This window comes from Janthinobacterium sp. GW821-FHT03A03 (assembly GCF_059421435.1).
On sequence record NZ_JBWKUZ010000001.1, the window covers coordinates 285,400 to 341,690 of the forward strand.

57 protein-coding genes (2 of these 57 only partly in view) are annotated in these 56,291 nt (G+C 63.5%); 38 read left to right on the top strand and 19 right to left on the bottom strand.

Annotation, left to right across the window (positions count from 1 at the left end):
• Positions 1-1,244: the start of a two-partner secretion domain-containing protein gene (locus tag AC07VI_RS01250; RefSeq protein ID WP_492995433.1), read on the bottom strand. 3,232 nt of this gene lie to the left of the window's left edge; only the first 1,244 of its 4,476 coding nucleotides appear in the window; its start codon is at positions 1,242-1,244; the stop codon falls past the left edge of the window.
• A gap of 237 nt (positions 1,245-1,481) precedes the next feature.
• Positions 1,482-2,327, bottom strand: coding sequence for a 3-deoxy-8-phosphooctulonate synthase (gene kdsA, locus AC07VI_RS01255; RefSeq protein WP_086144016.1), 846 nt, complete (start codon positions 2,325-2,327; stop codon positions 1,482-1,484).
• A gap of 219 nt (positions 2,328-2,546) precedes the next feature.
• Here kdsA and AC07VI_RS01260 point away from each other — a divergent pair, with 219 nt between their 5' ends.
• A complete protein-coding gene (locus AC07VI_RS01260; protein WP_034750797.1) occupies positions 2,547-2,819 on the top strand; it encodes an oxidative damage protection protein in 273 nt (90 codons plus the stop codon).
• A 195-nt stretch (positions 2,820-3,014) separates the two neighbouring features.
• A complete protein-coding gene (locus AC07VI_RS01265) occupies positions 3,015-3,539 on the top strand; it encodes a DUF6622 family protein (RefSeq protein ID WP_099375022.1) in 525 nt (174 codons plus the stop codon).
• 36 nt (positions 3,540-3,575) lie between these two features.
• On the opposite strand, the gene rpiA is transcribed toward AC07VI_RS01265, so the two are convergent.
• Entirely contained in the window at positions 3,576-4,253 is a 678-nt protein-coding gene (gene rpiA / locus AC07VI_RS01270) for a ribose-5-phosphate isomerase RpiA (RefSeq protein ID WP_086144014.1), read from the bottom strand.
• Positions 4,254-4,460: 207 nt separating this feature from the next.
• Between rpiA and AC07VI_RS01275 the strand changes: the two genes are divergently transcribed.
• From AC07VI_RS01275 to AC07VI_RS01385, 23 genes are all read left to right on the top strand, one after another.
• Entirely contained in the window at positions 4,461-4,829 is a 369-nt protein-coding gene (locus tag AC07VI_RS01275; protein ID WP_086144211.1) for a response regulator, read from the top strand.
• A 2-nt stretch (positions 4,830-4,831) separates the two neighbouring features.
• Positions 4,832-5,458 (top strand): chemotaxis protein CheC, encoded by a 627-nt coding sequence (locus tag AC07VI_RS01280; RefSeq protein ID WP_086144013.1) that lies wholly within the window; start codon positions 4,832-4,834, stop codon positions 5,456-5,458.
• Between the two features lie 5 nt (positions 5,459-5,463).
• Positions 5,464-6,435, top strand: coding sequence for a diguanylate cyclase (locus tag AC07VI_RS01285; protein ID WP_086144210.1), 972 nt, complete (start codon positions 5,464-5,466; stop codon positions 6,433-6,435).
• Between the two features lie 150 nt (positions 6,436-6,585).
• On the top strand, positions 6,586-8,253 hold the full coding sequence (locus AC07VI_RS01290) for a sensor histidine kinase (RefSeq protein ID WP_157792387.1): 1,668 nt from the start codon (positions 6,586-6,588) through the stop codon (positions 8,251-8,253).
• Positions 8,250-8,951 carry a response regulator gene (locus AC07VI_RS01295; protein WP_226935369.1) on the top strand — a complete coding sequence of 234 codons (702 nt, stop codon included), beginning with the start codon at positions 8,250-8,252 and terminating at the stop codon, positions 8,949-8,951. The genes AC07VI_RS01290 and AC07VI_RS01295 overlap by 4 nt, the downstream gene beginning before the upstream one ends.
• A gap of 79 nt (positions 8,952-9,030) precedes the next feature.
• Positions 9,031-9,345, top strand: a complete 315-nt coding sequence (locus AC07VI_RS01300) for a hypothetical protein (protein ID WP_139842378.1) — start codon at positions 9,031-9,033, stop codon at positions 9,343-9,345.
• Between the two features lie 83 nt (positions 9,346-9,428).
• The gene (locus AC07VI_RS01305; protein WP_076568067.1) at positions 9,429-9,599 is read left to right on the top strand and encodes a Flp family type IVb pilin; all 171 of its coding nucleotides are present in this window, start codon (positions 9,429-9,431) and stop codon (positions 9,597-9,599) included.
• Positions 9,600-9,695: 96 nt separating this feature from the next.
• Positions 9,696-9,869: a Flp family type IVb pilin gene (locus AC07VI_RS01310; RefSeq protein WP_099375021.1), complete on the top strand. Its 174-nt coding sequence runs from the start codon at positions 9,696-9,698 to the stop codon at positions 9,867-9,869.
• Complete coding sequence (locus tag AC07VI_RS01315; protein ID WP_492995439.1) at positions 9,866-10,936, top strand: phosphatase PAP2 family protein; 1,071 nt, start codon at positions 9,866-9,868, stop codon at positions 10,934-10,936. Before AC07VI_RS01310 ends, AC07VI_RS01315 begins: the two co-directional genes overlap by 4 nt.
• A complete protein-coding gene (locus tag AC07VI_RS01320; protein ID WP_492995441.1) occupies positions 10,933-11,520 on the top strand; it encodes an A24 family peptidase in 588 nt (195 codons plus the stop codon). Before AC07VI_RS01315 ends, AC07VI_RS01320 begins: the two co-directional genes overlap by 4 nt.
• A 39-nt stretch (positions 11,521-11,559) precedes the next feature.
• A complete protein-coding gene (locus AC07VI_RS01325) occupies positions 11,560-12,180 on the top strand; it encodes a methyltransferase family protein (protein ID WP_157792386.1) in 621 nt (206 codons plus the stop codon).
• A 33-nt stretch (positions 12,181-12,213) separates the two neighbouring features.
• A complete protein-coding gene (locus AC07VI_RS01330; RefSeq protein WP_216356302.1) occupies positions 12,214-13,560 on the top strand; it encodes a DUF8689 domain-containing protein in 1,347 nt (448 codons plus the stop codon).
• Complete coding sequence (gene cpaB, locus AC07VI_RS01335; protein ID WP_086144006.1) at positions 13,557-14,405, top strand: Flp pilus assembly protein CpaB; 849 nt, start codon at positions 13,557-13,559, stop codon at positions 14,403-14,405. Before AC07VI_RS01330 ends, cpaB begins: the two co-directional genes overlap by 4 nt.
• Before the next feature lie 22 nt (positions 14,406-14,427).
• Positions 14,428-16,047 carry a type II and III secretion system protein family protein gene (locus tag AC07VI_RS01340; RefSeq protein WP_492995444.1) on the top strand — a complete coding sequence of 540 codons (1,620 nt, stop codon included), beginning with the start codon at positions 14,428-14,430 and terminating at the stop codon, positions 16,045-16,047.
• 9 nt (positions 16,048-16,056) lie between these two features.
• Complete coding sequence (locus tag AC07VI_RS01345; protein ID WP_086146897.1) at positions 16,057-16,344, top strand: hypothetical protein; 288 nt, start codon at positions 16,057-16,059, stop codon at positions 16,342-16,344.
• Between the two features lie 46 nt (positions 16,345-16,390).
• On the top strand, positions 16,391-17,935 hold the full coding sequence (locus AC07VI_RS01350; protein ID WP_492995446.1) for a pilus assembly protein TadG-related protein: 1,545 nt from the start codon (positions 16,391-16,393) through the stop codon (positions 17,933-17,935).
• Positions 17,936-17,942: 7 nt separating this feature from the next.
• Positions 17,943-18,410, top strand: coding sequence for a TadE/TadG family type IV pilus assembly protein (locus AC07VI_RS01355; RefSeq protein ID WP_086146895.1), 468 nt, complete (start codon positions 17,943-17,945; stop codon positions 18,408-18,410).
• Positions 18,411-18,420: 10 nt separating this feature from the next.
• Positions 18,421-18,939 (top strand): TadE/TadG family type IV pilus assembly protein, encoded by a 519-nt coding sequence (locus AC07VI_RS01360; RefSeq protein ID WP_099420925.1) that lies wholly within the window; start codon positions 18,421-18,423, stop codon positions 18,937-18,939.
• A 22-nt stretch (positions 18,940-18,961) separates the two neighbouring features.
• A complete protein-coding gene (locus tag AC07VI_RS01365) occupies positions 18,962-20,113 on the top strand; it encodes a CpaE/TadZ family protein (protein WP_086146893.1) in 1,152 nt (383 codons plus the stop codon).
• A gap of 26 nt (positions 20,114-20,139) precedes the next feature.
• Positions 20,140-21,507: a TadA family conjugal transfer-associated ATPase gene (locus AC07VI_RS01370; protein ID WP_099375017.1), complete on the top strand. Its 1,368-nt coding sequence runs from the start codon at positions 20,140-20,142 to the stop codon at positions 21,505-21,507.
• Positions 21,508-21,517: 10 nt separating this feature from the next.
• Positions 21,518-22,492, top strand: coding sequence for a type II secretion system F family protein (locus tag AC07VI_RS01375; protein ID WP_086146892.1), 975 nt, complete (start codon positions 21,518-21,520; stop codon positions 22,490-22,492).
• Positions 22,493-22,511: 19 nt separating this feature from the next.
• Positions 22,512-23,459 carry a type II secretion system F family protein gene (locus AC07VI_RS01380; protein ID WP_086146891.1) on the top strand — a complete coding sequence of 316 codons (948 nt, stop codon included), beginning with the start codon at positions 22,512-22,514 and terminating at the stop codon, positions 23,457-23,459.
• Between the two features lie 13 nt (positions 23,460-23,472).
• Entirely contained in the window at positions 23,473-24,516 is a 1,044-nt protein-coding gene (locus AC07VI_RS01385; RefSeq protein ID WP_492995450.1) for a LytR C-terminal domain-containing protein, read from the top strand.
• A 6-nt stretch (positions 24,517-24,522) separates the two neighbouring features.
• Here the strand turns inward: AC07VI_RS01385 and AC07VI_RS01390 are convergent, their stop codons facing one another.
• From AC07VI_RS01390 to edd, 3 genes are all read right to left on the bottom strand, one after another.
• A complete protein-coding gene (locus AC07VI_RS01390; RefSeq protein ID WP_086146889.1) occupies positions 24,523-25,044 on the bottom strand; it encodes a hypothetical protein in 522 nt (173 codons plus the stop codon).
• 181 nt (positions 25,045-25,225) lie between these two features.
• Positions 25,226-25,855, bottom strand: coding sequence for a bifunctional 4-hydroxy-2-oxoglutarate aldolase/2-dehydro-3-deoxy-phosphogluconate aldolase (gene eda, locus AC07VI_RS01395; RefSeq protein ID WP_086146888.1), 630 nt, complete (start codon positions 25,853-25,855; stop codon positions 25,226-25,228).
• A gap of 3 nt (positions 25,856-25,858) precedes the next feature.
• The gene (edd, locus tag AC07VI_RS01400; protein ID WP_086146887.1) at positions 25,859-27,772 is read right to left on the bottom strand and encodes a phosphogluconate dehydratase; all 1,914 of its coding nucleotides are present in this window, start codon (positions 27,770-27,772) and stop codon (positions 25,859-25,861) included.
• Between the two features lie 334 nt (positions 27,773-28,106).
• Between edd and pgi the strand changes: the two genes are divergently transcribed.
• Both pgi and AC07VI_RS01410 read left to right on the top strand, forming a co-directional pair.
• Positions 28,107-29,771 carry a glucose-6-phosphate isomerase gene (pgi, locus tag AC07VI_RS01405; protein ID WP_086146886.1) on the top strand — a complete coding sequence of 555 codons (1,665 nt, stop codon included), beginning with the start codon at positions 28,107-28,109 and terminating at the stop codon, positions 29,769-29,771.
• 138 nt (positions 29,772-29,909) lie between these two features.
• Positions 29,910-30,806 carry an SMP-30/gluconolactonase/LRE family protein gene (locus tag AC07VI_RS01410; RefSeq protein WP_086146885.1) on the top strand — a complete coding sequence of 299 codons (897 nt, stop codon included), beginning with the start codon at positions 29,910-29,912 and terminating at the stop codon, positions 30,804-30,806.
• 70 nt (positions 30,807-30,876) lie between these two features.
• Here the strand turns inward: AC07VI_RS01410 and AC07VI_RS01415 are convergent, their stop codons facing one another.
• A complete protein-coding gene (locus AC07VI_RS01415) occupies positions 30,877-31,830 on the bottom strand; it encodes a chemotaxis protein (RefSeq protein WP_086146884.1) in 954 nt (317 codons plus the stop codon).
• 554 nt (positions 31,831-32,384) lie between these two features.
• On the opposite strand from AC07VI_RS01415, the gene zwf reads away from it, so the two are divergent.
• Together zwf and AC07VI_RS01425 are read left to right on the top strand one after the other, a co-directional pair.
• Positions 32,385-33,857: a glucose-6-phosphate dehydrogenase gene (gene zwf, locus AC07VI_RS01420; protein ID WP_492995454.1), complete on the top strand. Its 1,473-nt coding sequence runs from the start codon at positions 32,385-32,387 to the stop codon at positions 33,855-33,857.
• Between the two features lie 130 nt (positions 33,858-33,987).
• Entirely contained in the window at positions 33,988-34,842 is an 855-nt protein-coding gene (locus AC07VI_RS01425) for an SIS domain-containing protein (protein ID WP_034750862.1), read from the top strand.
• A 143-nt stretch (positions 34,843-34,985) separates the two neighbouring features.
• Here the strand turns inward: AC07VI_RS01425 and AC07VI_RS01430 are convergent, their stop codons facing one another.
• The 8 genes from AC07VI_RS01430 to AC07VI_RS01465 all read right to left on the bottom strand — a co-directional run bounded on the left by AC07VI_RS01430 (position 34,986) and on the right by AC07VI_RS01465 (position 44,298).
• Positions 34,986-35,441, bottom strand: coding sequence for a DUF3304 domain-containing protein (locus tag AC07VI_RS01430; RefSeq protein ID WP_494808767.1), 456 nt, complete (start codon positions 35,439-35,441; stop codon positions 34,986-34,988).
• Positions 35,442-35,536: 95 nt separating this feature from the next.
• Positions 35,537-36,286, bottom strand: coding sequence for a lipoprotein (locus AC07VI_RS01435; RefSeq protein ID WP_492995458.1), 750 nt, complete (start codon positions 36,284-36,286; stop codon positions 35,537-35,539).
• 112 nt (positions 36,287-36,398) lie between these two features.
• Positions 36,399-37,181, bottom strand: coding sequence for a DUF3304 domain-containing protein (locus tag AC07VI_RS01440; protein WP_492995460.1), 783 nt, complete (start codon positions 37,179-37,181; stop codon positions 36,399-36,401).
• Positions 37,178-37,801: a DUF3304 domain-containing protein gene (locus AC07VI_RS01445; RefSeq protein WP_494808768.1), complete on the bottom strand. Its 624-nt coding sequence runs from the start codon at positions 37,799-37,801 to the stop codon at positions 37,178-37,180. Before AC07VI_RS01445 ends, AC07VI_RS01440 begins: the two co-directional genes overlap by 4 nt.
• A 67-nt stretch (positions 37,802-37,868) precedes the next feature.
• Positions 37,869-40,109: a phospholipase effector Tle1 domain-containing protein gene (locus AC07VI_RS01450; protein ID WP_492995462.1), complete on the bottom strand. Its 2,241-nt coding sequence runs from the start codon at positions 40,107-40,109 to the stop codon at positions 37,869-37,871.
• A complete protein-coding gene (locus AC07VI_RS01455; RefSeq protein WP_086146877.1) occupies positions 40,045-40,500 on the bottom strand; it encodes a DUF3304 domain-containing protein in 456 nt (151 codons plus the stop codon). The genes AC07VI_RS01450 and AC07VI_RS01455 overlap by 65 nt, the downstream gene beginning before the upstream one ends.
• A gap of 38 nt (positions 40,501-40,538) precedes the next feature.
• On the bottom strand, positions 40,539-41,468 hold the full coding sequence (locus AC07VI_RS01460) for a DUF4123 domain-containing protein (RefSeq protein WP_086146876.1): 930 nt from the start codon (positions 41,466-41,468) through the stop codon (positions 40,539-40,541).
• 13 nt (positions 41,469-41,481) lie between these two features.
• Entirely contained in the window at positions 41,482-44,298 is a 2,817-nt protein-coding gene (locus AC07VI_RS01465) for a type VI secretion system Vgr family protein (protein WP_492995465.1), read from the bottom strand.
• Between the two features lie 193 nt (positions 44,299-44,491).
• On the opposite strand from AC07VI_RS01465, the gene tal reads away from it, so the two are divergent.
• From tal to AC07VI_RS01485, 4 genes are all read left to right on the top strand, one after another.
• A complete protein-coding gene (gene tal / locus AC07VI_RS01470) occupies positions 44,492-45,427 on the top strand; it encodes a transaldolase (RefSeq protein ID WP_086146874.1) in 936 nt (311 codons plus the stop codon).
• A 118-nt stretch (positions 45,428-45,545) separates the two neighbouring features.
• Positions 45,546-46,628 carry a patatin-like phospholipase family protein gene (locus tag AC07VI_RS01475; protein WP_492995467.1) on the top strand — a complete coding sequence of 361 codons (1,083 nt, stop codon included), beginning with the start codon at positions 45,546-45,548 and terminating at the stop codon, positions 46,626-46,628.
• Positions 46,629-46,749: 121 nt separating this feature from the next.
• Positions 46,750-48,471: a methyl-accepting chemotaxis protein gene (locus tag AC07VI_RS01480; protein ID WP_492995469.1), complete on the top strand. Its 1,722-nt coding sequence runs from the start codon at positions 46,750-46,752 to the stop codon at positions 48,469-48,471.
• A gap of 129 nt (positions 48,472-48,600) precedes the next feature.
• Positions 48,601-49,776, top strand: coding sequence for a tetratricopeptide repeat protein (locus AC07VI_RS01485; RefSeq protein ID WP_086146871.1), 1,176 nt, complete (start codon positions 48,601-48,603; stop codon positions 49,774-49,776).
• Here the strand turns inward: AC07VI_RS01485 and hemW are convergent.
• The 3 genes from hemW to rph form a co-directional block, all read right to left on the bottom strand.
• Positions 49,773-51,041 carry a radical SAM family heme chaperone HemW gene (hemW, locus tag AC07VI_RS01490; RefSeq protein WP_492995471.1) on the bottom strand — a complete coding sequence of 423 codons (1,269 nt, stop codon included), beginning with the start codon at positions 51,039-51,041 and terminating at the stop codon, positions 49,773-49,775. The genes AC07VI_RS01485 and hemW overlap by 4 nt on opposite strands.
• A complete protein-coding gene (rdgB, locus tag AC07VI_RS01495) occupies positions 51,038-51,622 on the bottom strand; it encodes an RdgB/HAM1 family non-canonical purine NTP pyrophosphatase (RefSeq protein ID WP_086146869.1) in 585 nt (194 codons plus the stop codon). The genes hemW and rdgB overlap by 4 nt, the downstream gene beginning before the upstream one ends.
• Positions 51,623-51,784: 162 nt before the next feature.
• Positions 51,785-52,513, bottom strand: coding sequence for a ribonuclease PH (rph, locus tag AC07VI_RS01500; protein WP_071322419.1), 729 nt, complete (start codon positions 52,511-52,513; stop codon positions 51,785-51,787).
• A gap of 300 nt (positions 52,514-52,813) precedes the next feature.
• Between rph and AC07VI_RS01505 the strand changes: the two genes are divergently transcribed.
• Both AC07VI_RS01505 and AC07VI_RS01510 read left to right on the top strand, forming a co-directional pair.
• A complete protein-coding gene (locus AC07VI_RS01505) occupies positions 52,814-53,704 on the top strand; it encodes a YicC/YloC family endoribonuclease (protein ID WP_086146868.1) in 891 nt (296 codons plus the stop codon).
• 3 nt (positions 53,705-53,707) lie between these two features.
• A complete protein-coding gene (locus AC07VI_RS01510) occupies positions 53,708-54,034 on the top strand; it encodes a hypothetical protein (RefSeq protein ID WP_086146867.1) in 327 nt (108 codons plus the stop codon).
• Between the two features lie 15 nt (positions 54,035-54,049).
• On the opposite strand, the gene AC07VI_RS01515 is transcribed toward AC07VI_RS01510, so the two are convergent.
• On the bottom strand, positions 54,050-54,460 hold the full coding sequence (locus AC07VI_RS01515) for a DoxX family protein (RefSeq protein ID WP_086146866.1): 411 nt from the start codon (positions 54,458-54,460) through the stop codon (positions 54,050-54,052).
• A 222-nt stretch (positions 54,461-54,682) separates the two neighbouring features.
• On the opposite strand from AC07VI_RS01515, the gene gmk reads away from it, so the two are divergent.
• The 3 genes from gmk to AC07VI_RS01530 all read left to right on the top strand — a co-directional run.
• The gene (gene gmk, locus AC07VI_RS01520; protein ID WP_077407781.1) at positions 54,683-55,321 is read left to right on the top strand and encodes a guanylate kinase; all 639 of its coding nucleotides are present in this window, start codon (positions 54,683-54,685) and stop codon (positions 55,319-55,321) included.
• 66 nt (positions 55,322-55,387) lie between these two features.
• Positions 55,388-55,591, top strand: a complete 204-nt coding sequence (gene rpoZ, locus AC07VI_RS01525) for a DNA-directed RNA polymerase subunit omega (RefSeq protein ID WP_010400723.1) — start codon at positions 55,388-55,390, stop codon at positions 55,589-55,591.
• Positions 55,592-55,673: 82 nt separating this feature from the next.
• On the top strand, positions 55,674-56,291 hold the 5' portion of the coding sequence (locus AC07VI_RS01530; RefSeq protein ID WP_086146865.1) for a RelA/SpoT family protein. The gene runs 1,656 nt beyond the window's last position; the window shows 618 of its 2,274 coding nt (coding positions 1-618); its start codon is at positions 55,674-55,676; its stop codon lies beyond the right edge, outside the window.

Sequence of the window (56,291 nt, forward strand, 5' to 3'; positions counted from 1 at the left end):
TCCAGGGTCAGCTGGTTGGCGTTCCAGGCCAGCGGCGCGTTGACGTGGATATCGCCCGCTTCGCTGCCGGCCGCTTGCGTCTGGATCGTGACATTGCCGGCAGCCAGCGCCGCTTGCAGGGTATAGACGCCGATGCCGCTCGCGCCTTGCGCGGCGCTGCCGCTGCCGATCGTGAAATCGGTGGGATCGATCAGCCAGGAGCCGCTGCGGCCCGCAACGGCGCTGCTGTCGACGCGCGTGCCGTCAGCCACGCGCAGCACCGGCCCCGACGTTTCGATGAAGCCGCCATTGCCGCCCTGCGGCGCGCTGGCATCGAGCTTGCCGGCCACTTCCACGGCGCCGCCTTCGCCCAGCAGGAAAATCCGCCCGCCGCGCTCGTTGATGGTGCGCGCGCGCACTTCGCCCGTGTTGTTGACGACGGTATTCAACAGGCCGTCGGCGCCTTTCGCCGTCAGCACCACCAGGCCGCCATCGGCGTGCACGGCGTTGCCATTGGCGACCAGCGCGGCCAGAGCCGCCTCATCGACGGCCACGCCCACCAGCGCGCCGCCGTCGAAAGTCAGGCTGACCTTGTTGCCGGCCGCCAACGCCACCGTCCCCAGCCTGGCGCTGATCACGCCGTCATTGCGCACATGCGCGCCCAATAACGCGATGTAGCCGCCATCCCTGGCGTTCAGACTGCCCAGATTGCGGACGGCGCCGCCCTTGCCGGTGAAACTGGTCTTGCCTGCCAGAAAATCGGCATCGCCGAGATTGAGCGTGCTCGCTACCAGGCCCGCCGTATCGACTCTGGCGCCCTTGCCGAACAGCACGCCATTCGGATTCAAAATGAACAGCTGGCCATTCGCGTTCAGCGCGCCGTCGATGACCGAGCCTTCATTGCCCCGGACCCGGTTCAAGGTCACGGCAGCGGCATTCGGCTGCACGAAATTGACCCTGGCATCCTTGCCGATCGAAAAACTGTTCCACTCGATGGCCGCCTTGCCGCTGGCCTGGGTCACGGTCATGGCCGCGCCCTGCTGGCCGACATGCGCCTGTCCCGCCGTCACCACGGCGCCGCTGGGCAAGGCCGTGGCGGCAAGGTCCGCCGCCTGCGCCGCGCCGCCCAGCATCACGCCGCTCAGCACGCTGGCCAGCAGCGCCCCCGTCGTGCCGGAGCGCTTGCCCCCGCTGCCGGCATGTTCTGCCACGACCATGACTGCGTTGCGGCGGCGGTTCCATACCGTGCGATGAATTCGATTCATATGATGTTCCGATCTGACGTGATGACACCGGGCTTGCCAGGACTTTTCGGCAAAAGCAATTAATGGCATTATAAAATGCTGCAAGTAAGCAATTTCGACAAATTCTCCCCATCGGGCGTTAACACAACACGCATGCCAAACAACAGCGTCCGCTGCCGCTGCAGGCAAAAAAAACACCACCGGAACCGGTGGTGTTTTTGCTCACAGAACGCGCGGCAAACAGCAACAAGTGACTAGTTACTTGATATTCAGCGGCGCGAACGACTTGACCAGATCATCGAGCGCCTTCAATTGCGCCAGGAACGGTTCCAGCTGATCCAGCGGCAAGGCGCTGGGGCCGTCGCAGCGGGCGTTGTCGGGGTCCGGGTGGGCTTCCAGGAACAGGCCGGCGATGCCGACGGCCAGGCCGGCGCGGGCCAGGTCCGCCACCTGCTGGCGGCGGCCGCCCGAGGCGGCGCCGCCGGGATCGCGCTGCTGCAGGGCGTGCGTGACGTCAAAGATGATGGGCAGGTTGTCGCAGGTCTTCTTCATGACGCCAAAGCCCAGCATGTCGACCACCAGGTTGTCATAGCCGAGGCAGGTGCCGCGGTCGCACAGGATCAACTGGTCGTTGCCCGCTTCCTTGAATTTCTCGACGATATTGGCCATCTGGCCAGGGCTGAGGAATTGCGGCTTCTTGATGTTGATCACCTTGCCGGTCTTGGCCAGGGCCACGACGAGGTCCGTCTGGCGCGCCAGGAAGGCGGGCAATTGCAGCACGTCCACCACTTCGGCCACCTGCTGCGCCTGCCAAGGTTCATGCACATCGGTAATCACGGGCACGCCGAACGCCGCTTTCACGTCCTGGAAGATGCGCATGCCTTCTTCCAGGCCCGGTCCCCGGTAGGAATGGATGGAAGAACGGTTGGCCTTGTCGAAGCTGGCCTTGAACACATAGGGAATGCCCAGTTTTTGCGTGACGCGCACATATTCTTCGCAGGCGCGCATGGCGAGATCACGCGATTCGAGCACGTTGATGCCGCCAAACAGCGCGAAGCTGCCAGTATTGCTGACGTCGATGCCATGGACTTTCACTGAGGTCATAGGGATTCCATATTGGTTAATTGTTACTACTTGCTGGGAAGAGGCGCCGCCAGCGGCTGGCGCGATCAGGCATCTTACTAGCTAGGGCGGCACAGATCAAATTTGATCCAGCGCAAGGGCGCGGCAAACGGCGCGTGGCCGGGCCGCGACGGCCCCGCGAGGGCAGGCGCAAAGTGCCTTATAATCACGCTTTATCTCTACACTGATTCAGGAGCACAGATGGCCCGCACGATCCACTGCATCAAACTCAACAAGGAAGCCGAAGGACTGGATTTCCCGCCGTACCCGGGCGAACTGGGCAAGAAGATTTACGAATCGGTGTCGAAAGAAGCCTGGGCGGCCTGGCTCAAGCACCAGACCATGCTGGTCAATGAAAACCGTTTGAACCTGGCCGACGCGCGCGCCCGCAAATACCTGGCCACGCAGATGGAAAAGCATTTCTTCGGCGATGGCGCCGATGCGGCCATGGGCTACGTTCCACCCACCGAGTAAGTTTTTCACTGCTCCCGCCCGTGGCCGCCGCGCCGCGGGCAGTTTCACCTGCGTTTCACGCCCTCCCCCGCCGTTTCACGGCACCGACGCCCCGTTTCAAGCCAGCGCCTCCCCGTTTCGTCGCACCCCGCTCGCCGCTCGCGCCGCTGGCAGGCACAGTACGTCCATCGACAACCTCATTCCAAGGCGGACACCATGTTGCAGCAAATCTTCAGCCACACTCCCCTGTATGTCTGGGCCATCCTGGGCTTTCTCGTGTACCGCGGCGTGCTGGCCAGCCGCGCGCGCGAAGTGCGCTTGCGCAAGCTGTGCATCATTCCCCTGGTCATGCTGGCCCTGTCCCTGAGCGGCGTGCATGGCAGTTTCGGCTTGGCCGGCGTGGCGCCATTCGCCTGGGGCGCCGGGGCACTGGCCGGCGCGGCGCTGGCATGGTCGCTGACCAAGACAGACACCATCGTCGCCATTCCCGAACGGGGCAGCGTGCAGCGCCCCGGCAGCTGGGCGCCGTTGATCCTGATGCTGGGTATTTTTTGCATGAAATATGCGGTCGCCGTGACCCTGGCCATCGCGCCGGCCTACGCCCACGCGAGCGGCTTCATCATGCCCGTCTGCCTCGCCTATGGTGGCTTCAGCGGCATCTTCCTCGGTGGCTTGCTGCGCACCGTGGCCGTGTACCGCCAGGCGCACATGACAAGCGGCCCGCAAGGGGCCGCCGTGTAGGTCAGATGCAAACGCCGGCGAACGCCGGCGATCGTCTTAGTAGGCCAGCGTACGCACGCCTTCCGGCGTGCCCAGCAGGCAAACGTTGGCGCCGCGCACGGCGAACAGGCCGACGGCGATAACGCCGACGATCTGGTTGATCTGCTGTTCCAGCGCCACCGGATCGGCAATTTTCAAGCCCACGACGTCGATGATCTCGCCGCCGTTATCCGTAATGAACGCTTCCGTGCTGCCGGCCTTCAGGCGCAAACGGGGCGTGCCGCCCAGCGCGGCCAGCTGGCGCGAGACGGCGGCGCGCGCCATCGGCACCACTTCCACCGGCAGCGGGAAGGCGCCCAGCGTGTCCACCAGCTTGGAGCCGTCGGCGATGCAGACGAACTGTTTCGCGACGGAAGCAACAATCTTTTCGCGCGTCAATGCCGCGCCGCCGCCCTTGATCATGGCGCCGCTGGCCGTGATTTCATCGGCGCCATCGATATACACGGCGATCGATGCGACGTCGTTCAAGCTGAAGACGGGAATGCCGTGACCGGCAAGGCGGGCCGCCGTCGCTTCGGACGACGCTACCGTCCCCTTGATGCGGTCCTTGATCTTGGCCAGCTCATCGATGAAAAAGTTGGCGGTGGAACCGGTGCCGACGCCGATGATTTCACCATCGACTACATAGTTAATGGCGGCGCGGGCTACGGCTTGCTTCAATTCGTCTTGGGTCATGGCATTGAGGGCTAAAGTGAGGAATGGCGCTATTTTAACGGATTGCCAGCCCTGCCAGCCGGCCATGATGACCGACCAGGCGATTTGCCACAACAGGCAAGTGCAAATACCTTGCCCTAGGGCAATCCCGCGTCCAATTACTCTCTATGCCCGTTAAAATATGCGAAAATGGAACGATTGACAGATATGACGTTTCAGGAATCGCAAATGAATCACAGTAAACAGGTACTTGTTGTCGATGACAGCCGGGTTTCACGTTTGATGTCGCATCAGTTCATCCTCAGCAAACATGCCGACTGGCAAGTAATTGAGGCGGCGACGGGTGAAGAAGCCCTGGAAAAAGTCAAGACCGTCAGCCCTGTCCTGATATTACTGGATGTCAACATGCCCGGCATGGGCGGTGTGGCGGCAGCGGAGCAACTGCGTGTGCTGTGTCCGCAGACGCACATTATTCTCGTCACGGCGAATGTGCAAAACGCCATCCGCAACCGCGCCAGCGAACTCGGTGTCGGCTTCATGGAAAAGCCGATCACGGAAACGCGCATTCATCAGCTGATCGACTCCCTGGGATTGTGAGCATGGTCAATCTCTCCGAACTCGAGAACGACGCCCTGGTAGAGATATTCAATATCGGGGTGGGCCACGCCGCCGCCGCGATGAGCGAAATCGTCAATGAGGAAGTCACCATGTCGGTGCCTTCCATCACCTTCCTGAACCGTGCCGATGCTGCCGCCCTGCTGGGCAGCAAGAAGGATGGCGAACGCATCTGCGGCGTCAGCCAGCACTACGATGGTGCCTTCGCCACCGAAGCCATCCTGATGTTCCCAGAAGACAAGAGCCTGGAAATCGTCCGCCTGATGGTGGGCGACGCCATGCCGCTGCAGGAGCTGACGGAGATGGAACAGGAAGCGATGAGCGAAATCGGCAATATCATCCTCAATTCCTGCGTAGGGACGTTGGCCAACCTGTTCGACAGCGAACTGCATGGCTCCTTGCCGCTGTACCACGTGGGCACCAGCGCGGAGATACTCTCGTCGTTCGGCGGCAATGACGACGAGGCCGTCGTGCTGATGCTGCATATCGACTTCGTGCTGGCCAAGCACCAGATCCATGGTTATGTCGCCTTCGTGCTCGACCTGTCCGCCTTGCATGACCTGAAACAGCAGGTCAGCCACTATCTGGCCAAGGTCCTGGGACAGGCGTGAAGATCATGCCGGATGCCTTACATCGACTCGCCCTGCTCGAAAGCATCATCGGCGCCATCAATCTGGGCGCCATCGTGCTCGACGAGCAGCACCGCATCGTGCTGTGGAACAGCTGGATGGCGCGCCACTCGGCCCTGCCGCCCGAAGCGGTGCTGGGCCAGGATTTCTTCAGCGTTTATCCGGAACTGCGGCACAAGCGCATCGATTCCGCCATCACCCAGGCCTTGCGCGACAATTTCCAGTCGCTGCTGTCGCAAACCCTGCACAAGGCGCCGTTTGCGCTGTACACGCACGCTGCGGCCGCCGGCATAGCCGAAGGCCAGGAACGCATGCAGCAGGCGATCGCCGTCACACCGATCAATTTACCCGCTTCGCCGCGCCACTGCCTGATCCAGATCAATGATGTCACCATCGCCGTGGGCCGCGAAAAGCTGCTGCGCGAACAAACCATGGTCTTGCGCTCGCAAACCTTCTCCGACGGCTTGACGGGCATCGCCAACCGGCGCCATTTCGACGTCGCCATCGAGAAGGAAATGCGGCGCGCCATGCGCACCGGCAGCCCCCTGTCGCTGCTGATGATCGACATCGACCATTTCAAGGATTACAACGACCATTACGGCCACCAGCAGGGCGACGGCTGCCTGATCCGCGTGGCGGCCGAGCTGGCGGCCATGCTGCAGCGCCCCACCGACCTGCTGGCGCGCTATGGCGGCGAGGAATTTGCCGCCATCCTGCCCGACACGGAGGCCACGCAGGCGCTGCGGATGGCCGAGGCGATCCGCCAGCGCGCGGCCGACTTGTGCATTCCGCATGCCAAAACGGGCAATGCGCTCAAGCACATTACGGTCAGCATCGGCATCGCCACGCAGCAGCCGCATCAAGCGCTGGAAACGCCCGACCTGATCGGCGCCGCCGACCGTGCCCTGTACCTGGCCAAGCGCGCCGGGCGCAACCGCGTGATGGTGCAGCCGCTGTAGAAAATGCAACGCGCCGCAAAGAATTCCAGTAGACATCTTTCCGGCGGGTGCGTAGACTCATAGCTGATTGCAGCAAAAACAACAAGAATTTATCCGTGGTATCTATCCCTGCGCATGGCCAAACCATGCGGGACAGGGCCAGGAGCGCATGTGAACCTCGACCCGCCCATCAGATCCGGTTTGCCCGGCGCCGGCATGGATACGACCATGGTCAATGGCATGCGCCTGCTGCTGTCGAGCGCCACCCTGCTGACCCTGTTCATCGATCCCGAAAGCGCAGGCAAACTGAGCAAGATCACCTGGCTGATCTTTTCCGCCTATACCATGCACAGCCTGCTGCTCTACGTGCTGGCGGTGCTGGGCGTGAGCTTGCCGCACGATATACTGCTGTACTGGCTGGACGTGGCCTGGTATGCGCTGATCGTGTTTTCCAGCAGCAGCCACAACAATCTATTCTTCCTGTTCTTTTTCTTTGCCATCCTGACCTCCTCGTTCCAGCGGGGCTTCGAGGAAGGCGCCCGCGTGACCCTGGCCTCGGCCGGCCTGTTCGCCGCCACGGCCCTGTTCGGCGAATCGGATGCGGAACTGTCGCGCCTGCTGCTGCGCACCACCTTCCTGCTGGCGCTCGGCTACATGATCGCCTACTGGGGCGGCTCGGCCATCACGCAGCGCAGCCACCTGGCCCTGCTGCGCGATGTCAGCCAGCTGTCCAATCCCCGCTTCGGCGTCGACCAGACCATCACCTCGGTGCTGGAGAAAACGCGCAGCTACTTCAACGGCAGCAGCTGCCTGCTGATCATGCAGGACAAGGGCACGCGGGGCTGGTCGCTGCGCAGCGTGCTGCAAACGGCAACGGGCGTCATGCACACCAGTTCCCTCCTCAGCGACGATGCGGCCAGCCCCTTGCTCACCTTTCCGCATGACAAGATTGCACTGTACAACCAGCCCGCCGGACTCTGGCTGCCCTGGTCAGGCGGGGCGCGCATGCAAGACCCGGACAACGGGCGCTGGCTGCGCCATGACGATGCGGCGGGCGCCCGCCTGGCCGAACTGCTCGAGGCACACGCCTTCATCAGCGCGCCGCTTCCCTTGCGCAACGGCAAGGGGCGCATCTTTGTCGTGTCCGCCACCAGCATGAGCAAGACCGACGCCCTGTTCCTCAGCCATATCGGCGCGCAGGCGTTTCCCGTCATTGAAAACATCGATCTGCTCGACCGCCTGGCGTCGCAAGCGGCCTCGCGCGAACGGGAAAAGATCGCGCGCGACCTGCACGACACGGCCGTCCAGCCATACATCGGACTGCGCCACGGCCTGGCCGCCCTGCGCAACGAAGCCACGCCCGGCAATCCGCTGCTGCCGGAGCTGGAAAAGCTGATCCTCATGTCGGGCCAGGTGATCACCGACCTGCGCAGCTATGCGCGCACGTTCAAGAACGGCCAGGTGCAAAGCGAACCGGAGCTGCTCGTCGCGCTGCGCCGCCAGGCCACGCAGATCCGCGAATTCTTCGGCATCGACATCACCCTGCATATCGAAGGCGACCTGCATATCAATGACCGCCTGGCCGCCGAGGTATTCCAGATCGTCAACGAGGGCATGAGCAATATCCGCAAGCATACGTCGGCGCGCCACGGCGCCGTCAAGCTGACCTGCGCGCAGGGGGCGCTGCACATCAGCATCGACAACGAATGCGCGGCCGCGCACGTACCCGATTTCCTGCCCGATTCGCTGGCCGAACGGGCCGCCGCCCTGGGCGGCACCGCCCGCGTCACCCACAGCCTTCTGGGCAACACTTCCGTCCAGATCGAGATTCCCATATGAATGACAGCCGCCACATGCCATCGCCCAGCCACGTCATCAGCGTCATGCTGGTGGACGACCACAAGACCATGCTGTGGGGCCTGGAACGGCTGATCGGCGGCGAGCATTCGGGCATGCGCGTGGTGGCCACGGCCTCCGACAGCGCCGAGGCGCTGGAGCTGGCCAAGGCGCTGCAGCCCGACGTGATCGTGCTGGACCTGGACCTGGGCGGCATCAGCTCGCTGGCCATCCTGCCGGCGCTGGCGCAGTGCGGCAGCACGCGCATCCTGGTGCTGACGGCCAGCCATGACCAGGCCATCCTGGACCAGACGGTGCTCAAGGGCGCGCGCGGCATCGTCAGCAAGGATGCCCCGGCGGACATGGTACTCAAGGCCATCGAAAAGGTGTATCACGGCGAGCTGTGGCTCGAGCACGCGATGCTGGGACGCATGCTCACGCAGCTGACCCAGCCCGGCGGCGGCTCGGCGCAGGCCGTCGCCGTGGCCAGCCTGACGCTGAAGGAAAGAAAGATCATCGCCGCCCTGGTGCACGGCAGCGGCACGCCCGCCAAGCTGCTGGCCGACCAGTTGTTCATCTCTGAACATACCTTGCGCAATCACCTGACCTCGATCTACCGCAAGCTGGGCGTGTACAACCGCCTGGAACTGTACGCCTACGCCACCAAGCACCACCTGGGCGAACTGCCGCCCGGCGCCTGACGCCGCTGCTCCCCCGCACGGCCGCTGCCAGGCCGCGCCTTCCCTCCCCGCCTCCCCCGCGCCAGCCACCGGCACGCCCGTGCCCGCGCGCGCCAAACTCAACCATGACAATTGTCACGAAAAAAACAAGCAGTTCCTCCTTGCAATAAAAGGAGGTTCTTCTGATGTAGATCAAAACGCCAACTTCTATAGTGGAACTACCGGAGTGCAGATCACCGCCGCAGCCCACCACGATACGGAGTACAGCATGCGTTTTGACAAGTTTCTTCCGACAGCCCTGATCACCTATTTACAGGGCAAGGAAAAGGCTGCGTTCTATCGCTATGCCCTGGTGGCGGCACTCATGGCTGTGGTGTGCATCATCGGGCTGCTGGCACTCGGAGAAAGCCCATGAAGCGGCCAGACCGACGCACCCGCAAGCAACGTTGCCAAACCGTTTTATCCACCGTAGTAGTTCAACCACCACCAGGAGTTGTCATGAACCTCATCAAAAACTTTATCCGCGAAGAAGATGGCGTCACCGCAATTGAATACGGCCTGATCGCTGCCCTGATTGCCGTCGTGATCATCGCCGCCGTCACCATCGTCGGCACGCAGCTGAAAAAGACCTTCAGCACCATCGGCACCAAGCTCACCGCCGCGAATTGAGGCGGTACTGTCCGGGCCGGCCCAGGCGCGGCCCGGACAACTTTTCCCCGCATTCCCCGGCACGCCCACCTTGACGAACGCATAGCGAGGCCCATCGTGAAATCTTTCTTCAGCCGTTTATCCGACGAGTCGGCAGTCACAGCGATCGAATACGCGCTGCTGGCGGGCCTGATCGCGGCAGTGCTGGTAATCACGATCACCCTGGTCGGCGACCAGGTCAAGCTGCTGTTTGTCTACGTCAAGGACCAAGTGGTCCTGGCCCTGTCATGAACACCCTGCGCGCCTCGCTGCGCACCCACCGCGCCCTGCTGCTGATCGTGCTGCTGTACGCCGCCGCGGCCACCGTGCTGGCCGGCAGCCTGCCCAGCCCATCGGACATCCTCAACGTGCTGGCCGGCTTCCTCGTCGCCATCCTCACGGGTCCCGTCTTCATCCTGTGCGGCTACACCATTCGCGTCATGGTGGTGCAGCGCCCGCACCGCCTGTGCCACTACCTGTACCATGACCTGCGCCGCTACCTGAGCAACGAGCGCCTGCTGCACGCGCTGCCGGCCATGCTGCTGATTCCCATCTTCGCGTCGAGCTTTACCGTCTTCAAGGCCGCCATCCCGCGCCTGCACCCCTATACCTGGGATGCCACCCTGTCCGGCTGGGACATGGCCCTGCATGGCGGCGTGGCCCCATGGGAAAGGCTGCAGCCGCTGCTGGGCCATCCGCTGGTGACGGCCCTGCTGAACTTTTCCTACCATTTCTGGTTTTTCCTGTTCTACGCCGTGCTGTACTGGCTCATCCTCGATACCCGCCGTCCGCTGCTGCGCATGCAGTTCCTGCTCAGCTTTGCACTGACCTGGATCGTGCTGGGCAGCATCATGGCCGTGCTGTTCGCCTCCGTCGGCCCCTGCTACTACGGCCACCTGCACAGCAGCGACCCGTATGCGCCGCTGATGGCCTACCTGCATGAAGCCAACCAGCACATCCCTGTCTGGGCCCTGCAGGTGCAGGAGATGCTGTGGCAAGGCTATCAAAGCAAGGGCGCGAACGGCGATCTGGGCATCTCCGCCATGCCCAGCATGCATGTGGCCACGGCCGTGCTGATGGCCATGATGGGCTGGCGGGTCAACCGCGCCACCGGGATCGCCCTGTCCGCCTTCGCCGTGCTGATCCTGCTCGGCTCCATCCACCTGGGCTGGCACTACGCCGTTGACGGCTATGTGGGCGCGGCCGGCGCCGCGCTGGTATGGCGCCTGGTGGGACGCATGCTGGGCAGCCGGGCGGCGGCGCCCGCAGTGAGCATGGCCACGGTGCCCTGCATGAGCAAGGGAGGGCTCACATCATGAACGCCCCCCTCCCCATGCTGCTGTGCCTGGCCGTGCTGGCCACCCTGCTCGCCGCCGCGCTGTGGCACGACCTGCGCACGCGCCGCATCCCCAACCGGCTGGTGCTGTGGGGCACGCTGGCGGGACTGGTCCTGAACAGCTTCGTGCCGTCCGGCGCCGGCCTGTTCGACACCCCGTTCGGCGGCCTGGGCCTGCTGCAGGCGCTGGCCGGCGCCGGCGCCGGACTGGCCCTGCTGCTGCCCATGTATCTGCTGCGCGCCCTGGGTGCCGGCGACGTCAAGCTGATGGCCATGTGCGGCGCCTTCCTCGGCCCCGATGCCGTGCTGGAAGCGGCCCTGCTGACCTTCCTGTGCGGCGGCGTACTGGCGCTGGCCGCCGCGCTGGCCGGCCAGCGCCTGCGCCAGGTGCTGAAGAACACCTATCACATGATGCTGGGCGCGCTGCTGCACAGCCTGGCCGGCGGCGCCGCCACCATCGCCGAGCCGCCGCCCGCCACCGGCAAGCTGGCCTACGCCTTTGCCATCGCCAGCGGCACCGGCTTGCAGATACTCCTGCATTACACGCACCTGTGGAGCTTGCGCTGACAAGCGCCGCTCCGGTCACCCCCACTAAAGGACATGATCATGGATACCCTCGCCACCCTGTGCCACTCCCGACGCGCCAGCCTGCTCACCAGCATCACCATGGCCGGCCTGTGGACGATCTTTGCCACTGCCCACGTGGTGGGCTACCTGCACAGCGGCGACTGGAGCTATCTGCTGTTCTGCGCCGCCGAAACCCTGGCAGCCCTGTTCTTCATCGTGCGCTCGGCCCCCGTCAGCGTCTCCACCGATGCGGGCGACTGGCTGCTGGCCATCGGCGCCACCTTCGCCCCCTTCCTCTTCGCGCCATCCGACATGGCCATCTGGCCCGGCGCGCGTTACCTGCTGGCCGTCGGCAGCCTGCTGCAGATCGCCGGCCTGCTGTCGCTGAACCGCAGCTTCGGCCTGGTCGCGGCGCAGCGCGACATCAAGACGGGCGGCGTCTACCGCGTCATCCGCCATCCGCTGTATGCCAGCTACCTGATTTCCCTGAGCGGCTACCTGCTGGCCAATACCTCGGCCGCCAATACCGTGACCTATGTCGCGACGATCTCGATGCTGGTGGCGCGCCTGCTGCGCGAAGAGCGCTTCCTGGCCACCGACGTGCGCTACCGCGTCTACATGCGCCAGGTGAAGTACCGCCTGCTGCCCTTCATTTTCTGATATCCGTCCATCCGAGCAAGAGGAGTACACATCATGCCTGACACCTACCCAGAACGCAGCGACGGCGGCGGCATCGAGCCGGCGGCCAGGCGCGCGCCACGCACGGTCGAGGAAACGGGACTGCCGTTCCTGTTCCTGGTCGAACTGCTGGTCAAAATACTCTTCCTGCGCGGCCAGGTCGGCCTGCCGGCGTTGTCGACCCACGTGAAGCTGGGCGCCGGCGTGCTCGAACCGCTGCTCGCCTTCATGCGTGCCGAAAAGCTGTGCGAAGCGCGCCGCAACGGCAGCAGCGGCACCGACGCCGACCTGTACTACCAGCTGGGCGACCAGGGCCGCCTGCGCGCCGCCGAGTACATGCGCCGCAATGCCTACAGCGGGCCCGCCCCCGTCACCCTGGCCGACTACAGCAACCAGGTGCTGGCGCAAAGCGTGGCGCACATGCATGTCACCCGCGACGACGTGCTGCGCGAATTTCGCGACGTGGTGGCCAGTTCGGCGGTGCTCGACCAGCTGGGCGCGGCCATGAACTCCGGACGCGCCCTGTTCTTCCACGGCCCGGCCGGCAGCGGCAAGAGCTATCTGGCCGAGCGCCTGAACGGCCTGCTCAGCGGCGCCATCGCCCTGCCGCATGCCGTGATGGTCGACGGCGAAGTCCTGCCCTTCCTCGACCCCATGCTGCACACCCTGTCGAACAAGGGCTCCGTACCGTCCGACCCGCGCTGGGTGCGCACGCAGCGCCCCGCCGTGCTGACGGGCGGCGAACTGACGCTCGACATGCTGGACCTGCAATTCGACCAGGGCGCCCGCCTGTACCAGGCGCCGCCGCACCTGAAGGCCAACAACGGCATCTTCATCATCGACGACCTGGGCCGCCAGCGCTGCTCGCCGGTGGAATTGATGAACCGCTGGATCGTGCCGATGGCGCGCCACATCGATTACCTGTCGCTGCACACGGGCTACAAATTCCCCGTGCCCTTCGACGTGATCGTGGTGTTTTCGTCGAATCTGGCGCCGCAGCAGCTGGCCGACGACTCCTTCCTGCGCCGCATCGGCTACAAGATCCATGTGGGTCCGTTGAGCGCCTACCACTACCTGGCCGTGTTCCGCAACACCTGCGCACAGCTGGGCATCAATTACGACGAAGCCTCGTACACCTATCTGCTGCACCTGCACAGCCTCTACAAGCGGCCCCTGCTGGCCTGCTATCCGCGCGACATCCTCGCGCAGGTCTGCGACCAGGCACGTTATGAAGACCACCCGGCACGCCTGTCCCCGGAAGTCCTGTTCTGGGCATGGGAAAACTATTTCGGCAGCGATGACGACCTTGCAAGCACACACACCGGACCGGCAGCGGTCCAGCACAAAGGGGAAGCAAAATGAGAAACGCACGCGCTCTGACGATGATGGCCATTGCGGTCATCCTGGCGTTCGCCGCGGTCATCGTGGCCGCGCGCTGGATCAATGCCCAAGCCTCGGGCAACATCAACAAGGTGGCCGTGGCCCAGGTCGACATCAGCCTGGGGGCACGCATCACGCCCGACATGGTACGCATGGTGGACTGGCCGTCGAATGCGCTGCCGCCTGGCGCCATCAACGATCCGAAACTGCTGGAAACGCGCGTCACGCGCACCAGCATCCAGCATGGCGAACCGATCATGGAAGGCAAGCTGGCGCCTCCGGGCACCCAGGGCGGCCTGTCCGCCGTCGTCGCCGAAGGCAAGCGCGCCATGACCGTGCGCGTCAATGATGTGGTAGGCGTGGCCGGCTTCGCCCTGCCCGGCAACTTCGTCGACATCCTCGTCAACACCCAGGGCGAAGGCGCCCGCAAGACGCCGGACCGCGATCCGAACATTTCCAAGATCGTGCTCGAACGCATACTCGTGCTGGCCATCGCCCAGGAATCGAACCGCGACGACACCAAGCCCAAGGTGGTCAACGCCGTGACCCTGGAACTGACGCCGGAGCAGGCGGAAAAACTCGACCTGGCGCGCAGCGTGGGCACCCTGTCGCTGGTGCTGCGCAACCAGGTCGAGGACAAGCCCGTCAACACGGATGGCGCCACCAAGACCAGCTTGCTCGACGAAAAAGTCGCCGCCGCGGCCCCCGCCGCCATGGTGCAAGCCAAACCGGCGCCACGCCGCCGTCCTGTCGCCGCGCCAGCGCCGCAGGCCGGCCCCCGCATCGATGTCATCAAGGGGCTGGAACGCAGCTCCCAACAATTCTAACCTGCACCAGAGGAGTCATGCCATGAGCACAAATTGCACAGCAAGCGGAAGCCGGGTACTGAGCCTGGCGCTTGCCCTCGCCATGATCGGCGCCCTGGCGCCCCAGGCGCACAGCGAACCAGTCGCCGCTACCGCCACCGCCGTTGCCGCCGAAGCCGGCGCCGCCAGGAGCAGCCGCGCCGCCGCCCGTCCCAAGGCCACGCCGCCGCAAAGCGAATCGCGGGCCGGACGTACCGAGATGGCGCCGCAAATGACCCTGGCCGAAGGCAAGTCGACCCTGATGCGCCTGCCGTTTGCGGCCAGCCGCATGTCCGTCGGCGACCCGCGCATCGCCGACGTGATCCTGCTCAACCCCAGCGAAGTCTACCTGCTGGGACGCTCCGTCGGCACGACCAACCTGATCCTGTGGAACAAGAACAACGACGCCACCATCATCGACCTGGCCGTCGGCATCGACAGCAGCAGCCTGCAGGCGCGCATGAGCGAATTGCTGCCGAATGAAAAGAATATCCACATCACCGTGGCAGGCGACACCCTGATCCTGTCGGGCATGGTCAGCGATGCCGTGAAGGCCGACCAGGCCCTGTCGCTGGCGAACGCCTACGTGCAGCGCAGCGCGCGCAGCAGCTCCGCCGGCTCCGGCGCCGCGCCTGCCGCCCCTGCCGCCGGCGCAGCGGCCGCCACCCCCGCGGCCACGCCCGATGCCGCCACGCCGCGCGTGATCAACCTGCTGTCGATCGCCGCGCCGCAGCAGGTGATGCTGGAAGTGAAGGTGGCCGAAGTGTCGAAAGTGCTGGTCGACCAGCTGGGCGCCAGCCTGGGCATCAACAAGACCATCGGCAGCTGGTCGTACTCGCTGCTGTCCAGCCTGCTCAGCAACAATCCCAGCGGCTTGAGCGGCGCCAGCAAGAACAACTTCTTCAACCTCGACGCGCAAAAGCGCGACGGCCTGATCAAGGTACTGGCCGAGCCGAACATCATGGCCATCAGCGGCCAGGAAGCGAGCTTCCTGGCGGGCGGCAAGATCTTCATCCCCGTCAGCCAGACCAACAACGGCGGCGTGCCGACGATCACGCTGGAAGAGAAGGAGTTCGGCGTGGCCGTGAAATTCACGCCCACCGTACTCGAAGGGGGCCGCATCAACCTGAAGGTGGCGCCGGAAGTGTCCGACCTGAACAAGGACGGCATCGGCATCACCGCCACCGGCATCTCGACGACGGCCATCCTGCCCTCGTTCACGACGCGGCGCGCCACCACCACGGTGCAGCTGTTCGACGGCCAGAGCTTCGCCATCGGCGGCTTGATCAAGAACAACGTGACGAGCAACATCAAGGCTTTGCCGGGCCTGGGCGAAGTGCCCGTGCTGGGCGCCCTGTTCCGCAGCACGGACTTCCAGACGGACCGCACCGAGCTGGTCTTCATCATCACGCCGCACCTGGTCAAGCCGCTGCCGGCCGACTACAAGCTGCCCACCGACGAGTATGTGCAGCCGACGCGCGGCGACATGTTCATGCAAGGAAAAATGGAAGGCACCGCGCCCGCCGCCGCCCCCGCAGCGGCACAGGTACCAGTACCAGCGGCCCCCATGCAGCCGCAAGCGGCCGCGCCCCAGCCTGCCGCCGCCGGCTTCGACCTCAAATAGGAGAACACCATGAAAACCGCACATTGCCTGCCCTGCGCCGCCCTGCTGTCGCTGCTGTCCCTGCTGGCCGGCTGCGCCGCCACCACCACGCCCGTGCTCGATTCGCATTTCGGCGAATCGGTGGCCCTGCTCAAGGCGCAGCAGATCATGTATCCGGACGCCTACCGCAACATGGACCCCGTCAGCGGCATGGACGGCAAATCCGGCGTGAGCGCCTACCAGCGCTACCAGAAATCGTTCAGCACGCCGGAACCGCAGACCAACGTCTTCGCCATCGGCGTCGGCTCGCGCCAGTAAGCGTCCGCCACGCGGCGAACTTCCCCCAGGCCACCAGGAGAAACACATGCACACCCCATTTCGCAGGCACGACAAGCAGCAGGGCGCGATCGCCATCGTGCTCGGGTTGACCCTGGTGGTGCTGTTCGCCATGGGCGGCCTGGTGCTGGACCTGGGCCACCTGTACATCGCCAAGGCCGAACTGCAGAACGGCGCCGACAGCGCCGCCCTGGCAGGGGCCATGGAACTCAATCAAAGCGCGGCCGGCATCGACAATGCACAGACCCAGGCCATCGCCATCGCGCAGAAGAACCGCTACGACTTTTCCACCACGCTCACCATCACGGCCGCCAACATCAGCTTCGGCCCCGGCCCCGACGGCCCCTGGTCATCCGGCGCCAGCGCCCGCACCAGCCCCCAGGGCCAGACCTTCATCCGCGTCGACACGGGCAGCAAGACCTTCGCCACCTACCTGATGGGCATCGCCGGCATCGCCAGCACCAGCACCTCGGGCGTGGCGGTGGCGGGCCGTTTCGTCAACGACGTCACGCCGATCGGCGTGTGCGCCGTCGATCCGGCCAACAAGACGGCGCAATACACGTATCCGGCCGCCCCCGCCGGCACGGGGCTGACGGAGCTGGTGGAATTCGGCTTTCGCCGCGGCGTCACCTACAATCTGTTCGGCCTCAATCCGCTGGGCGGCTCGTCCGACCCCTATCTGATCAATCCCGTCGACGCGCCGCCCGGTAGCTGCAGCGCTTCGCACGCGAGCGCTGCCTCCACCGCGCCGTTCATGTGCACGGGCAGCAGCGCCGTCATCACCAGCGGCACGGGCCAGGTCTACACGAACACGGGTCTGACAGCCTCGCTGGCCGCCTCGCTCAACTCGCGCTTCGACGATTATTCCTCGCCCTCAGTGTGCGATCCCGCGTCGGCCCCGCCCGACACCAACATCAAGGAATATCCTTGCGTGGGCAGCTCGCCGTGCGCCGCCAGCGCCGCCAACTCGCCACCCACCGGCTGGATGCAGCCAGGCGCGAGCACCGTGCCGAGCCAGCAGTCGGTCAGCCTGGCCGGCAACAAGCCGAACTACCGCCTGCCGCCGACCTTCACGACGCCCGTGACGGCCGCCCAGGCGCAGTTCGCCGGCTACGGCGTGCTGTGGTCCTACGGCCCGGCCTACCAAAGCAATGGCGCCACCCCGGCCAAGGCCGGCACGGCGTACAGCGTCACGGACGGCAACGCCAATCCCATGTACAACACCACCAAGGCGAACTACTTCGACACGGCCAGCTACCCGGTCAGCGCCGGCGCCGGCTTCCCCGCCGGCACGCCGCCGTCGCCGTACAACCAGACCAGCGGCCCCACGTTCCAGGCGCCATCGGTGGCCCATCCGGGCCAGCGCAACCGGCGCATCCTCAACGTGGTGCTGGTCGACTGCCGCACGGCGCCCGTGGGGCCGGCTTCGTGCGGCAGCATCAACGCGGTCGGCATCGGCAAGTTCTTCATGACGATGAAGGCCGATTTCAGCGGCGGCACCAAGCGCCTGGACGTCGAGTTCGCGGGCCTGATCGAGCCCGTGCCCAATTCCGAAATCAAGCTCTACAAGTGAGGCGGCCATGCGTACTCCCATTTCCCATCTCAGGCAACGCGGCGGCGCCGCCGTCGAATTCGGCATCGTGCTGGCCCTGCTGGTGACCCTGCTGGCCGGCATCTTCGGCTTCGGCCGCGCCTTCTGGTACTACGACGCGCTGACCAAGGCCACGCGCGACGCGGCGCGCAATATGTCCGTCAAGGCCAAGGCCAGCATCGCCTCGCAGGGCGTGCCCGCCGCCAAGCAGACGGTCGTCGACGCGGCCACCAGCGCCGGCATCAGCGGCTTCACCACGGCCAACGTGACGGTCACCTGCCTGGACGCGAGTTTCGGCGACAGCAGCTGCACCGACGGCACGGCGCCCGGCGGCATCCGCGTCGAGGTCGTCAACTACACGCTGTCGGTCGGCCAGTACCTGCCCTTCGTGATCGGCGCGGCCACCAGCTACACCACGCCGCTGGCGCCGCGCACCACCATGCGCTACATGCTGTAAGGAGAACGCCATGCGCCATCGCCTCCCCCCCACCACCCGGGCCGGCCGCCAGCAAGGCGCCGCCGCCGTCGAATTCGCCCTGGTGGCGCTGCTGTTTTTCACGCTGCTGTTCGCCATCCTGGAATTCGGCCGCCTGCTGTACCTGTACAACACGGTGCAGGAAGTGAGCCGCCGCGCCGCGCGCGAGGCGGTGGTGCGCTGGATCGACCAGACCGACGCCGTCAAGACGCTGGCCCTGTTCGGCGGCACGGCCCTGCCGGCCGCGCCCGAGGTTACGGCGGCCAACATCACCATCAGCTACCTGAACAAGAGCGGCGCCGAGGTGACCCTGGCGCCGGCCGACCCCGGCGACAACCTGTCGGCCTGCGGCGACATCACGCGCACGGCCAGCTGCATCGACAGCGTGCGCGTATCGATCGACAACGTCAGCTACACGCCGATGGTCAGCCTGTTCGGTTTTCTCAATTTCGCCCTGCCCGCCTCGGTGGTCGTCATGCACGCCGAAAGCCTGGGTTTCCAGATCAACTGAACGCCATTACCGGGAGCACCAAGTGAATATCGTCATCGTTTCGAAGAATGAAGCCCAGCTCAAGCGGCTGACCCGCTTGCTGCGCGAACGCAGCACCGCCGACCGCGTCTCGCTGCTGGCGAGCACGCCGGACATGTTCGACAACGGCGTCACGCCGGACCTGCTGCTGCTGGAACAGGAGCACATCGGCGAGGACGAGCTGGAGCGGCTCGAGCTGCTGGGCGGGCGCCACCCTAACCTGGCCATCATCGTGCAATGCCCGCAGCAAAGTCCGCAATTCCTGCTGCGCTCGATGCGCGCCGGCGTGCGCGAAGTGCTGCCGCCCGACGACGATGCCGCATTGTGCGCGGCGCTGCGCCGCATCGAGGAGAAGCTGCAGAAGCAGGTCACGCGCAAGGGCCAGGTGCTGGCCTTCGTCTCGTGCAAGGGCGGCAGCGGCGCCACCTTCATCGCCGCCAATCTCGGCTATGCGCTGGCCGCCGGCGAACAGCGCAAAGTGGCGCTGCTTGACCTGAACCTGCAATTCGGCGACGCCGCCCTGTTCGTCTCGGACCACAAGCCGGCCACCACCCTGTCGCAGCTGTCGCAACAGATCGTACGCCTCGACGCTTCGCTGCTGAACGCCAGCATGATCCAGATCACGCCCTCCTACAGCGTGCTGGCCGCCGCCGACGATCCGGCCCATGCGGCCGACATCGAGGCCGACCATATCGACCGCCTGCTGACCCTGGCGCGCAGCCAGTACGACTACATCGTGCTCGACGTGGGGCGCGGCCTGGACGCCGTCAGCGTGCGCGCGCTGGACCGCGCCGACCTGATCTTCCCCGTGCTGCAGGCAACCCTGCCGTACGTCCGCGACGGCAAGCGCCTGCTCGACGTGTTCCGCGGCCTCGGCTACCGCGAAGACAAGATCCGCCTGATCCTGAACCGCTATGCCAGCAGCGACAGCATCCGCGTGGCCGACCTGGAAGCGGCGTACGGCAAGCACGTCTACAAATCCATCCCCAACCACTACGAGGCGGTGGCGGCCTCCGTCAGCCAGGGCGTGCCCATCCTCAAGCTGGCGCCGCACAATCCCGTCTCGCGCGCCCTGCAGGAACTGGCCGCCAGCCTGGCCGGCGAGACCCCGCCGGCCGCGCAAGGCTGGGTGGCGCGGCTGCTGGCGCGCGCCTGATTCCCCCCATTCACCGGAGACCGACCATGACTGCCGAAAAACTCACCCTGCGGGACCGCCTGGGCTATGCCCAGGATGACGCCAGCCTGAATGACGGCGCCGCGCATCAGGGCGCAGCCAGCCAGAGCTACCAGCAATTGAAGCACCGCACCCACCAGGCCCTGCTCGACCGCGTCGACCTCGAAGGCATGCAGCGCCTGTCGCGCGAGCAGATCCGCGAGGAGCTGAAAATCCTCGTCAGCGACGTGCTCACGGAAGACAATGTGGTCATCAACGACCTGGAACGGCGCTCGCTGATCCGCGACATCCAGGACGAGGTGCTGGGCTTCGGCCCGCTCGAACCGCTGCTGGCCGATCCCAGCGTGTCCGACATCCTCGTCAACACCTACCGCCAGGTGTATGTCGAACGCCATGGCCGCCTGGAACTGAGCGACATCTGCTTCACGGACGACGCCCACCTGATGAAAATCATCGACAAGATCGTCTCGCGCGTGGGCCGCCGCATCGACGAATCGAGCCCGATGGTCGATGCGCGCCTGCCCGACGGCTCGCGCGTGAACGCCATCATCCCGCCGCTGGCCATCGACGGCCCCGTGATGTCGATCCGGCGCTTCTCGGCCCAGCCCCTGCGCCTGGCCGACCTGATGCTGAAACACAGCCTGACCGAGGAAATGAGCACCGTCCTGCAGGCGCTGGGCAAGGCCAAGATGAACATCCTGATCTCGGGCGGCACGGGCAGCGGCAAGACCACCATGCTCAACGCGATTTCCGGCTTCATCAGCGCGGCCGAGCGCATCGTCACCATCGAGGATGCGGCCGAGCTGCAGATGCAGCAGCCGCACGTGGTGCGCCTGGAAACGCGCCCGCCGAACATCGAGGGCAAGGGCGAGGTGACGCAGCGCGCGCTGGTGCGCAATGCCCTGCGCATGCGTCCCGACCGCATCATCCTGGGCGAGGTGCGCGGCGCCGAGGCGCTCGACATGCTGGGCGCCATGAACACGGGCCACGAAGGCTCGATGGCCACCATCCACGCCAACACCCCGCGCGATGCGCTGACGCGGCTGGAAAACATGATCAGCATGGCCTCGGCCGCCCTGCCCGTGAAAGCCATGCGCCAGCAGATCAGCTCGGCCATCAGCGTGGTGGTGCAGGTGTCGCGCCTGACGGACGGCAAGCGCAAGGTCACGTCGATCCAGGAAATCACGGGCATGGAGGGCGAAATGATCACCATGCAGGAGATCTTCACCTTCCGCCAGACGGGCATCGGCGAGGACGGCACGGTGCAGGGGCATTTCCATGCCAGCGGCGTGCGCCCCCGCTTCCTCGAGCGCCTGCGCGCCTTCGGCATCAGCCTGCCGGAGACCCTGTTCGATCCTGCCCGCCAGTACCACTAAGGAGAACGCCATGGACTATCTTTACTACGTATTCGCCATCCTGACCTTCATCGCCGTGGTGCTGCTGATCGAGGGCCTGTACCTGGCGTGGAACAGCGCGCGCGGCCCGGAGGCGGAAAAGGTCGCGCGCCGCCTGCGCATCATGTCGGCCGGCGCGCATGGCGAGACGGGCAGCTCGATGATCAAGAAGCGCCTGCTGAGCGATACCCCGGCCCTGCAGCGCCTGCTGCTCAGCGTGCCCCGGGTGCACGCGCTCGACCGCCTGCTGGAACAGTCGGGACTGACCTGGAGCGTGGCCAGCTTCGCCGGCGTGATGCTGGCCTCGGCCGGCGCCGCGTTTCTGCTGCTTAGCTATTTCAACGTGCCGTGGGCGCTGCGCCTGCCGCTGGCGGCCGGCGCAGCCCTGCTGCCGCTGCTGGTGGTCTTGCGCGCCAAGGCCAAGCGCCTGCAGCGCATCGAGCAGCAATTGCCCGACGCGCTGGACCTGATGGCGCGCGCCCTGCGGGCCGGCCACGCCTTTCCCACGGCCCTGAAGATGGTCGGCGATGAAATGAACGCGCCGCTGGCCGTGGAATTTCGCGCCACCTTCGATGAAGTCAATTTCGGCATCGCCATGCAGGACGCCCTGATGAACCTGGCCACGCGCGTGCCCAGCACCGACCTGCGCTATTTCGTCATCGCCGTGCTGATCCAGCGCGAAACGGGCGGCAACCTGGCCGAACTGCTCGACAGCATCAGCCGCATCATCCGTGAACGCATCAAGCTGCTGGGGCAGGTGCGCGTGCTGTCGGCCGAGGGCCGGCTGTCGGCCTGGATCCTGTCGCTGCTGCCCTTCGGCGCGGCCGCCATGATCCACCTGACCAACCCGCAATTCCTGGAAATGCTGTTTGTCGATCCCGGTGGCCGCAAGATGCTGATCGGCGCCCTGCTGCTGATGGTATGCGGCGTCTTTGTCATGCGCAACATCATCCGCATCCGCGTCTGAGCCCGCAAGGAGAACTCTCATGAATCCCGTGAATATTGCCTTTCTCGCCCTGCTCTTCATTGCCGTGTTCGGCACAGCGCTGGTCGCCCTGCGCAGCTTTTCGCCGGACCCGCTGCGCCAGCGCCTCGACAACGCCGCCGGCAAGGCGCCGCCGTCGCCGGGCGCCTCGGCACCCAACCCCTGGCTGGCGCGCATGGTGCGCCTGACGGGACCGCTGGCAAAACTGTCGCTGCCTGACCAGGGCTGGGAAAACTCGGCCATGCGCCGGCGCTTCATGAATGCCGGCCTGCGCCAGGCTTCCACGCCCATCCTGTTCTTTTCCGCCAAGACCATGCTGGCCATCGGCCTGCCGCTGCTGCTGTTCCTGGGGCTGAGCGCATCGGGCCATCAGATGGCCGGCAAGGCGATCCTGTTCTGGCTGCTGATGGTGGCCGCCGTTGGCTATTACCTGCCCAATATTGTGCTGGCGCAAATGATCAAGCGGCGCCAGCGCGATATCTTCGAAAGCTTTCCCGATGCGCTGGACCTGATGACGGTGTGCGTGGAGGCGGGCCTGGCCATGGATGCGGCGCTGGCCCGCGTCGCCGCCGAAATCGCCCTGAAAAGCACGGTGCTGGCCGAAGAACTGCACCTGGTGATACTGGAGCTGCGCGCCGGCAATACCAAAGAGCGCGCCCTGCGCAACCTGGCCCTGCGCACGGGGGTCGAGGATGTCGACGCGCTGGTGGCCATGCTGATCCAGGCCGAACGCTTCGGCACCAGCATCGCCGCCTCGCTGCGCGTGCAATCGGACCAGCTGCGCACCAAGCGCCGCCAGCGCGCCGAGGAAGAGGCGGCAAAGATCGCCCTCAAGCTGCTGTTTCCGCTGATTTTCTTCATCTTTCCCTCGCTGCTGGTCGTCCTGATGGGACCAGCCTTCCTGCAAATCTACCGCGTGCTCCTGCCCAGCATGGGCAGCGGCAGCTGACCGGAGAATCGCCATGTCACAGCACACCTCATTGATGCTCATGCTGGCCTGCGCCGGCCTGCTGCCCGCCTGCGGCAACCTGCCCGCCCCGGCCAGCAACGCCAGCCGCGCTATGCCGCCCCAGGCGCGCAGCGACGGCAGTCCCGCCACGCGCGCCGCCGCATACTGCAAGCTGGGCAAGCGCATGCAGGAACTGGGCGACCCGCGCGCGGCGCTGGCCGCCTACCACGAAGCGCTGCTGCTCGAACCTGCCTCGCCGGACGCGCGCAATGGCGCCGCCGTGCTGCAAGCCCAGATGGGCCAGCTGGAAACGGCGCGCGCCTTGCTGCAGGCGCTGGTACAGGAAGCTCCGACGGCCAGGACCTACAACAACCTCGGCTACGTGCTGTACCTGCAGGGCGACTACGCCCAGGCGGCCACCCTGCTGCGCCAGTCGCTGCAGCTCGACAACAGCCAGCAGCCGGCGCGCGCCAACCTGGAGCTGGCCATCGCGGCGCTGGGACGCAGCGTCAGCACGCTCGACACGGCCACGGCGGCCATCGCGCCCGATCTGGCGCCAGCGCCCGTACCCGGCGCCCCTGCCACGCGCCTGCAGCTGACGCAGTTGCAGCCCAACATCTTTGTGCTGGGCTGGCGCGACGCGCCCACAGTGAGCAGCGCCCCCATGCAGGCCGGCATCGCAAAGGCCGCGCCAGCGCCGACGGCGGCGCCGGCCAACAAGGCCAGGCTGGAAGTGATCAACGGGAATGGCGAAGCGGGCATGGCCGCGCGCATGCGCAAGCTGCTGGGCGGCATGGGCATCGCCGTCTTCAGGCTGGGCAACCAGCGCCCGTACGGGCAGCAGGCCAGCAGCATCGTCTACCGGCCCGGCCATGCCGTCGACGCGGCCGCGCTGGCAAGGGCGCTGGGCGGCATGCCGCAATTGCAGGCGGAGAAGGACGACGGCACGGGTATCGGCAGCAACGCCGACCTGCGTCTGTTGCTGGGCAAGGATGCCGTGGCGGTCGCCGGCTTGCGCGCGCCGGCGCCGCTGCTGGCGTCGAACCTGGCGCCCTAGCAGCGCTTAGCGGGGCAACAGCCGGCGGTCGGCCGGGTCGAGCAAAAAGCGCTGCAGGATGTCCTGCAGCTGCGGCAGCTGTGCCACATAGGCGGGAATGCCCAGCTGGCGCGCGCCGAAGTAGTGGGCGATGATGTCGCCTTGCTGCTCCATGTTGAAATCGGACAAAGTCCCGCCAGCGCCCGCATCATAGCGGTAGGCACGCTGGCCGATATAGCCGCCGCGCAGCGCCAGCAGCACGCCATGCAGCAGCACGCCGTAGCCGAGCTGGTACTGCCACACGTGCACCATTTCATGGATGAAGAACAGCTTGCCGCCATTGCTTTCGCGGGAAAAGTCGTCACGGTACTGGGCCGGCATGAAATGCAGGCTGCCGCGCGGCGTCATGGCCGTGTTCTGGTCCTGCAGGCCGAACGGCAAAAAGGAACCGCGCACCACGCGCACGCGCGCGTAGTCGATGGCGTCGCGAAAGACGCTGCGGGCCATGGCGGTTTCGCCGATGGTGAGCGGGCGGCGCAGCACGCGCATGACACTCCGTCGGAAGAAAGAAGCGGCAAGTATGAAAGCTTGCCGGATCCTATAACTGCAAGTACCTGACAGAAGCGTAGCGAGCGGCAGTGATTTGTGGCCAAGAAGCGCAACCGTGCTGAAGCACGGTGAGCATCGCAGGCCGCAAAGCGCGACGCGCAGTAGCTTATGTCAGGTACGACTAAGCCGAGCGCAGGCCGCTGGCTGCTTTCGCGATTTCCGTGATGCGGTCCCAGTTGCCGGCCGCGATCGCGTCTTTCGGCGTCAGCCACGAGCCGCCCACGCAGGCGACGTTCTTGCACGCCAGGAACTGCGATGCCGTCTCTTGCGAGATGCCGCCCGTCGGGCAGAACGTGATGTCCGGCAGCGGGCCGTAGATCGCATTGAGCATGCCGATGCCGCCCGCCGGCACGGCCGGGAACAGTTTCAGCTGCTGGAAGCCGTTTTCGCGCGCCGCCATCACTTCGCCGGGCGTCATCACGCCTGGCAGCAGGGGCAGGCCGCTGCTTTTCGCCGCCGCCACCAGGGCCGACGTCAGGCCTGGCGAGACGCCGAAGACGGCGCCCGCATCGCGCGCCTGGGCGAATTCCTCGGGACGCGTCAAGGTGCCGACGCCGACGATGGCGCCCGGCACGGCCGACATGGCGCGGATCGCTTCGAGGCCGTGCCTGGTGCGCAGGGTCACCTCCAGCACGCGGATGCCGCCCGCCACCAGCGCGCGCGCCAGCGGTACGGCGTGGTCAGGGTCGTCGATCGCAATCACGGGGATCACGCTCGAGGTGCGCATAATTTCCAGTAGTGTCATGGTCATCTCTTATTTCCTAGCCAAAAAGTCTTCATCGGAACCCGGTACGGTATCGCCGACATTGTCGGCGTCGTGCAAGGCGACGGTGGTGGGAATCGGCGACGGCAGGCCGAAGGTGGTGGCACCTTCTTCCGCCGCGCTGACGGTGGAACGGAACATGGAAAACAGCTCGCGGCCCATGCCGACGTGGTTCGGCGACAGGTCGGCCGTGACCAGCGAACGCGCATGCCAGACGTCGGCCGGCACCAGCGCCTCCAGTACGCCCGTGAAGGCGTCGAGGCGGATGATGTCGCCGTCGCGCACCAGGCCCAGGGGGCCGCCGGCGAGGATTTCAGGCGAGACGTGGATGGCGGCCGGCACCTTGCCCGACGCGCCCGACATGCGGCCATCCGTGACCAGCGCCACGTGGCGGCCAGCATCCTGCAGGTTGGCCAGCGCCGGGGTCAGCGCATGCAGTTCCGGCATGCCATTGGCGCGCGGGCCCTGGAAGCGCAGCACGGCGACGAAATCGCGGTCCAGCGTGCCGGCCTTGTAGGCGGCCATGAAGTCTTCCTGCGAATTGAACACCAGCGCCGGCGCTTCGACCGTGCGGTGCTGCGGCTTGACGGCCGAGACCTTCATCACGGCGCGGCCCAGGTTACCCGCCACCAGCACCATGCCGCCGTCCGGCGCGAACGGGTTCGAGGCCGGGCGCAGCACGTTTTCGTCGGCGCTGGCCACCGGCGCGTCTTTCCAGAAGACCGTGCCGTCTTCGCCCAGGAACGGCTCCATGCAGTGCGCGCGCAAGCCGTGCCCCAGGATGGTGTTGACGTCCTCGTGCAACAGGCCCGCATCGAGCAGTTCGCGGATCAGGTAACCGGTGCCGCCGGCCGCGTGGAAATGGTTCACGTCGGCGTCGCCGTTCGGGTAGATGCGCGTGAGCATCGGCACGATGGCCGACAGTTCATTGAAATCGTTCCAGTCGATGACGATGCCGGCCGCCTTGGCGATCGCTACCAGGTGCAGGGTGTGGTTGGTCGAACCGCCCGTGGCCAGCAAGCCGACGACGGCGTTGACGATACATTTCTCGTCAACAATATGGCCAACTGGCAAATAACTGGCGCTTTGCGCCGTGATGCCGGCCGCGCGCTGGGCGGCGGCCCTGGTGAGCGCATCGCGCAGCGGCGTGTTCGGCGTGATGAAGGCGGCGCCCGGCAAGTGCAGGCCCATGACTTCCATCAGCATCTGGTTGCTGTTGGCGGTACCGTAGAAGGTACAGGTGCCGGCGCCATGGTAGGCCTTCGATTCGCCTTCAAGCAAGTCTTCGCGCGTGGCCTTGCCTTGCGCATACAGCTGGCGCACCTTGGCTTTTTCCTGGTTCGACAGGCCCGACGTCATCGGACCGGCCGGCACGAAGACGGCCGGCAAGTGGCCGAAGTGCAACGCACCGATCAGCAGGCCCGGCACGATCTTGTCGCACACGCCCAGGTACAGGGCGGCGTCGAACATATTGTGCGACAGCGCCACGGCCGTCGACATGGCGATGGTGTCGCGCGAGAACAGCGACAATTCCATGCCCGGCTGGCCCTGCGTCACGCCATCGCACATGGCGGGCACGCCGCCAGCGAACTGGGCGACGGCGCCCACTTCGCGTACGGCTTGCTTGATAATCTGCGGGAAGCCTTCGAAGGGCTGGTGCGCCGACAGCATGTCGTTGTACGACGAGACGATGGCCACGGACGGCTTCTTGTATTCTTTCAGCGACAGCTTGTCGTTGGCGGGAAAGGCGGCAAAGCCATGCGCCAGGTTGGTGCACGACAGCGCGCCGCGCTGCACGCCCTGGATGCGGGCCGCATCCAGGTGCGCCAGGTAGGCGCCGCGCGATGGCCGGCTGCGCGCGATGATGCGCGCTGTTACGGATTCGACTACTGGATGCAGCGCCATATGGATTTCCTTAAAAATGAGTATTTCGTGAAATTTTACTACAAAATGGTGAAGAAGAAGCACTCTTGCATGGGCCGGCAACAGAAATAAACCACGGCTTGCGGCTTTTCAACGCCACGCCGGAAAATATCGTGCCTCCAGCAGCTGCCAACATCTCTCTTGTGTCACTGGCGCAATCCCTGAAAAAAGCACAACAAAATCGGCTCCCCGCCACAAACTGTAGTGAAATTACGTTTTTCTGATGTATTATTCTCACACCAACGCCGGCACCCCGTTCGCCACGATGAACGCGCCGTGCCCCTTTCAACCGAGACAAGCACCCAAGCCGACCGCCATGCGCCAGCCAGCACCTACTCCTGCCATTACCGCCACCGCCAGTTTCCAGTCCCTGCAAGCGCATAGCGCCAGCCTGCGCGAAGTGCATCTGCGCCAGCTGTTCGCGGCCGACCCCGCGCGCTTTTCCAGCATGACAGTCGATGCGGCCGGCCTGCTGCTCGATTACTCGAAGAACAGGGTCGACAGCACCGCCATGCGCTTGCTGATGGACCTGGCCCGCGAGCGCGGCGTGGAAGCGCAGCGCGAAGCCATGTTCACTGGCGAGAAAATCAATCTTACCGAACATCGGGCCGTTCTGCATACGGCCTTGCGCGCGCCGCGCGGCACGCAACTGGTGGTCGATGGCCAGGATATCGATGCCGACGTGCAAGATGTGCTGCAGCGCGTGAAGGCGTTTACGGACAAGGTGCGCAATGGCAGCTGGCTCGGCTACACGGGCAAGCCGATTTGCGACATCGTCAATATCGGCATCGGCGGCTCGGACCTGGGTCCGAAAATGGCTTGCCTGGCGCTGCGCTCGTATGCCAACCCCGGCCTGGAAATGCACTTTGTTTCCAACGTCGACGGTCACGACATGGAAGCGACCCTGTCGAAAGTCGATCCGGAAACGACCTTGTTCATCGTGGCCTCGAAAACCTTTGTTACCGCTGAAACCATGCTCAACGCCAACACGGCGCGCGCCTGGTTCCTGCTCGAAGGCGAAGAGCAAGACCTGGCCAAGCACTTCGTGGCCGTGTCGACGAACACGCAAGCCATTGTCGACTTCGGCATTGCGCCGGAAAACATGTTCCCGTTCTGGGACTGGGTGGGCGGCCGCTATTCCGTCTGGTCGTCGATCGGCCTGGCCGTCGCGCTGTCGGTCGGCTTTGAATACTTTAGCGATTTCCTGGCCGGCGCGCATGCGATGGATCAACACTTCCGCCAGGCCCCCCTCGAAGACAACATGCCCGTGGTGCTGGCCATGGTGGGCTTCTGGAACCGCCAGTTCCTCGACTGCGCCTCCGTATCCATCGCGCCCTACCACCAGGACCTGAGCCGCTTTGCCGCTTATTTGCAACAGCTGGACATGGAAAGCAACGGCAAGGGCGTCACCAGGGATGGCGTGCCCGTCGACGTGCCCACCGGCCCCGTCATCTGGGGCGATTGCGGCACGAATGCGCAGCACGCGTATTTCCAGCTGCTGCACCAGGGTACGGACATCACGCCCATCGACTTCATCGCTGCCCTGCGCGCCACGCACGACTTGCCGGGTCACCACGATGCCCTGCTGGCCAACTGCTTTGCCCAGTCGGAAGCCTTCATGACAGGCAAGACGGGAGCGGAAGTGCGTCTTGATCTGCAGGCGCAGGGCTTGCCGGAAAGCGAAATCGAAGCGCTGGTGCCGCACAAGACCTTCCCCGGCAACCGCCCCAGCAACACTATCCTGATGGACCAGCTGACCCCGACTACCCTGGGCGCCCTGATCGCGCTGTACGAACACAAGACCTTCGTGCAGGGCGTCTTGTGGAACGTCAACAGTTTCGACCAGTGGGGCGTGGAACTGGGCAAGGTGCTGGCCAAGAAAATCCAGGCCGAGCTGACGGGCGAAGCCCGTCCCGACCACCACGACAGCTCGACCAATGGCTTGATTGCCTTGGCGAAGGCTGCCAAGGCCGCATACTAATAACGCCTAAGCAAACCTGCTGCGCGTCGGTATAGGCAGCCTGCGATGCTCACTGTGCTCAAGCACAGTTCCGCTTCTCGGCCACCTATCCCTTCCGCTCGCTACGGCTTTGTTAAGCGTTCTCCACATTAAGAATAGATGAATATTTACGAAATCAAAGTAGTCAGCGACAAGCCCATGCAAGTGGGCGAATGCCCGCTGTGGCATGGCAAGGAAGCGGCCCTGTACTGGGTTGACATCGATGGCCGTGCCGTGCACCGGCTGCACCCGGCCAGCGGCAAGCATGAACAGTGGGCCATGCCGACAGAACCGTCGGCCCTGGCCATCAACGCCGGCGGCGGGCTGATCGTCGCCCTGCGCAGCGGCTTTGCCCACTTGGACACGAAGACGGGCAGCCTGGCGCACATCGCCCCGGCGCCGTTCGACATGGCCACCACGCGCTTCAATGACGGCAAGGTCGACCCTGCTGGCCGCTTCTGGGTCGGCACGATTTTCGAGCCGCGCAGCGCCGCGGCGGCGGAAATGTTCGTGCTGGAAAAGGGAGAGGTGCGCAAAGTCTGGTCCGGCGGCATGACGGTGTCGAACGGCCTGGGCTTTTCCCCGGACAAGCGCACCATGTACCACGCGGATACCACCACGCACCGCATCGACCGCTTCGACTTCGACGCGGCCACGGGAGCCATTTCCGCACCGCAACCGTTCCAGCGCTTTTCCATGGACAAGACCGCCGCCGACTATGGCGGGCGCCCCGATGGCGCGGCTGTCGACAGCGAAGGCAATTACTGGGCAGCCATGTTTGAAGGCGGCAAGATTTTACGCTTCGCCCCCGATGGCCACCTGCTGGGCGAAATCGCCGTCCCCGTGCGCTGCCCCACCATGGTGACCTTTGGCGGCCCGGACCTGCGCACCCTGTACATCACCAGCGCCAGCCACAACCGCTCCGCCGCCGAGCTCGCCGACTACCCGTTGACGGGCCACGTACTGTCCGTGCGCGTGGACGTGGCCGGCCAGCCGGAAACGCCTTACCAGGCGTAATCGCCTGCCAGCATGAAAAAGCGCCGGACCCTCGCGGGTACCGGCGCTTTTTAACAGGCGGCCACGCGGATTAGCGGGACAGCACCTTGCGGATGGTCTCGGCCAGCTCGGCCGCCACAAACTTGGCCACATAACCGTCGGCGCCCACGCCCTTGACGTGGTCTTCGTTGGTCGAACCCGTCAGCGACGAGTGGATCACCACGGGAATCGACGAAAAACGGCCATCGTTCTTGATGTTGCGCGTCAGGGTAAAGCCATCCATTTCCGGCATTTCCAGGTCCGTCAGCACCAGCGCGACCTTGTCTTTCGCCGTCTTGCCTTCCGTGGCCGCCTGGGCCGAGATCGCTTGCAGGCGCTCCCACGCTTCCTTACCCGTCTTGGTCATGATGAAAGGCACGCCCATCGCTTCGAGGCCCTTTTCGATCAGCGAGCGGGCCAGCGACGAATCGTCGGCGGCCAGGATCACGGCGCCGGCCGGCAAGCGCACTTGCGGGCCGATACTGTTCTCGTCCACGTCCGGGTCGCCTGACGGCAGCACGTTGCGCAGGATTTGCTCCACGTCCAGCACTTGCGCCAGGCGCGTCTTGTCCGTGTCGCCATCGAGGCGGGCGATGCTGGTGACCAGGCCGCCGCCCACGCTCGATTCGGCCGACAGCACCTGGTTCCATTCCAGGCGCACGATTTCATCGACCTCTTCCACGGCAAAGGCCTGTGTCGACCGGGCAAACTCCGTCACCATCAGGATCTTCAAGCCGCTGCTCTTGCAGCCCACCGCCATCGGCAAGTCGATCACGGGCACGATCTGGCCGCGGATGTTGACCACGCCCAACATATGGGGATGGGAACCGGCTACCGCCGTGATAGCCGGCATCTCCATGATTTCACGGACTTTGAACACATTGATGCCGAACAGTTCGCGGCTGGCCGAGTGATCGCTGGTGCCCAGCTTGAACAGGAACAGTTCAAATTTATTATTGCCTGTCAGGCTGGTGCGTTCATCGACGTCCTGCTGCATTGAATTCATTGTGTCCCCTTGAGCCGTCTTGTAAAGTTAGGTCTGCCTGCCCGCGATGCGGACAGTACTGACTGCACGCCGCATGGACGTCGGGAGGCGGGTTCGGGGCATGGCCGGCGCTGCGGTGCAGTAATCGCGCAACTGCGTACTACCAATAGTTGCATCGATTCGAGTCTGAATTATACGGTTTTTTACTTTCCTCAAAGCTACTTTACGCCGCCAACCGCCATCCTGACAGCATTTCTTGACTTCTCTGTTGCTATAGCGCAAATCGTGATCAAAAGCATGGGAAATTTCCCGCGCAACCATGGTTGCTTTGAAAAGTCGGACGGCGCAAGCGCCGCGCGCCAGCGGCGGCGAAGGGCATATAATGACCACGCAACAGTCCAGCGCGCATATGCAGGGCAAAACTGCGACGGAAGCGCATGGAATGTAGTAAAATTTCTTGCAATTGCTGGTTCTGCGTAGTAAATTTACACCATCGATTTTAGTAGCGACAGACTGGCACTTCCGGTCGGCCTCCTCCCGCTCCGGCTCTTTTACTTTTGCGACGACACTCACTTATGGTTCTTACCGATTTTGACCTGGTCCTGTTTGGCGGCAGCGGCGATTTAGCAATGCGCAAATTGCTGCCTGCCATGTATGCGCGCGACGTCGCCAACGATTTGCCGCCGACGGCGCGCATCATCTGCGTGGGCCGCCAGGACAGCGGCCAGGACGCCTTCCTGAAAATGGTGGAAAGCAACTCGCGCCCGCACATCAAGGCCAGCACGCTGAACGCCGCCACCTGGAGCAAGTTTTGCGCGCGCATCGTGTACGTCTCGCTCAACGCCAGCGATGCGTCCACCTATGCCCCGCTGGTCGAAGCGCTGCGCGGCGACGCCGACCTGACGCGCGTGTACTACCTGGCCACGCCGCCGCATCTGTTCGCCTTGATCTGCGACAACCTGGAAGAAAATGGCCTGGTCACGCCAAATTCGCGCGTGGTGCTGGAAAAACCGCTGGGCCGCGACCTGGCCAGCGCCAAGCAGATCAACGCCGAAGTGGGCAAGGTCTTCCAGGAATCGCAGATCTACCGTATCGACCATTACCTGGGCAAGGAAACCGTGCAGAACTTGCTGGCCCTGCGCTTCGGCAACATCCTGTTCGAACCGCTGTGGCGCCGCGAATGGATTTCCGACGTGCAGATCACCATCGCCGAGAAGTTGGGCGTAGGCAACCGCATGGGTTACTACGACACGTCGGGCGCGCTGCGCGACATGCTGCAGAATCACTTGCTGCAACTGCTGTGCATCGTCGCCATGGAGCCGCCGACCTCGATCGCGCCGGACGCCGTGCGCGATGAAAAGCTGCAAGTGTTGCGCTCGCTCAAGAAATTCACGCCGACCACCCTGGCGCAAAACATCGTGCGCGGCCAGTACCGCGCCGGCCACGTCGATGGCGCCACAGTGCCGAGCTACCGCGACGAGCCCGATGCGCCGGAACATTCGCGCACCGAAACCTTCGTTGCGCTGAAGGCGGAAATCGACACCTGGCGCTGGGCCGGCGTGCCGTTCTACCTGCGCACGGGCAAACGCATGGCCGACAGCCTGGCCGAGATCGTCGTGCGCTTCAAGCAGATTCCGCATTCGATCTTCAACCAGCCCACGTCCAGCTTCCAGCCGAACTGCCTGGTGATCCGTTTGCAGCCGGACGAAGGCTTGCGCATGAACCTGATGGCGAAAACCCCGGGCGACGGCATGCGCTTGAAACCGGCGGAGCTGGAACTCGATTTCCGCGAATCGTTCAAGACCCCGCGCATGGACGCCTACGAGCGATTGCTGCTCGACGTCCTGCGCGGCCAGCTGACCCTGTTCATGCGCGGCGACGAGCTGGAAGCGGCCTGGGAATGGGTCGAGCCGATTCTCGACAACTGGGAACAGAACGACAGCGCGCCGATTCCGTACACGGCCGGCACCTGGGGCCCCGCGGCCGCCAGCGCCCTGATCGGCCGCGACGGCTTGCAGTGGCGTGAAGAGGCCTTGCCAGAGGACTGAAGCCGTTAAGATTTGGCTTAACCCTGAACGGCGAAATACTGGGGTCGGACCCTGAGGGTCCGACCCCGGAACTTTGCTTTTGGGGTGAAAAGGACGCAAACTTACGGCATTACAGCCAGAAGATCAATCAATGCTACTCGATTCCATCCGCACCCAGCTCGATTCGCTCTCCAAGTCGGAGAAGAAGGTCGCGCTGGCCGTGCTAGACCAGCCTAACCAGACGGTCAGCCAGAACATCACGGCGCTGGCGAAAAGCGCGCAGGTGTCGGAACCGACCGTGGTGCGCTTTTGTCGTACCCTGGGCTATGACGGCTGGCATGAATTCAAGCTGAAACTGGCGCAGGGCCTGGCCCTGGCCATGCCGGGCGCGAACGAGCAGCCGGCGCAGGACGACCTGGCGGCCGACCTGGTGAATAAAATCTGCAGCCGCTCGATCAATACCCTGCTCGACCTGCGCAACAACCTGAATCCGGAAGCGATACAGCGCGCACTCGACATCCTCTCGCGCGCCAGCAAGATCGAATTCTATGGCCAGGGCACGTCGGGCATCGTGGCGGCCGACGCGCAACACAAATTCTTCCGCTCGGGCGTGCCGACGGTCGCCTACAGCGACCCGAACATCCACAGCATCGCGGCGGCCCTGCTGCGCGGCGGCGACTGCCTGGTGGCCATCTCGCAGCGCGGCAACAGCCCCGCCCTGGTGCGCTCCGTGAAACTGGCGCGCCGCGGCGGTGCCGACGTCGTCGTGCTGGCCCCATCGGGCACGCCGCTGGCCGACCTGGCCACCGTGCTGATCCCGATCGACCTGGTCTTCAACACCGACCCCTACACGCCCATTTCGGCGCGCCTGGCCTACCTGGTCGTGATCGACGTGCTGGCAGTGGGCCTGGCCCTGCAGCGCGGGCCGGAATTCCGCAAGAAGATGCAAAATGCACAAAAGGCGCTGCAGGAATTCGACATGCAGTTCGATTCCTTCATCGGCTGATCCTCCAACGGCGCCAGCCTCGCTGGTGCCGCTCCTTATCCGAACGTCTCCATTGGACCAGGATGTCTCTTCCTTGATCTCACATGGGGAACCGGTACACGCGGCAGCCTTTGCATTGAAAGACCGTCCCATCATCCGTGTCTCTAAGCATTGGGATCCTTTGGTTTCCCATGGTGGCGTATCGGATGAGTTTTGCTACCTCCTCCTGCATTGGACACAACCACTCTCACCTCGTCGTTGGGGAAAAAGTGCATATAGATATCTCCCGGCTCATCGTATTTTTCCACTTCCACCATTTTTTCTTTAATAATATGTTTTAGTCCATCCGGTATATCCCACCGCACCAATACCATCATGCCCGGATACCACACTCGCGGGATTGATGCACAGCAAATTTCTGCTCCCCCCGCTCCCCATCTGGCCATATCAGCGCCTCCCGCCCCATCCACCGAAGCGGAGTAAATAAAATTCCCAGTATGGTTCACGATACCCACCTGCGCCGTCGCGGTAGACCTTGGACCGGCTTCCTCAACCTGCCTGGCCTGAAACATACAGCCGCTCAGCAGCAAGACAGTGCCAAGATAAATAAACCATTTCATCATTTTTCCTTTTATAAAAGCAGTTCGGTTGCATCATCGGCTGATCTCCCTTCGGCGCCAGCCTTGCCGAGCGGCGCAGCCGGTTTGCCCATCAGTCATTCCCTATGCGGCTTGCGGGGAATGCCATAGAAAGGATTTTCAATTTCTTGTCTGCAAAACTGCCCTTGGGGAAGGCGCGTGGCATGCAATTTCACCTCGGCGGCAGCAAGCGGCGCCGCCGTCTTGAATGTTCCCAGCCGCGCCTGAACCGTACCATCGGCAAGAAAGTGCAAGAGCACGCTAGTCGGGCGATCTGGACCTGTCGCGGGAAGAATGTCGACAATGGCCTGGCACCAGCGGCTGCCAGGAGAACCTTGTCTGGAAGTACGTTCATCATAAGAAATACTGGATTGACCATCGTGGTGGCGCATATCGAATACCACGCTCCACACCACCCGCACCCTCAGCGGCTTGTCGACCGGCCGATCCCAGCTTAAACAGCAATTGCCACTGCTGAAGGCAACTTTTTCGCCATTATCCAATCTCCCCTCGCTTGCGTCGCGAAAAAAAACGGAGCCGCCGCTGGGCGCATCATCGATATTGAAGGGGAGCGAGATTTCCTTGAACGCGATGGCATACAGGTCGTATGGCGTGTAGTTATAGGAAGTGGTCGTAAAAGTTTGCTCACTTAACTCTTTTTGCAATCGCTCCTCCTTCTCCCTGGCATTGCAGGCAGCCAGAATGAACAGGGACAATATGATAAGAATGATTTTTTTCATATCTGGATAGCGATCATTTTCCGGAAACAGAAAATTCTTCAAATAAAATCTGATGCCGAGAAAGCTAGCCAAGGAAGTAGCAGCCATGTCGGGATCGAATGAAAATCTCGGCAATACGACTCAAGAATATGGGACGACTGGCACGTAGAAGGTTCAATAAAAGAAACGATGAAAAATAGAAAATTTATCAATTTCCCTATCAAGGAAAACTGGCAGGTTTTCCAGCATGAAGAATAGGATGAGTTTTTCCACGCCCTCCAGCATTTGACACAACTACTCTCACCTCGCCATTCTCAAAAAAATGCATATAGATATCTCCCGGCTCATCGTATTTTTCCACTTCCACCATTTTTTCTTTGACAATATGCGTATGTTCTTCCGGCATATCCCATCGCACCAGTACCATCATTCCCGGATACCACACTCGCGGAATGGATGTGCAGCAAATATTGGCAAGCCCCGCCCCCCACCTAGCCATATTCCCCCCTCCCGCCCCATCTACCGATGCGGAATAAATATACTTCCCCGTATGGTTCACGATGCCTACCTGCGCCGTCGCGGTAGGCCTTGGACCGGCTTCCTCAACCTTCCTGGCCTGGAGGGCGCAAGCGCTCAGCAGCAAGGCCGTGCCAAGATACATAATCCGTTTCACAATTTTATTTTCTATAAAAGCAAGCAGTTGAAGGTGCAAGCGCATGCAGCCGATCACGCAATCTTTAGCGTCCGGAAATGCACGATCCAAACGCGCCACATTACTGGACGAGTAAAACGGCATATCCAACCTTATATCATTGTTGCGCCGTCGAAGAAAAAACCAAAAAATATTGACACCACATGGGGGCGGGAAACCTGGAAGTGGACATTCACGCTTCTTCATAAATTCTATAATTTCATCCATTTCATTAGTTCCGTCAAAAAAACGGGCTTTGTCAGATGGATAATTCTTATCAAAAGAATAGCTTTCAGCCAAAAAAGCTGTCATCGCACATCCCCCTCTAAACTCTGGACAATTTTTCTTTGAAATTCAATAATTTCTTTTTTTTCTTTTATCTTTTCATCTGATAAGGTATAAAAATCACGCAGCAATCTTTTTTCCAAAAAATCGAGCGTCTCTCTCTCTCTCTTTAGTTTATCCTTGCGGCGCTCGTCCCGATACTCCTTCGTCGGCACCGGATACCCCTTGATTTTCCCCGGCCACTCCGGTCGGCTCGGTCCATAATGCGACACCACGGCGCCCACGCTGCCATCTTCATAGACGATCAGCCAGATATCGCCTCCCTTCCCATCCGGATACGGTGGAACACTGACCGTCTCGCGATGAAAGGTTGGGTCCGGGGACAACTGATAGACCACCACCACCTTCAAATCCACATGCCACTTTTCCGGCACGCTGAAACAGCATATCGACCCGCCCTGCCCGTATGGACGGATCGAATCGCCACCGCCGCCGCTGTTCGTATTGCCCGGATTTTCAACCGCGATGTAATCGACTTCGCGCGAAGAATAATTCAGCGCCTGAATGCTCGCGGCCATGGCGACACCGGGTAAACATGCGGCCAGCAAGATGCATCGCCATAATTGTTGCTTGAGTAACATCATCATGATTTCATCGCTATCCATAAAACCGGCGGATGAGTCCACCCTGCTTCAACCGCGCTGAAGTCACGCCCTATGCGAGCGCATTGATCCGCTCTGCAGAGCGCTGCTGCGCCAGGTAAATCTCTTCATCGAGTCTGGCTTGCGCAATATCCTGTATCAAGTTTTCGCTCCACACGAATTCTTCGGGTGCATCTTTCGCCTGGATACCGGCCGTCGGCATACGCTGCAGCTCGTTTTCGTGCACGCTTTTCCGGAAGAAGCCGCTTTGCGGGTAATAGCCTCGGCGCAAGATATAGCCGCCACCCTCGCGCCGTGTATAGGTTTGCGTGGTGATCAGCCTGCTACGCATGTCGGCGCTGTCGGCATCCGTACGGATAGGATAGGGAGTGCCATACTGCGCTTCCTTGACCAGCGCTTCCTCTTCCGGCGTCAATGCTTCGCCATTCTTCTGTTTCAGTTGCGCGGCTTCGGTCTTTCGGCTGAGCTCATATACGCGTTTATAAAAGCCGTCTTTAGGCGGTTTATTGGCGAACGAGGCGATCCTGGCGCGCTTGTCGTATTCCGTCACTTCGCCAGCCATATAAAATCCGGCCAGGGAATCGTGTACATAGTCGTCAAAAAACCGCATCACTTCGGGCGGCAGCGGTTTGGGGTGATCGAATATGTCGAGCGCAAATTCTTCCCATTTGTCCAAGGGCGTGTGGTTTTGAGCCCGATAATATTGCCAGTGGTTGATGCGCGCAATATCCCGGGCGCTGAACGGCTGGCCCTCATCGCCATGACGGAAGGCTTTGCGCGCGCGCAGCGCTTCCAGATCGCCTGCCAGCAAGCGGTTGTAGGATCCCAGATCCTCCCGCTCCTGCGCGCTGGCCGCCTTGAAGCTGGCCGTAGCTTCCAGTGTCTTGACGCGCGCGGCGCGCCAGCGGTAATACAGCTCCATGTGCTTGCTCAGCAAGCCGCCTTGCTTGTTAAGCTCGGCGGTATATGCTTCCCATGCCTTGGCAAGCTCTTGACTGACCTGGAAATCATCCTGATCGCGAAGTTCCAGTTCGCTGAACGGTATCAAGGGCACGCCCTTGAGGCGCGCCTCCTTGAACATATGCGCCAGCGGAATTTGCGACAGCAAGGCCGCTTGTCCGCCACGCCCCTTTCCCTGCTCGCCCGGACCATAGCCGCCTCCCACGTCCGAGTGCACGCCAGGAAAATACACTTCCTCGATTTTCCCTGTCAGGCACGTGACGGGAAAATTCATGCGCTGCTCATGCGTGGCAATACAATGCAAGCCTGCCTGGACGCAGGGCGGCAACGGCTTGAGCAATTCATTAGCCCAGGCCCAATGGCCATCGAACATCGCGCCAGGCGCGATCGTGGTTTTCGCTACAGACGCCGAGCTGCCCACGGTTGCCACCGTGTCAAAGACGCCAAGAAAATCGATGCTGGCCGGAATGCCAGCAAACTCCTGCCCCTCACCTTTGCCCGGCGTGAGCAAATCGGCAAACAGCTGGCAAAACGCCACCGCTTCGGCGGCGCCACGCGAAAAACCAAACACGGACAGGGTCAGCGATGGGATATGCGGCTTGGGTTGTGCCGCCATCGCGGCTTTTAACTTTTCGATATGCTCAGCGAACCAGTCAGAGTGAGTCATGAAGCGCTCCCTGCCGGTTGAGGGATGCGCTACCTTTTCGTGGCCTACGTCATTATCATAAGTACGGGCAAGTTCGCCAGCCTTATCTGTTTCATATAATGGCGTATCACTCCCATATATTACTCGATGAATTGCATTTAAAACCTGCAACAATCCCCATATAATCCGCGGCTGCCCTCCTTTGGCAAAAGCCTTCCCCTCATCCGATTCAGTCAACTCACCAATTTCCTTAAATGGCGTCCCAACACCAGGAATATAATATGAGAAATATCCATTTTTTGTTTTATTACCAGGATATGCCGAAAATAAACGCGCCACATTACTATGACTGGCTTCATTGGCGTCTATCACAACATTATTTATAGGGGCAGGCTTCTTCGTTCTCGGATCGAGCACGCCTGTCCTAACCCCATTCCTATCGCGCTCCAGGTTATTATTGGTTCCATCAAAGAAAATTCCAACCCTCACTGGAATACTGCACGGCAAGCTATCTTTATTATCACATGCCACCTTGGTAATTTTGGATTGCTCTGGCGTCGACGGTTTAAGAAAAAAATCGACGGGAAACGGCGCTGAATTAGGAGTTTCACTGATCATAATATCAAGGGATATTGGCAGGTTTTCCGGAATGAAGAATAGGATGAATTTTGCTAGGCCCTCCAGCATTTGACACAACCACTCTCACCTCGTCATTCTCAAAAAAATGCATATAAATATCTCCTGGTCTATCATATTTTTCCACTTCCACCATTTTCTCTTTGATAACATCGGTATGCCCTTCAGGCATATTCCACCGCACCAAGACTTTCATTCCCGGATACCACATTCTCGGAATGGATGTGCAACAAATATTGGCAAGCCCCGCACCCCATCTGGCCATATTCCCCCCTCCCGCCCCATCAACCGATGCGGAATAAATATACTTCCCCGTATGGTTGACAATACCCACCTGCGCCGTCGCGGTAGTCCTTGGACCGGCCTCATCAACCTGCCTGGCCTTGAGGGCGCAGCCGCTCAGCAGCAAGACAGTGCCAAGATACATAATCCATTTCATCATTTTTCCTTTTATCAAAGTAAGCAGTCGAAGAAACAAGGCTAGGCAGCCGAGCGCGCCTGCCAGAAATCGTCGGGCAGCGTGTCGAGCTCGGACAGGTAACTCGCCCCCTGGCGCGTGCGCCGCAACAGGCTGGCCATCGCCGGATGCAAGGTAAAATCATCGGCCAGCATCAAGGCCAGGGCGCTGAAATGCTGACGCTGGCCTGCCGCCTCGATGCCGCTGGCGCTTGCCACTAGTAAATGCCGCGCCACGCGCGCGTGGCACTCGGCTGGGGTGCCGGAATGAAACAGGTCCGGCTGCACATCATGCAGATTGGCCAGGATGGCGTCGGCTTCGGCGATATCCACCAGGGAGGCAAAGGCGGTGTCGCTGAGGGGGAATTTATCAAATTCCGCAGGGGCGGGCTTGGCCTCTGCCGTGCCCTGCCAACTGACCAACGAACCATCGCGCCGCAGCGACCACCAGCGGTAGATGGGGCTCAGCAAATGCGCAGACTGCGTTTCAGTCAAGGCTGCCAGCAGGGCCGGCAATATGCGCGTATCGGCCCAGCGCACGGGCCATTCGACGGTGTCTGGCGTGATGGCAATCAAATAGGGGCGCAAATGCTGCTCCAGCTGGCCGATATCGAGCGTGCTGGCGATGATGCTGAGCATGGGCTTGCCTGCGCACAGCGAAAACAGGCGCTGCAGCCACGCAGCCTGCTCGCTGCCTGTCGATGGCGCCGCCATTAAATGCGGTGCGGCGCTCTTGAAGTTTTGCAGCGAGGTGTGCGCATACAGCGACTGGCGCCGCAAGCGGCTCGGGTAGCGCTTGGTGAAAAACTCCTCATCGCAAGCGCCGTCGAGCAGCGCCAGCAGGTGCAAGGGCTGGCTGCCGTTCGCCGCTGCCGCCTCCGAGCGCAAGGCCAGCAGTTGCTGCGCGATCAAGTCGGGTACTGCCGCGTCAGGAATATCGATGGCAAAGTACATCAGGGCTCCTTTTCTAGGCTGCCGTGGGTGCAACAAACGGACTACCGCTACGCAACGCGGCCAGCAGACACGCCTTGCAGACGCTCGCAGGCAGCGCCGGCAATGGATAAGCGAGCCGTGTCGGCCCGATAAAACTCTTCTTGCCCGCATGCACCGTGATCTTGCCCGGGCACTGGATCGTGATATTGCCGCCTTCGATGGTGATATTCGCGCCGCCCGCCGTCGACAGGCGGATGCTTTTCGCCGCCGCCCAGTCCACATGCGCATTGGCACTGATGACGTTGACCTCTTCGCGCGCCTGCACGTTGAGCACGTCGGCCTGCGCCTGCGCGTCGATGGCGCCCTGGGCCGCGATCAGTTGCACTCCGGTATCCCCCTCGCCGGCCTTGACCACGCCGCCCAGCACGCCGATGGCCTGGCCCGCGTGCACGCGCCACTGGCCGCCACCGGTGAACTGGGTATCCTGGCCGCTCATCATGGTGACGGTTTCGCCGCTGGCCAGTTGCATGTCTTGCCCCGCGACAACGCCCAGTCCGGCCCTGGCGGCGATCGCGATGATGGCGTCCTTTGTGTGCGGCAACTGTTCATGCATGCCGGAAACGCTGGCCAGCATCGCTTTCAAGGGCGCAGCCTGGCCATCGAGCGCGCTGGCGTTTGCTGCGCTGGCGCCGATGTGGCTGGCGTAGGCCACCGTTTGATGCGTCTTGGCGGCAGCGCTGAATGTGTCGCCCAACAGCACAGCCTGTTTCAGCAGGGCAATGCCGGCGGCGTTGTCGCCGGCCGGATCGCGTTGCGCGGCATCGTGCCGGAGCACATAGCTGCTTACCAGCAGGCCGGCCCTGGCGCGCACCACGCCATACGCATCGGTGCGCAACTCGGCGCCGGCACCGCGCAGGCTGCCACGGTAATTGTCGGCGCCATGGATCAAGTGGCCCAGGTTCAGTTCGCTGGCCGCATGGCTGCTTTTCAGCTGGATGCGGCCCTGCTGGTCGGTGTCGTCGAACAGCAGCTGGTTGTAGCCGGCCGCGCTGCCCGCCTTGCCGAATTCCTTGCTGCGGATGCCCCATTGCGCCGCTCCATTGCGGTGCGCCGCGCTGGCGCCCGCGGCGCCATGCCACAGCGGACTGTTGCCGCCCGCCACATTGCCCTGGCCCGCGATGGCGTGGTCGTGCGCCGGCTGGAACACGCCGGCGTCGCTCTGATCGCGCGCCATGCCGCCCGGCGTGGGTACGGTGCCGCCCTCGCCCTGGCCGTTGTACAGGGCGCCGACGATGACGGGCCGGTCGATATCGTTTTCCAGGAATTGCACCAGCACTTCCTGGCCGATGCGCGGCAAAAACTGGCTGCCCATGCCGCCGCCGGCCGCGCGCTGCGCCACCCGCACCCAACACGTTGCGCCAGTCTCTTGCTGCCAGTGAAAGCGGATGCGCACCCGGCCCAGCTTGTCGCAGTAAATCTCATCGGCGCCGCTGGCCACGTCATTGCCATCGGCGCCGACGACGATGGCGCTCTGGCTGCCCAGGGCCGTCGGCGTGGCATGTTGGCGCGCCTCGCCGTCATCGTGCGCCGGACGCCACGGCGTTGCCGCGGCAAGCATCTCGATGCAGTTGGCGTAACCGCTGGCTTGCGCCTGGGCAATCGCGGCGGCGAAATCGGGAAACCCTGCACCCCACTCTTGCACGGTTTCCTCCAGCAATTCCGGTATCGGGCCGAACAGTTCCGCCAGTCCTTCCAGCGCCGGCAGCGGCAGGTTGTTGACGCCGATGCTGGCCACGCGCAGCACGACATACTCGGGCGCGGCGCCGTCGGCTGGCTGCAACGGGCCTTGCGTCAGGCTAAAGCGCGTGCCGGCGCGCAGGGTGCGCACGGTCGAACGGGCTTGCCACAGCTGGGCGCGCGCTTCGTGCGACTGCATCTGCAAGCGGGCGTAGCGCTGCGCCTGGGCGCCATTCGCATACCAGTACTGGCCCGGCGTATCGTAGCTTTCCAGCACCGGCGCGTTCTTGCCACCAAGAATCATATTCGTCGGCACGCTGGCGGCGACCGCCTTTTTCGCCTTGTAATCGTAGCTGAGCACGCTGCTCAGCCCCACCTGCAGGCTGCGCCGCGCGCGCAAGGCTTGCACCGTGTCGCCCGGCTCGCCCACGCGCGCGCCATGAAAGCGCAAGCCGCCGCCTTGCGCGCTGCTGGCGTCCTCTGGCGTGGCGCAAGCCTGGCTGCTGTCGGCAAAGACGAGCAAGGTCTGACCGTCAAACCGCCAGGCCAGCCCCTCTTCCGTCAGCAGCCGGCGCACGAAATCGAAATCCGACTCGCGGTACTGGCAACAATAGCTGCGTTCGCCCGCTTCCTGCATGAACGACGCCACCTCGTCGCTCCAACGCCACAGTGCGTGCGGCGCGTAGGCCTGCAATACTTCGTCGACGATGGCCGTCACGGTTTTGTCTTGCCAGACGCGGCTGTTACGCGCCTGCGTCAGCAGCCACAGCCACGGCGTGATGCGCAGCCGGTAGCGCGCCAGTCCGCCATTGCTGCCAAGCATGGCGGCGGCGCTGATGTAGCCGGAAAAGGACGTGCGCGTGCCGTCGGCCAGGCTGACATGCAGGCTGGCAGGCTGGCCCAGCAGAGACGCCAGCGGCACATGGGCGCTGACCGACAAGGCGATGATGTCGCGCGCGCCGACTTCCTGCAGCCGATCATCGCTGGCAAAGGCCTCGACCAGCAGGCCGCTGTCCTGGTCATCCTTGCCGATGGACAATGCATACAGGCGTGTCGCGCCGTTGAAGGCGGCCAATGCGCTAACGATATCTTGTGTCAAAAGGATGCTCTTCATCTGAATGGTGGCATCGCATATTGCTTATAAAAACAATGTGCAAAATAAACAAGTTCAGGCAATTATGCGCGAGTTCTCAAAAAAGCAAGATTCAATTGAACAAGTAGTGCACAGACAAGACAATAGTGGGTCCCACCTGCGATGGATTCGGTACAATACTTCGGCAAGCCCTTTCACTCTTTCCCGTCCAGCCATGAACCAACTCGAACAACTGAAGCAATTTACTACCGTGGTGGCCGACACCGGCGACTTCCAATCGATCCAGGCCTACACGCCGCGCGACGCGACGACGAATCCTTCTCTGATCCTGAAGGCCGTGCAGAAGGATGAATACAAGCCGCTGCTGGAAAAGGCCGTGCGCGACCATCCGAACGCCTCGACCGCCGAAATCATCGACCGCCTGCTGATCGCGTTTGGCGTGGAAATCCTGCAAACCATCCCCGGCCGCGTCTCCACCGAAGTCGATGCGCGCCTGTCGTTCGACACGGAAGGTACTGTCGCCAAGGGCCGCGACCTGATCGCCCTGTATTCGAACGCCGGCATTGCCCGCGAACGCGTGCTGATCAAGATCGCCTCCACCTGGGAAGGCATCCGCGCCGCCGCCATCCTGGAAAAGGAAGGCATCCGCTGCAACATGACCCTGCTGTTCTCGCTGGCCCAGGCCATCGCCTGCGCGGAAGCCGGCGCGCAGCTGATTTCGCCCTTCGTCGGCCGCATCTATGACTGGTACAAGAAATCGACGGGCATCGACTACATGGGCGCGGAAGACCCGGGTGTGCAATCGGTTCGCCGCATCTACAATTACTACCGCAAGTTCGGCTACAAGACCGAGGTGATGGGCGCGAGCTTCCGCAATACCTCGCAAATCCTCGAACTGGCCGGCTGTGACCTGCTCACCATCAGCCCCGACCTGCTGCAAAAGCTGGCCGACAGCGATGCGCCCGTGGAGCGCAAGCTGAGCGCCGAAGCGGCGCCATCGACCAACATCGTGCAAATGTCGCTGAACGAAGAAGCCTTCCGCTTCATGATGAATGAAGACGCGATGGCGACGGAAAAGCTGGCCGAAGGCATCCGCGCCTTCTGCGTCGATTCCGGCAAGCTGAAGCAGATGATCGCGGCGCTGCGTTAAGCGCCGGCTCTCCCCGCAGAAAAGCGGCGTCCGTGCAATGCACGGCGCCGCTTTTTGCATGGCAGCGCGCTCGGGCGCAATGGCGCTACAATAAACAACCGCCACCAGCCGCCCACGCATGTTGCTTACTTCGTCCGCCATCACCATCCGCCTGGGCCGCCGCGCCCGCGCCCGCATCGCCGACAACGGCTTGCGCGCGCTCGACGTCGCCATCGTCCCAGCCGCCGCGGGCGGACCGAAAGGCCTGATCCTGCACCAGCTCGATTGCTGGCTGTTCGGCGATTTCCTGGCGCAGGCGCCGCGTCCGCGCCACTTCGTCGGCGCCTCGATCGGCGCCTGGCGCATGGCCGCCGCCGTGTTCCCCGACCCGGTCGCCGCGCAGCGCCGCCTGGTGCGCGCATACGTGGGCCAGCGCTATCCCGACAAGCCCGGGGCGGCGCACGTCAGCCGCACCTGCCGCGCCCTGCTCGACGCCGTGCTCGATGGCCAGGATGCGCAACTGCTGCGGCACGCGCGCCACAGCCTGTCGGTGCTGGCCGTGCGCGGCATCGGCGCGCTGGCGCAGCCGGGCAAGTGGCGCGACCGGCGCGGCTTCCTGCTGGCCGCCGCCGGCAATGCCGTGGCGCGCGCGCGTCTGGCCGCTTCGCTCGAACGCGCGGTATTCCATGCCGGGCCGGACGGCGCCAGCTGGCTGCGTTCGCGCTTCGACGCCTTTCATTCGCATTTCGTGCCGCTGGCGCAAGACAACCTGCGCGACGCCTTGCTGGCCTCCGGTTCCATCCCGCTGGTGCTCGATGCGGTGACGGACATCGCCGGCGCGCCGCCGGGGCGCTACTGGGACGGCGGCCTGGTCGACTATCATTTACACCTGCCCTACCAGCGCGAACCGGACCTGGTGCTGTATCCGCATTTTGCCGACCATATCGTGCCGGGCTGGCTGGACAAAGCCATGCCCTGGCGCCGCGCGCGCAGCGGCGACAGCGCATTCGACAACATGATCCTCGTCTCGCCTTCGCCCGCCTTCGTGGCCAGCCTGCCGAACGGCAAACTGCCGGACCGGCGCGACTTTCCCCATTACGGCCAGGACCACGCGGCGCGCATGCGCGACTGGCGCCGGGCCATCGCGGAAAGCGAGCGCATGGCGGCCGCCTTCGCCCGCTGGGCCGAGCAGCCGGACCTGCGCCAGGCGCTCGACCTGTAGCACGGGCGAGACTGCAACAGGCGCAAAAACAAGCGCGCTTTTCCCTCGCCTATTGGTCACTTATCAGTGCATACTATGTCGCACAGGCAATTTAATTTCCCTTTGCGCCAGGAGTCCGACCATGCACGCTCTCTCCCACCTTCGTATCGGCACGCGCCTGGCAGCAGGTTTCGCGCTGGTGCTGCTGCTCTCCGTGGCCTCCACCGCGTACGCGCTGTACAGCGCCCATGCGAATGCCGAAGCGACCCGGCAAATGATGGAAAAGCCGCTGGCCAAGGAACGTCTGGTATCAGACTGGTATGTACTCATTTATTCGGCCATCGCGCGCACCTCGATGATCGCCAGGAGTACGGATGAAACCCTGTCGAGCGTGTTTGCCGAGACCATTGCCGACAGCACCAAGCAGGGCGGCGAACTGCTGAAGCAAATCGAAACCCTGCTCGTCAGCGAGGAGGAAAAAAGCATCTTCAAGGCCTCCATCGAGGAGCGCGTCAAATACCAGGACGCCAAGACACAGGTGATGAACGCGCGCAAGGGCGGCAACGCGGCCCTTGCGGAAAGTACGTACCGCGACAGCTTTGCCCCGGCCGCCACCAGGTACCAGAACAACGTCAAGGCCCTGCTGTCGCAGCAGCGCAAGGCCATCGACGCCACGGCGCACGCCATCGAGGCGGCCAATGAACGCAGCTTCACCCTGTTGCTGCTGCTGTGCGCCCTGGTGGTGGCGCTGGGCAGCGTCTGCGCCTGGCTGATCACGCGCTCGATCACCGCGCCCTTGCAGGCGGCCGTGAAGGTGGCCGAAACGGTGGCCGACGGCGACCTGCGCACGCATTTCGGCCCGGCCGCCAGCGATGAAATTGGCGACCTGATGCGCGCCCTGCAAGGCATGAACGAGGCGCTGCGCAAGGTCGTCTCCGAGGTGCAGACGGGCACCAACGCCATCGCCACGGCTTCAGGTGAAATTGCCGCCGGCAACGCCGACCTGTCGGCGCGCACGGAGCAGCAAGCCAGCTCGCTGGAAGAGACGGCCTCGTCGATGGAAGAACTGACCAGCACCGTGAAGCAGAATGCGGACAATGCACGCCAGGCCAACCAGATGGCGGTGGCCGCGTCCGGCGTGGCCGAGCGGGGCGGCAGCATCGTCAGCCAGGTGGTCGACACCATGGGCGCCATCGATACGGCGTCGACGAAAATCGTCGACATCATCGGCGTCATCGACGGCATCGCCTTCCAGACGAATATCCTGGCCCTGAACGCGGCCGTCGAAGCGGCGCGCGCCGGCGAACAGGGGCGCGGCTTTGCCGTCGTCGCCACCGAGGTGCGCAACCTGGCGCAGCGCTCGGCGGCGGCGGCGCGCGAAATCAAGGCCCTGATCGGCGACTCGGTGGAACAGGTCAACAACGGCACGCGGCTGGTGCAGCAGGCCGGCAGCACCATGGGCGAAGTGGTCGACAGCGTGCGCCGCGTCACCGACATCATGGCCGAGATCACGGCCGCCAGCGCCGAGCAAAGCATGGGCATCGACCAGGTCAACCAGGCCATCGCGCAGATGGACCAGGTGACGCAGCAAAACGCGGCCCTGGTAGAAGAAGCGGCGGCGGCCGCCGAAAGCATGCAGGATCAGGCGGGGCGTCTGGCGCAGGTGGCGGCCGGCTTCCAGCTCGAACACATGGCCGTGGCGGCGCAGCCGGCGCGTAAGGCGCGCCCGGCCGCCGTCCACCAGGCCAAACCGCAGCCCGCCCACAAACCGCTGGCCAGGCCGCAAAGCGCCGCCCCGAGCGCGCCACCGGTGCGCAAGACCCCGACGCACATCGCAAGCGACCAGGACTGGGAAGAGTTTTAAGGCGCGCAACGCCGCCGCTTGAAAGAGTTTGACAGCGGCGTGGCGCGCGCGGATACTTGTTTCAGGTGGGATGGCGCGCCACCGGCCGCTGGACAAGGGCGCCTTGCATCGTTCTGCGGGAGCACGAACATGATACGCATCAGAGAGCAATTGCGTCTGCGCCTCCTTTTCCCCCTGCTGCTGTGCACGGCCCTGGCCGCCTGCGCCACCGCGCCCTCCCCGCCGCCGCCGCCCGACCTGTTCAACGACACCAGCTTTGCCCCTCCCGCCACGCCGGTCGAGCCGCAGCAGGCATTTGCCGTCAGCGAGGCCATGCAACGCTATGTGCGCATCGACATCGCGCGCGAGGCGCGCGGCAAGAATCCGCGCCGCGCACTCGCCAACGCGCTGTACAACAAGGCCGGCCTGCAGCTGGAATACGATGCGGCCATGACGCGCACAGCGGCGCAGACCTTCGATGAGCGCAGCGGAAACTGCCTGTCGCTGGTGCTGATGACGGCCGCACTGGCCAAGGAAATGGGGCTGGAGGTACGCTATCAGACGGTGCTGGGCGAAGACAGCTGGAGCCGCAGCGGCGACATGTACTTTGTCGCCGGCCATGTCAACCTGGTGCTGGGCCGCCGAATAGCCCAGGAAAGCGGCAATTATGACGTCGACACGGAACTGCTGATCGACTTCCTGCCGCCCCAGGATCTGACAGGCCAGCGCACGCGCACGATCAGCGAGGAAACCATCCTGGCGATGTACCTCAACAACCGCGCCGCCGAAAACATGGCCGCTGGCGACCTCGTTCAGGCGTACTGGTTTGCCCGTGCCGCCATCGTGCAAGACCCCGCCTTTGCCGGCGCCTTGAACACACTGGGCATCATCCAGCTGCGCCACGGCGACCTGGAACCTGCCCGCCGTACGCTGGCCTATGCGCTGGAACGTTCGCCTTCGAACACCGTGCTGCTATCGAACATGGCACAGGCGCTCGACAGTTTGGGACGCGCGGACGAAGCGCAAGTCATGCGGCGCAAACTGCTGGCACTGCAGCCGGAGCCGCCTTTTCACTTCTTCAGTCTGGGCCAGCTGGCCATGAAAAACGCCGACTACCAGGAAGCGGTGCGCTTGTTCAAGCGCGAAATCGCGCGCGATCCGTACTACCACGAATTCCACTTCTGGCTGGCGCAAGCCTATGCGCGCATGGGCCAGCTGGCGCAGGCGGGCCAGCAGCTGCAGCTGGCCATGGATAACAGCACCACGCGCAGCGACCACTCGCTATATGCGGCCAAGCTGCAGCGGCTGCGCGCCGCCACGCATTAATCTTCCAGGAACATCTGCTGCAGGTCGTTCAGGAAGCACAGTCCCCGTTCCGTCGGGCGGATGAGCTGGTGGTCGCGGTACAGCAGGCCCTTGGCTTCGGCCGCGTCGAGCGGCTTGTCGATGGCGTTGATGGCCAGCCCCGTGCGCTCGGCGAACAGGTTGGGCGAAAAACCCTGCGTCAGGCGCAGCGTGTTAAGCATGAACTCGAAGCCCATTTCCTCGCGCGCCAGCTCGCGCTCTTCCTGCACGGGATTGCCGGCCAATACCGCGTCCATATAGGCGCGCGGCTGCTTGTAGCGGGCCTGGCGCAGCACGCGGTGCGGAAACGAGATTTTCGAATGCGCGCCCGCGCCGATGCCGATATAGTCGCCAAACTCCCAGTAATTGCGGTTGTGGCGCGCCTGGCGGCCCGGCTGCGCGTAGGCCGACACTTCGTAGCGGCCGTAGCCCGCCTGCGCCGCGCGCGCAGCCACCATGTCGGCGATGTCGGCGCTCTCGTCGTCGTCCGGCAGCACCGGCGGATACTTGGCGAACAGCGTATTGGGCTCCAGGGTCAGGTGGTACAGCGACAGGTGCGGCGGCGCGAACGACAGCGCCGTTTCCAGGTCCTGCCGCGCCTCGTCCAGGGTCTGCGTGGGCAGCGCGTACATCAGGTCGAGGTTGAAATTGTCGAAGTTGGCGTGCGCGATCTCCACCGCGCGGCGCGCCTCGTTGTCGTCATGGATGCGCCCCAGCGCCTGCAGATGGCGCCCATTGAAGCTCTGGATGCCGATCGACAGGCGGTTGATGCCGCTGGCCCGGTAGGACTTGAATTTCTCGGCCTCGAAGGTGCCCGGATTGGCCTCCATGGTGATTTCGCAATCGGGTTCCAGTGGCAGCAGGGTGCGCACGTCCGACATCAGCCGGTCCAGCCCCGCCGCCGACATCAGGCTCGGCGTGCCGCCGCCGATGAAGATGGTGTGGATCTTGCGGCCCCAGATCAGCGGCAGCGCCATTTCCAGGTCCAGCCGCAGGGCCGCCAGGTATTCGGCTTCCGGCAAGTCGCTGCGCACTTCGTGCGAATTGAAGTCGCAATACGGGCATTTTTTCACGCACCACGGAAAGTGAATGTACAGCGACAGCGGTGGCAGGGCCGTCAGGTTCAGCGCGCCCGGCTGCAGGTATTTCAGGGCTGCCCCGGCCGCGCCGGAAATGCCTTCCTGCGGCGCCGGGGCGGCGCCGGGCTTGGCCGCAGATTTGGCGCCCACCAGTTTGATCGGGATCATCGCAGCTTTTCCACCAGCGCGCGCAGGGCCTGGCCACGGTGCGACAGCGCGTTCTTTTCGTCGGACGTCAGTTCGGCCGCGCACTTGCCCAGCGCGGGAATATAGAAATGCGGATCGTAGCCGAAGCCGCCGTTGCCGCGCGGCAAGGCGATCATCTCGCCATTCCAGCGGCCGTCGGCGATCACCGGCTGCGGGTCGTCCGCATGGCGCACGTACACCAGCACGCAGTAGTAGTACGCGGACTTGTCGGCATGCGCTTCCAGGTCGGCGATCAGCTTGGCGCTGTTGGCGGCATCCGACTTCGGCTCGCCCGCATAGCGGGCCGAGTACACGCCGGGCGCGCCGCCGAGCGCATTGACGCACACGCCGGAATCGTCGGCCAGGGCCGGCAAGCCCGTCAGGCGAGACGCGTGGCGCGCCTTTTGCAGGGCGTTTTCGACGAAGGTGTGGAACGGTTCGTCGCTTTCCGGGACGTCGTACTCGCCCTGGGCGTGCACGGAAAAACCGATGGTCGAGAGCAGCTCGTTGAATTCCTTGAGCTTGCCGGCGTTGTTTGATGCGAGGATCAGGGCTTGGGTCATTGACAATATCCGGTTGAACGGCCACCCGTTCGGCGGCGTAAAGTGCCGATATTGTAAACCTTTTGCGCGCCCCTCACCTCGCCCTGCCGCCGCCGCGAAAAGCGGCAGCTGTGGGTTTTTTGCCCGGCGCGGCGGGCAATGACACGTAAATCTATGTAAAGATCAAATGCCGAGGGCTTGCTTCTGCAGGGCGATCAGGTCGGCGATGCCGCCCTGCGCCAGGTCCAGCAGGCGGTTCATGCCGGCGCGGTCGAAGGCGGCGCCTTCAGCCGTGCCCTGCACTTCGATGAAGTGGCCCGCTTCCGTCATCACCACGTTCATGTCCGTGTCGCAGCCCGAGTCTTCCACGTAGTCAAGGTCCAGCACCGGCATTCCCTGGTAGACGCCCACCGAAATGGCGGCGACGAAGCTTTTCACGGGGATGGCGGCGATGGCGCCGCGCGCCTGCAGCTGGGCAAACGCGTCATACGCGGCCACCATGGCGCCCGTGATGGACGCCGTGCGCGTGCCGCCGTCGGCCTGGATCACGTCGCAATCGAGGTGCAAGGTGCGCTCGCCGAAGGCTTGCAGGTCGAAGGCGGCGCGCAGCGAGCGGCCGATCAGGCGCTGGATTTCCTGCGTGCGGCCGGATTGCTTGCCGCGCGCCGCTTCACGGTCCATGCGCGTATGCGTCGAGCGGGGCAGCATGCCGTACTCGGCCGTCAGCCAGCCCTGTCCCTTGCCCTTCAGAAAGCCTGGCACCTTGTCTTCGATGCTGGCGGTGCAGATGACCTTGGTGTCGCCGCACTCGATCAGCACCGAGCCTTCGGCATGCTTGGTGTACTGGCGGGTGATGCGGATGGCGCGCAGCGCGTCGACGGCGCGGCCGCTCGGGCGGGATTCAAATGTCATGGGAGGTCCTGTGTGATTGGGGTTGCGGCAGCGATTTTACCACCGCGTGCCCGTCTATTTGCAGTCATGCAACAGCGCAGGGCGCAATGGCAGTGCCGCGCACATGATCCCTACAATCCTGCCCCGCCATACACAATTTTCTTTACAATGCCGTAAAACGCACACTATTCAGCAATTTTCAGGCCATCATGCGATCTGGCACTGTTTTACGATGCGGGCGGTATTGCCTGCGCTGGCTGATTAAGTGTATAAGTGACTGTATACAAGACCAAATCGGGGAATCCTTTGAGCATTTCAAGCATGACAGGCTACGCGGTTGCCACCAGCGAAGGTGCTGCAGGCACGCTGACAATTGAAATCAAGAGCGTCAATTCGCGCTTTCTCGACCTGCAATTCCGCATCAATGACGACTTGCGGGCGCTGGAGCCTGACTTGCGCGCCGCCGTCATGTCCGCCATCACACGAGGCAAGGTGGAAGTCCGCCTGAGCTTTGGCCGCAAGGCCGCCACCGCCGGCACGCAGGCGCTGAACCTGCCCTTGCTGGCCGAGTTGGCGCGCCTGCAAACGGAAGTGAGCCACCATTTCGTCTCCGCCCCCGTCATGACGGTGGCCGAACTGCTGCGCTGGCCTGGCGTCATTGAGGAAGCGCAAGTGGGACAGGAGTCGTTGCAGGCGGACGTGGGCGCGCTGACCAAGCGCACCGTGGCCGCCTTCGTCGACAGCCGCAAGCGCGAAGGCGCGGCGCTCGAAGCGGTGCTGCTGTCGCGCATCGAGGCGATGGAAGCCATCGTCAAGCGCATCACGCCGCTGATCCCGCAAGTGGTGGCGGCCTTCCAGCAAAAAGCCATCGAACGCATGCAGGACGCGCTGGGCCTGGCCAGCCAGGGCTCGAATTCGGCCCTGTCGCGCCAGGACGCCATGGAGCGCATCCGCCAGGAAGTGATCTTGTACGGCATCCGCATCGACGTGTCGGAAGAACTGGCGCGCCTGTCGGCCCACCTGGGCGAAACGCGTCACATTCTCACCAAGGGCGGCCAAGTGGGCAAGCGCCTGGACTTCATGATGCAGGAACTCAACCGCGAAGCCAACACGCTGGGCGCCAAGGCGTCCGTGAAGGAACTGGCCGACGCGTCGATGGACTTGAAGCTGCTGATCGAGCAGATGCGCGAACAGGTACAGAACCTGGAGTAAACCATGACGGCAACACGCATCTGGACACTCGCCAGCGTGACCCTGGCGCTGCTGGCGGCCGGCGCGCAAGCGCAAACCGCGCAGCAGCCGTCGCCGTATGCGATCGAAGGCTGCGCCTCCGGCTGCTTCGCGCTCAAGGAACGCGGCGCCGCCATCTACACGGGCGCCGACGCCGCCTCCTACCGCATCTGCTCGCGCAGCAACCTGGGCGCCGAAATATCGGTCGACAGCGCCATCGTGCGCATCAGCAACCGCGACTGCACCGATGTAAATGGTCGGTCCATCGTTCTCAATAGCGGTGAAATCGCCCTGGGCCGGCTGCCCCGCTGAGGCAGGGCCCGCGTTTTACGCCAGGCGCGTGCCGGCGCGCCCCTGGTCGCTGGCGGCGATGACGACGCAGGCGACAAACAGCACGATGCTGTATTCCACGCCGCCGGCGCCATGTTCGCCCACGAACCACCCTTTGGCCGCATGCACGATGGCGATGCCGCCGAGGCAGATGACCATCAGCCCGGCCGCCGCCCAGCGCGTGTACATGCCGATGATGAGCAGGCTGCCGCAAACGATCTCGACGACGGTAATCGCCCACACGACGGCCATGCCGTAGATAAACCCCTTATCTTCCAGGAAACCGGCGAAACGGGGCATCGTGCCATTGGCGATGCGCGTGATGGCATGCGCCATGAACATGACGGCGATGGCCACGCGCAGCAACAGCATGGCCTGTGGGAAACTGAGAAACGGGAAATTTTTCATGCGCGCGCCCTGTCCGTCAAGAATGGTTATTGAGAAAAATACATGCCAAATTAAATAACTATTTCCGCAAGATAACAAGCAAAATATGCGCTGCAGGCCCGCACGCGGCGGCGCAGGCCATCATTGGACTGGCTGGCCGCCTTGCCTCTTGGTAAAATACTGAATTGGGCGACGCGCGCGCAAGCGCACACGCCGCCATCACACGCATATGGAAAGATCCGCATGAGCCACCCTACCGCCTTCTCTGGCAGCCTGTTCGTGGTTGCCGCGCCATCGGGCGCCGGCAAATCGACACTGGTCAATGCATTGCTGGCGCAAGAGCCCGGCATCAAGTTGTCGATCTCGACCACCACGCGCGCCCCCCGCCCGGGCGAGCAGCACGGCCGCGAATACTATTTCACGACGGCGGAAGACTTTGTGGCGCGCGCAGACCAGGGCGAATTCCTGGAATGGGCGGAAGTGCATGGCAATTACTACGGCACGTCGCGCATCATGGTGGAGCAGCAGATGCTGGCCGGCACCGACATCCTGCTGGAAATCGACTGGCAGGGCGCGCGCCAGGTGCGCAAGCAATTCCCCCGCGCGGCCGGCATTTTCATCCTGCCGCCGTCGATCGACGCGCTGGAAGAACGCTTGAACAAGCGCGGCCAGGACGAGCCGCACGTGATCACGCGCCGCCTGCTGGCGGCGGGCGGCGAAATCGCACACGCTCCCGAGTTCGAGTATGTTATTATCAATGAAGAGTTTACGGTCGCTTTGTCCGAACTGAGCGCGATCGTGAGAGCGGCCCGTTGCCGGTTTGCGCAACAAGCGGCCCGCAACGCATCGCTATTCGCCCAGCTGGGCCTGCACGCGGAATAAGCCTTCCCCAAGGTTCCTCGCGCACGCCGGTTCACACAGCACCACGCAAAAATTTTAGGAGTTACTATGGCCCGTATCACAATCGAAGATTGCCTGAAGCAGATCCCGAACCGTTTCCAGCTGACCCTGGCTGCGACCTATCGCGCACGTCAGTTGCTGCAAGGCCACACGCCAAAGGTGGAAGCCAAGGACAAGCCTACCGTTGTCGCACTGCGTGAAATCGCTGCCGGTAAAGTCGGCATCGAAATGCTGAAAAAGGTCCCGATGTAATTGGGAAGCCGCGTGCCGGAACAGTGCTGACCCCTGGTTCTACCGTATCCTTTATTCACACTGTGAAGCAACGCGACGTTTTATGAGTCTGACCCCAGCCGACACGACTTCCGCAGCACTGCCGCCCCTGGCCCCGCGCCAGGCGGCAAAATCGCAGGGCGCTTCCGCGCCCGGTGCCGGCACGTCCGCAGGCGGCGCCGCAGCGGCGCCCGCCCTGGGCGTGGCCTCCGTCAGCCACCTGGCCGACAAGCTGGCCGAATACCTGTCCCCCGCCGACCTGAAAAAAGTCAAGGAAGCCTACCGCTTCTCCGACGAAATGCACCTGGGCCAGATGCGCCGCTCGGGCGAGCCGTATATTTCGCATCCGATCGCCGTCGCCGAAATCTGCGCCGACTGGAAGCTCGACGCGCAAGCCATCATGGCCGCCCTGCTGCATGACGTGATGGAAGACCAGGACGTCAAGAAGGAAGAATTGATCGAGCGCTTCGGCGCGCCCGTGGCGCACCTGGTCGACGGCCTGTCGAAGCTGGAAAAGATCGAATTCCAGAGCCAGATCGAGGCGCAGGCGGAAAACTTCCGCAAGATGCTGCTGGCCATGGCGTCGGACGTGCGCGTGATCCTGATCAAACTGGCCGACCGCCTGCACAATATGCGCACGCTGGACTTCATGACGGCGGCAAAAAAACGCCGCATCGCCAGC

What these genes read in the sequence shown, in the direction of transcription:
- kdsA (WP_086144016.1), bottom strand. Translation starts at nt 2,327, where the DNA reads ATGACCTCAGTGAAAGTCCATGGCATCGACGTCAGCAATACTGGCAGC.
- AC07VI_RS01260 (WP_034750797.1), top strand. Translation starts at nt 2,547, where the DNA reads ATGGCCCGCACGATCCACTGCATCAAACTCAACAAGGAAGCCGAAGGA.
- AC07VI_RS01265 (WP_099375022.1), top strand. Translation starts at nt 3,015, where the DNA reads ATGTTGCAGCAAATCTTCAGCCACACTCCCCTGTATGTCTGGGCCATC.
- rpiA (WP_086144014.1), bottom strand. Translation starts at nt 4,253, where the DNA reads ATGACCCAAGACGAATTGAAGCAAGCCGTAGCCCGCGCCGCCATTAAC.
- AC07VI_RS01275 (WP_086144211.1), top strand. Translation starts at nt 4,461, where the DNA reads ATGAATCACAGTAAACAGGTACTTGTTGTCGATGACAGCCGGGTTTCA.
- AC07VI_RS01280 (WP_086144013.1), top strand. Translation starts at nt 4,832, where the DNA reads ATGGTCAATCTCTCCGAACTCGAGAACGACGCCCTGGTAGAGATATTC.
- AC07VI_RS01285 (WP_086144210.1), top strand. Translation starts at nt 5,464, where the DNA reads ATGCCGGATGCCTTACATCGACTCGCCCTGCTCGAAAGCATCATCGGC.
- AC07VI_RS01295 (WP_226935369.1), top strand. Translation starts at nt 8,250, where the DNA reads ATGAATGACAGCCGCCACATGCCATCGCCCAGCCACGTCATCAGCGTC.
- AC07VI_RS01305 (WP_076568067.1), top strand. Translation starts at nt 9,429, where the DNA reads ATGAACCTCATCAAAAACTTTATCCGCGAAGAAGATGGCGTCACCGCA.
- AC07VI_RS01315 (WP_492995439.1), top strand. Translation starts at nt 9,866, where the DNA reads ATGAACACCCTGCGCGCCTCGCTGCGCACCCACCGCGCCCTGCTGCTG.
- AC07VI_RS01320 (WP_492995441.1), top strand. Translation starts at nt 10,933, where the DNA reads ATGAACGCCCCCCTCCCCATGCTGCTGTGCCTGGCCGTGCTGGCCACC.
- AC07VI_RS01325 (WP_157792386.1), top strand. Translation starts at nt 11,560, where the DNA reads ATGGATACCCTCGCCACCCTGTGCCACTCCCGACGCGCCAGCCTGCTC.
- AC07VI_RS01330 (WP_216356302.1), top strand. Translation starts at nt 12,214, where the DNA reads ATGCCTGACACCTACCCAGAACGCAGCGACGGCGGCGGCATCGAGCCG.
- cpaB (WP_086144006.1), top strand. Translation starts at nt 13,557, where the DNA reads ATGAGAAACGCACGCGCTCTGACGATGATGGCCATTGCGGTCATCCTG.
- AC07VI_RS01340 (WP_492995444.1), top strand. Translation starts at nt 14,428, where the DNA reads ATGAGCACAAATTGCACAGCAAGCGGAAGCCGGGTACTGAGCCTGGCG.
- AC07VI_RS01345 (WP_086146897.1), top strand. Translation starts at nt 16,057, where the DNA reads ATGAAAACCGCACATTGCCTGCCCTGCGCCGCCCTGCTGTCGCTGCTG.
- AC07VI_RS01350 (WP_492995446.1), top strand. Translation starts at nt 16,391, where the DNA reads ATGCACACCCCATTTCGCAGGCACGACAAGCAGCAGGGCGCGATCGCC.
- AC07VI_RS01355 (WP_086146895.1), top strand. Translation starts at nt 17,943, where the DNA reads ATGCGTACTCCCATTTCCCATCTCAGGCAACGCGGCGGCGCCGCCGTC.
- AC07VI_RS01360 (WP_099420925.1), top strand. Translation starts at nt 18,421, where the DNA reads ATGCGCCATCGCCTCCCCCCCACCACCCGGGCCGGCCGCCAGCAAGGC.
- AC07VI_RS01370 (WP_099375017.1), top strand. Translation starts at nt 20,140, where the DNA reads ATGACTGCCGAAAAACTCACCCTGCGGGACCGCCTGGGCTATGCCCAG.
- AC07VI_RS01375 (WP_086146892.1), top strand. Translation starts at nt 21,518, where the DNA reads ATGGACTATCTTTACTACGTATTCGCCATCCTGACCTTCATCGCCGTG.
- AC07VI_RS01380 (WP_086146891.1), top strand. Translation starts at nt 22,512, where the DNA reads ATGAATCCCGTGAATATTGCCTTTCTCGCCCTGCTCTTCATTGCCGTG.
- AC07VI_RS01385 (WP_492995450.1), top strand. Translation starts at nt 23,473, where the DNA reads ATGTCACAGCACACCTCATTGATGCTCATGCTGGCCTGCGCCGGCCTG.
- AC07VI_RS01390 (WP_086146889.1), bottom strand. Translation starts at nt 25,044, where the DNA reads ATGCGCGTGCTGCGCCGCCCGCTCACCATCGGCGAAACCGCCATGGCC.
- eda (WP_086146888.1), bottom strand. Translation starts at nt 25,855, where the DNA reads ATGACCATGACACTACTGGAAATTATGCGCACCTCGAGCGTGATCCCC.
- edd (WP_086146887.1), bottom strand. Translation starts at nt 27,772, where the DNA reads ATGGCGCTGCATCCAGTAGTCGAATCCGTAACAGCGCGCATCATCGCG.
- pgi (WP_086146886.1), top strand. Translation starts at nt 28,107, where the DNA reads ATGCGCCAGCCAGCACCTACTCCTGCCATTACCGCCACCGCCAGTTTC.
- AC07VI_RS01410 (WP_086146885.1), top strand. Translation starts at nt 29,910, where the DNA reads ATGAATATTTACGAAATCAAAGTAGTCAGCGACAAGCCCATGCAAGTG.
- AC07VI_RS01415 (WP_086146884.1), bottom strand. Translation starts at nt 31,830, where the DNA reads ATGAATTCAATGCAGCAGGACGTCGATGAACGCACCAGCCTGACAGGC.
- zwf (WP_492995454.1), top strand. Translation starts at nt 32,385, where the DNA reads ATGGTTCTTACCGATTTTGACCTGGTCCTGTTTGGCGGCAGCGGCGAT.
- AC07VI_RS01425 (WP_034750862.1), top strand. Translation starts at nt 33,988, where the DNA reads ATGCTACTCGATTCCATCCGCACCCAGCTCGATTCGCTCTCCAAGTCG.
- AC07VI_RS01430 (WP_494808767.1), bottom strand. Translation starts at nt 35,441, where the DNA reads ATGAAATGGTTTATTTATCTTGGCACTGTCTTGCTGCTGAGCGGCTGT.
- AC07VI_RS01435 (WP_492995458.1), bottom strand. Translation starts at nt 36,286, where the DNA reads ATGGCTGCTACTTCCTTGGCTAGCTTTCTCGGCATCAGATTTTATTTG.
- AC07VI_RS01440 (WP_492995460.1), bottom strand. Translation starts at nt 37,181, where the DNA reads ATGACAGCTTTTTTGGCTGAAAGCTATTCTTTTGATAAGAATTATCCA.
- AC07VI_RS01445 (WP_494808768.1), bottom strand. Translation starts at nt 37,801, where the DNA reads ATGATGATGTTACTCAAGCAACAATTATGGCGATGCATCTTGCTGGCC.
- AC07VI_RS01450 (WP_492995462.1), bottom strand. Translation starts at nt 40,109, where the DNA reads ATGCTGGAGGGCCTAGCAAAATTCATCCTATTCTTCATTCCGGAAAAC.
- AC07VI_RS01455 (WP_086146877.1), bottom strand. Translation starts at nt 40,500, where the DNA reads ATGATGAAATGGATTATGTATCTTGGCACTGTCTTGCTGCTGAGCGGC.
- AC07VI_RS01460 (WP_086146876.1), bottom strand. Translation starts at nt 41,468, where the DNA reads ATGTACTTTGCCATCGATATTCCTGACGCGGCAGTACCCGACTTGATC.
- AC07VI_RS01465 (WP_492995465.1), bottom strand. Translation starts at nt 44,298, where the DNA reads ATGAAGAGCATCCTTTTGACACAAGATATCGTTAGCGCATTGGCCGCC.
- tal (WP_086146874.1), top strand. Translation starts at nt 44,492, where the DNA reads ATGAACCAACTCGAACAACTGAAGCAATTTACTACCGTGGTGGCCGAC.
- AC07VI_RS01475 (WP_492995467.1), top strand. Translation starts at nt 45,546, where the DNA reads ATGTTGCTTACTTCGTCCGCCATCACCATCCGCCTGGGCCGCCGCGCC.
- AC07VI_RS01480 (WP_492995469.1), top strand. Translation starts at nt 46,750, where the DNA reads ATGCACGCTCTCTCCCACCTTCGTATCGGCACGCGCCTGGCAGCAGGT.
- AC07VI_RS01485 (WP_086146871.1), top strand. Translation starts at nt 48,601, where the DNA reads ATGATACGCATCAGAGAGCAATTGCGTCTGCGCCTCCTTTTCCCCCTG.
- hemW (WP_492995471.1), bottom strand. Translation starts at nt 51,041, where the DNA reads ATGATCCCGATCAAACTGGTGGGCGCCAAATCTGCGGCCAAGCCCGGC.
- rdgB (WP_086146869.1), bottom strand. Translation starts at nt 51,622, where the DNA reads ATGACCCAAGCCCTGATCCTCGCATCAAACAACGCCGGCAAGCTCAAG.
- rph (WP_071322419.1), bottom strand. Translation starts at nt 52,513, where the DNA reads ATGACATTTGAATCCCGCCCGAGCGGCCGCGCCGTCGACGCGCTGCGC.
- AC07VI_RS01505 (WP_086146868.1), top strand. Translation starts at nt 52,814, where the DNA reads ATGACAGGCTACGCGGTTGCCACCAGCGAAGGTGCTGCAGGCACGCTG.
- AC07VI_RS01510 (WP_086146867.1), top strand. Translation starts at nt 53,708, where the DNA reads ATGACGGCAACACGCATCTGGACACTCGCCAGCGTGACCCTGGCGCTG.
- AC07VI_RS01515 (WP_086146866.1), bottom strand. Translation starts at nt 54,460, where the DNA reads ATGAAAAATTTCCCGTTTCTCAGTTTCCCACAGGCCATGCTGTTGCTG.
- gmk (WP_077407781.1), top strand. Translation starts at nt 54,683, where the DNA reads ATGAGCCACCCTACCGCCTTCTCTGGCAGCCTGTTCGTGGTTGCCGCG.
- rpoZ (WP_010400723.1), top strand. Translation starts at nt 55,388, where the DNA reads ATGGCCCGTATCACAATCGAAGATTGCCTGAAGCAGATCCCGAACCGT.